The organism is Bradyrhizobium sp. RDI18, from assembly GCF_043203335.1.
In the GTDB taxonomy this organism is placed as follows: Bacteria; Pseudomonadota; Alphaproteobacteria; order Rhizobiales; family Xanthobacteraceae; genus Bradyrhizobium; species Bradyrhizobium retamae.
Window position 1 is genome coordinate 3,005,072 of the sequence record NZ_JBICRN010000008.1, and the last position, 57,671, is coordinate 3,062,742.

The window sequence follows — 57,671 nt, forward strand, 5'->3', positions numbered from 1 at the left end:
TCTGCACGATGTCGCGGGTTTCCGGATCGATCATGATCGGGCCGCGGGGGCTTTCCCACTTTGCTCCCTTCATCGCCGCGATCAGCGCGTCGCCGTCGGTCTTGCCGCCGGTCTTCTTCAGCGCCTCGTAGATCAACCGGATACCGTCGTAGCCGCCGACCGCCATGAAGCCCGGGCGCTGGCCGAACGCCTTCTTGTAGGCGGCGACGAATTCCTTGTTCGCGGCGGAGGGATGCGCGGCCGAATAGAGATGCGCCGTCACGGTACCGAGCGCAGCGTCCCCCATGCCGTTGAGCAGGTCGTCGTCCATCACGTCGCCGGGGCCGATCACCTTGATGCCCGCCTTGTCGAGGCCGCGCTCGGCGTACTGTTTCATGAAGTTGCCGCCTTGGCCCGCCGGCACGAACACGAACACGGCGTCGGGCTTGGAGTCCTTCATGCGCTGCAAGAACGGAGCAAAATCAGGGTTTTGCAGCGGCACCTTCACCTCTTCGACGATCTCCCCGCCGCCGGCGGTAAAGTTCTGCTTGAAGAAGTTCAGCGCGTCGTTGCCGGGCGCGTAGTCGGAGGTCAGTGTCGCGACCTTCTTGATGCCGTTCTTGGCGGCCCAATCACCGATGATGGTGCACGACTGCGCCAGCGTGAACGAGGTTCGGACGATGTAGGGCGAGCGCTCGGTGATGATCGAGGTGCCCGCCGCCATCACGATTTGCGGAATCTTGGCCTGCGTCGCCAAGGGTGCCGCCGCAAGGGCCGCCGGGGTCACGCCAAAGCCTGCGATGAAATTGACCTTTTCGTTGACGATCAGTTCCTGCGCCAGACGTTTGGTGTTGTCGGGAACCGCACCGTCGTCCTTCAGGATGACTTCGATCTTCTTGCCGGCGACGGTATCGCCGTTCTGCTGCATGTAGAGCTTGACCGCGTTGTCGATCTGCTTGCCGGTCGAGGCCTGGCCGCCGGTCATCGGCAGGATCAGGCCGACCTTGACGGTCTCCTGGGCGTAGGCCGGCGCAAGCGCCAGCATCGCGGCGACCGAACCTGCGGCCAGCAATATTTGACTGCGAATAGACATGAGCATCTCTCCCCTATCGGCCTTGTGTCTCGAACCGAGTCCCCGGCCCTTGATCTCACCATAACCCAGAATTTTCCGCCGGGTAGCGCGGCAACATGGCGTCCTTGCCCGCCCTGTTGTCAATCGGACCATTGGCGTGTCGCAGTGAAGAGCCGCGAAAGACGCGATAATATTATACGCTGCCTGAACCTTCCTGCGATTGCCGCTTATTTGTACGATTGTACAAATGAAATGGCCCTGTCAACAAAGAACCACTCCCCCGGTTCCCAGAGCCGCGCCCTAAATCCATCATCCTTAAAGGGTTAAGGTTGTAGTCTTCTGCCAATGACGACCAGCGCGCGCCACATTTTCACGATCGTCACCGTTGCCCTCGCGGGCTGCGGCTTGAGCGGCTGTGGGACCATCAACGAGAAAGTCTCAGCCGGCGTCAGCGATGCCATTCCGGCCTGGGCCGGCGGCTTGCCTGCCGACGCGCCGCCGCGCCCGGGAACCGCTAAGTATGACGAGTACATGCGGGAGCGCGAGCGAAAGCGCCTAATGCCGGCTTCCGAGCGAGACAAGGAGACCAACCCGGCTCCCGCGTCCAAGGATGCGGCGCGCTAATCCATAAACACCACGGTCTTGCGGCCATTGAGGATGACGCGGTCCTCGAGATGATGGCGCATGGCACGCGCCAGCACGCGGCGTTCAATGTCGCGGCCCTTGCGCGAGAGATCTTCCGGCGTATCGCGATGGCTGATGCGCTCGACGTCCTGGTCGATGATTGGGCCTTCGTCGAGGTCGCGGGTGACGTAGTGCGCGGTGGCGCCGATCAGCTTGACGCCGCGCTCATGGGCCTGGTGATAGGGACGCGCGCCCTTGAAGCCCGGCAGGAACGAATGGTGGATGTTGATGCAACGCCCGGACAGTTTTGCCGACATTTCGTCCGACAGGATCTGCATGTAGCGCGCCAGCACGACGAGATCGGTCTTTGTGTCCTGAACCAGTTTCCAGACTGCCTCTTCCTGCTCGCGCTTGGTTTCCTTCGCCACCGGCAAATAGTGGAACGGGATCTCGCCGAAATCGAGCGAGCTGTAGGTCTCGCGCGGATGGTTCGAAACGATTGCGGTCGGGATCATCTCGAGTTCGCCGGTGCGCCAGCGATAGAGGATATCGACCAGGCAATGATCCGACTTGGAGACCAGCAGCATCACCCGGCGGCGATTGGCGCGGTCGCGCATCTGCCATTCCATGGCGAAGCGGTCGGCGATTGCGGTAAAGCCGGTCTGCAGTGCCTGCAGTTCGACGGCGAGATCGGCGGCGGTAAACACCACCCGCATGAAGAAATTCCCGGTCTCGATGTCGTCGAACTGCTGGGCGTCCAGGATGTTCTGCCCGTTATGGGCCAGAAAGGTCGACACCGCGGAAACGATTCCGGGGCGATCCGGACAGGACAGGGTCAGGACGAATTGATGATCGGGCATGGCGCGACTTGACTACAATTCAGGCAGAAGGGTGAAAACCTCGGATTTGCGCCCTGCTCTATCACCGCCGACACGCTTGCGCCAATCCGGAAACCGGGGTCAGGATGAACAAAGCGCGAAGCAAAGGCGTTGGAGCGAGATCATGGCTGACAGATTGAACGGTTACCGCATCCTGATCATGGAAACGCGCGAGGAGGCGCAGTTCTCCCGCCTGCTCACCGAGCAGGGCGCCGACGTGCTGCAATGCCCGATGTTCACCATCCACGACGCGCCGGATCCGGCGCCGCTCGAAGCCTGGATCAGGCGGTCGATCGAAAAGCCCTTCGACGATTTGGTGCTGATGACCGGCGAAGGCCTGCGCCGGCTGATGAAGGTGGTCCGGCGCATCGGCGTCGAACAGGAGTTCATTGCCGCCCTCGGCAACGCGCGCAAATTCGCCCGCGGCCCCAAGCCGGGCAAGGCGCTGCGCGAAATCGGGCTGGAACCGCAGATGACGACGGAGAAGCCAACCTCCGAAGGCATCGCCGAAATGCTGTCACGCCTCGACCTTAGCGGCCATCGCCTCGGCTTGCAGCTCTATCCGGACAAGGACCACAGCGTCCTGATCGGCGCGATCAAGGCGCAAGGGGCCGAGGTCGATACCGTGCTGCCTTACGTCTACGACGCACAGGCCGCCGACGTTAACATCATCAATGCGATCGACGAGATGGCGGCCGGCCGCATCGACGCGATCGCGCTCACCAATCTCGGCCAGATCCGGCGCCTGATGGAAGTCGCACGCGCGCGCGGCTGCGAGGATCGGTTACGCGAAGGGCTCGATCGCACCCCGATCGCATCCGTCGGACCGGCGGTGTCAGATGAACTCAAGTCCCACGGCCTGCGCACCGATATCTATCCGGCGGAGGATGCGTTCTTCATGCGGCCGCTGATCGCCGCGATGGCGGCGGCGCTCGGCAAGAATCCGCCGCGCGCGGCTGCGGGAAGCTGACGGTTCAACGATAATCCGGATTGCTTGCGGCCGGCCCTGTCCGCTTTGCGCTGAAAGCGGCCGTTACGCACTGATCTTCGCATGTCCGCGATGGGCCAACAGCGGTCAGTCGCTTAAGAGTGAATCGAGGTGCCACCAACCGTACGCAACCTCAATCAAAGCTGCCGCCGTGCTTGGCCCGAGTGCTTGCTCACTTACGATCTCTCCGCCGAGGGCTTCATAAAATCGTCGCGCTCCTCCGTTTTCACGCAATACCCAACAGGCACCGCCCGATATTGCGAGACTACTGAGGTAACGTGCCATCTCGGCCATCAGAGTTCGTCCGATGCCGCAACCTTGAGCCGGTGGAAGTACATAGATGGATTGAAACTCGCCGTTGAACCCTTTTTCTGCTAGCATTTCGGAACGCTGCCGGCTGCAGCAGGCAAACCCCAGAATCATCTTGTCTGCCGCATCCTCCGCCACAAATACCGCGATGTCGGTACGGTCTCGCTCCTTGATCGTCTCGTGCCACTGCTTTGCTCGGCGCTCGACCGAAAATTGATCGAGAGTCTCAGCAGGAAGTAGATTGGCGTAAGTCACGCGTGACACTGATACGTGCACGGCAGCAATTGCGTGCGCATCACTCAACCGAGCGTTTCAAATAGTTGGTTGAGGCAATGGCTGGCCCTTTCATGAAATCACAATGCGGCTGATCAACGCCTGCTTTACCCCCGAAAGCGGACATCGCCTATCACGGCCACAGGCCTAACTCGCCGCTTTGATGAATCCCGCCCTAATCCACCTTCGCGCCGGCGAACTTCACCACCTTGCCCCACTTCTCGGTTTCATCCGCCACCAGCTTGCCGAAATCGGCGGGTGAGCCCGGCAGCAGGATGGCGCCGATCTCGGCAAAGCGTGCCTTCGCCTTGGGGTCGGCGAGGATTTCGTTGACCGCCTTGTTGAGCTTGTCGACGATTTCCGACGGCGTGCCCTTTGGTGCTGCGAGGCCGTACCACGCGCTCGCCTCGTAGCCCGGCAGGTAATCCGCGACCAACGGCAAATCCGGCAGCACGTCCGAGCGCGTCGTGCTGGTGACCGCAAGCCCGCGCAGCTTGCCGGACTTGACGTGCTCGGCGCAGGTCGGAAGGTTGTCGAACATGACATGCATCTGGCCGGAAAGCATGTCGGTGAGCGCCGGCGCGCCGCCGCGGTACGGCACGTGCTGCATGTTGATGCCGGTCAGCATCTTGAACAGTTCGCCCGACATGTGGATCGTGGAGCCGTTTCCTGACGATGCCATGTTAAGCTTGCCCGGATTGGCCTTGGCATAGGCGATCAGTTCGGGAATCGACTTGATCGGCAGTGACGGATGCACCACCACGACATTGGGAAAGCGAATGATGCCGGCGATCGGCTCCATCTCCTTCATGAAATCGAACGGCAGCTTGTCGTAGAGCGTGGCGTTGATCGCGTTCGCCGGCGCCACCAGAAGCAGCGTGTAGCCGTCGGGCGTGGCACGCAGCACCTGCTCGGTTGCTATATTGGTGCCGCCGCCCGGCCGGTTCTCGATGACGAAGGATTGCCCGAGCTTTTCCGACAGCCATTGCCCCATCAGGCGCGAGGTGAGGTCCGCCGAGCCGCCGGGCGTATAGCCGATCACCAGGCGAACCGGTCGCGATGGATAACCCTGTGCGCTTGCGATGCTCGACGTAACGGGGAGCGCAGCCGCGCCGGCGACGAGCTGCAAGAATTGGCGACGCTGATATTCCATCATGCTTCCTCCGACAACACGTGCCGGCGGCTCTTTGCGACCGCTCGGCGCGTGCATCCTAGAGCATGATCGGGAAAATTGGATACCGATTTTCGTCAGGGAGAGGCGAAATGCTTTCGCGTTGGCGCGACTGGCAGGGCTTTCGTTCGGCGAGCTAGACGCTCACCGCTGCTCGAACATAGCAGGACTATCCCGGCTTGCCGCGGCCGCTATGGCGGCGGCGGATAGCGGTCGAAGGTGGGCAGTTCGTGCGCGCGCTCCATCCAGCGAAGGCGCTCTGCGACCTGGATATGCATCATGGCCGGCACGGCGCCGGGATCATCGTAGGTCGCGCTCTGGATATCGACGATCCCGGGCAGCACATTGGCATTGGTGTAGAAGAGACCGGTGCCACAGTTCGCGCAAAACTGTCGCCGGCCATGCTCCGATGATTCGTAAACCTTGGGCGTTCCCTTCGTCACCTTGAGCGCGTCCTCCGCGTACATCGTCCACCCAACCATCGGCGCGCCGGCGTGACGGCGGCAATCCGTGCAATGGCACAGCGCATGAACGATAGGTTTCCCCGCGATCTCATAACGGATGGCGCCACAGTGACAGCCGCCGGTGATGTTGCTCATGCTGTTCTCCCGATGGGTGCGGCTTCCTCCGGGCCTCCGAGGTCTGTGGTTACGCCGACTTCCTGACCGCGTTGTCGACCAGCGTCTTGCCGAGCGACCAGATCGCGCCGGGCACCTTGTGGCTCGCGGCAATGACGTCGTCGAACGATTTTTCGATCCAGGTGCAATCTTCTTCCGTGATCACCAGCGGCGGCAGCAGCTTGATGGTGTGGCTGCCGTGGCCGGAGACTTGCGTCAGGATCTTGTGATCCTTGAACAGCGGTACGGTGATGAGCTGGCAGAACAGGCCTTTATTTGCGGTCTCCAGCAGATTCCAGGAAGCCTTCAGCTTCAGCGATTTCGGCGGACCGAACTCGATGCCGATCATCAATCCCTTGCCGCGCACTTCCTTCAGCAGTTCATAGCCGGGCACCATGCGGGTCAGCGCAAGGCGAAGCTCGGCGCCGCGCTTGGCGGCCTGCTCGACAAGTTTCTCCTGCTTGATCACATCGAGAGTGGCGATGCCGGCGGCCATCGCCATATCGTTCTTCGAAAAAGTCGAGCCGTGCACGACCGCGCGATCCATCTGGCTGAAGATCTTGTCGAAGATGGACTTGCGGGTCAGCAGCGCGCCGACTGGCACGTGACCGCCCGACAGCGCCTTTGCCAAGAGCACCATGTCGGGCTCGACATTCCAGTGCTCGACTGCGAGGAATTTTCCGGTGCGGCCGACACCGGTCTGGATTTCGTCGGCAATGAAGATCGTGCCATATTTTTTGCACAGCGCGGCAGCGCCCGGCAAAAATTCATCCGAGGGCATGTTGACGCCCTTGCCCTGGATCGGCTCGACAATGAAGGCCGCGACCTGGCGCGAGGACAATGCCTGCTCGAGCGCGGCGAGATCGTTGAAAGGTATCTGCGTGCATCCCGGCAGCAGCGGCTCGAAGCCGCTTCTGAAGTTCGTGTCGTCCATCAGCGACAGCGCGCCGTAGGAGAGGCCGTGGAAGGAATGCGAGCAGGAGACGATGCCGGGACGGCCGGTCGCACCGCGCGCGAACTTGATTGCGGCTTCGACGGTCTCGGCGCCGGAATTGGCAAAGAACACCTTGTCCAGATATGGAACATGTTCGAGCAGGCGTTCCGCCAGTACGCCCGCCAGCGTCGAGACGTCGAGTTGCACCAGATTGGGAAAATCGCTGTCGAGCACGCTTTTCAGCGCCAGGCGCAGCGCCGGATGATTGCGGCCAATCGCAAAAACGCCAAATCCGCTGAGTAGATCGAGATAGCGGGCCCCGTCACGATCGAACAGGTATTGTCCTTGACCCTTCTGAAAGCCCACATCGTAGCCGATGGTCTTCAGCACCCGGACGAGCTGCTCGTTCAGATGGCGCGCATGCATGGAACTGCGCTGCGCCTGCCGCTCTACAAACAGCCCGGAAACGTCTAGATATGAATCTGGCATTGGCTACATACGTCGGTTGATGGCTGTTTCGTCAACTGAAAACGCTCAATGCGGCGTTTTGACCTCTCGCTTGGATCATCTACTTAAACACAGGTTCGAACCATGTTGCACTGCCTAAGAACTGTCGCGCGCACAATAGTTTATTCGGGAATCATTTTAGCCACAGGTCTTAATGCGGCGCTGGCCGCCGATCCCACCGGTGACTGGAAAGTGGCCGACGGTGTTGCCAACATTCGCGTCGCCCAATGCAACGGCAACATGTGGGGCGTCGTTGCCTGGGAAAAGATGCCGGGCGGCAAGGACAAGAACAATCCGGATGCCTCCAAGCAGAGCCGGCCGACTTTGGGCATGCCGATCCTGATCGACATGAAGAAGAAGTCCGGCGTCGATGCGTGGGAGGGTGAGGTCTACAACGCCAAGGACGGACAAAACTACAGCGCGACCATCAAGCCGGTCGGGACCGACCAGCTCGAGATTCAAGGCTGCGTGCTCGGCTTCCTCTGCGGCGGCGAGACCTGGACCCGTGTCGGTCCGCCGATCCCCTTAAGCCCCACCAACAGCATGGCCAAGGGCGCACCGAAGGGTGCATCCGGCGCAGCGCCCAAGACCGCAGCGCCAGCCGCCCCGCCGGCGCCGCCGAAGACCACGGGTGCGGTAAATCCTGCGCCTGCGCCGAAGGCCGCGCCCGGTCAGAAACAGGCGGCCGCCCAGCCCGGCGATATCGGCGACATCTGCCTACTGCCCGACATCGCGCGGTTTGCCCATTAGCGCCGGCTGGAACAGCAACACCGCAGCAAGCGTGATGACAAACGACAGCGCCAGCAATTTACCCATGCTGGCGGTGCCGGGATGACTGGATAGCCACAAGCTTCCGAAAGCGGTCGCAGTCGTCAGCGCAGAGAAAAAGATCGCGCGCGTCAGGCTCGACTGCAGCAGATTATTTCTGCCCTCGCGCCAGGCCACGACGTAATAGATCTTGAAGGCGACGCCGACGCCGAGCAGCAGCGGCAATGCTACGATGTTGGCGAAGTTGAGTGGCAGTTCGATCAGCACGCAGAGCTCCAGCGTCACCGCGCCGGCCACCAATAGCGGCACCATCGTCATGAGCACGTCGGTGACGCGCCGCAGCGTCAGCCACAACAACAGGCTGATCACCACCAGCGCCCAGATGCCGGCGTGAATGAACGCCTTCACGATGGTGTCGCCGGATTTGAGGATCGACACCGGTCCGCCGATCGCATTCGGCTCGGCAGCCAGCACCGCATCGGCAAAGCGGCGCAAATTGTCGTTGTCGTTAGGATCGCCTTTCGGCAGGGCCTCGACGCGGATCAGCCCGTCCTTGGACTTCCAACTATTCAACAGTTCTGGCGGCAGCGTCTTCAGCGTCACCGGCCCGGCTTGCATCGTGTTCCTGAGCTGGTCGAACACGATCTTGAGCGGGGCGACGAAGATGTCCTGGGCCTTGTCGCGCGTCGCCTGGTCGCTTCCGGCAAGCTTGGACAATGCATCCGCCAGCCTTCGCGAGGCAACCGCGCCCGGCCCCTTGCCGTCGCCCGCGGCCCTGCGCAAGCTGTCGACCGAACTCTTCAGCGCCTCTACATTCTCCTCATCGGTGGGCGCCGCGTCGACCGAGTCGGGATTGAGCGCGGGGCCGACGACCTTCGCTGCCTTTCCGATCAACTGGAGCTTGGCTGGCTGGTCTTCGGGCACGAAGCTGTCGATCGACATCACGCGAAGAACTTCCGGCAACTTCTCCAGCCGCGCCTCGATCTTCTTCGCTTCGGCTTCGGAATTGGTCAGCACGTTGATGGCGTTGGCGCCAGTGTTGGGATCCTTGCGCAGATCGAGGAAGGTCGCGATTGATTCGGCCTTCGGATTGCGCAGGTTGATCGGGTTGAAGTCGAACTTCATGAAGTAGAGCAGCGGCAGGCCCGCCACCACGAGCAGCAGCGTTCCGGCGACGATGATGACGCGGTGCCGTTCGAGGAACTCGTCGACCGGCGCCAGAAACGCGTAACCGACAGGCTCGCTTTCTCCGGGCGGGTGAAGCAGCTTCAGCATGGCTGGCAGCACCGTGATGCTCGAGATGAACGCGATCAGCATACCGGCGCCGGCAATCTTGCCGAGTTCGGAAATGCCCTTGTAGTCGGTGGGCAGGAAGCAAAGAAAGCCGGCAGCGGTCGCCATCGCGGCAAGCGACAGCGGCACCGCCGAACGTCGGGCCGCACTCTCCAGCGCCAGAGCCAGATCTTCGTTCTTGAAACGCTCGGAACGGTAGCGGACGCTGAATTGAATGCCGAAATCGACGCCGAGGCCGACGAACAGCACGGCAAAGGCGATCGACAGCAAGTTCAGCGATCCCACCATCATCAGGCCGACCGCGGTCGTCAGCGCCAGGCCGATGAACAGGTTCACGAACACCGCGAAAATGATCTTCGCGGAGTGCAGCGCCATCCAGAGAATGACGAGGACAATAAGCACCGTTGCGACGCCGTTGACGATCGCGCCGTCCTGCACGGTCGAATATTCTTCGTTGGCGATCGGAACCGGGCCGGTCAGCCGGACGCGGGCGCTGTACTGGCCCGCGAAATCGAGGTCGGTCGCGGCCTGTCGGATCGCGTCGGTCGCATCCTTGCCGGGTTCGAGTGCATTGTAATCGAGCTTCGGCTTGAATTCGATGAAGGCGCGGCGGTCGGCATCGGTCAAAGGCTTGTCGCTGACGAGCTCGCGCCAGGAGAACGTCGCCGCCCCCTTGCTCAGGATATCCTCGACCGTCTGGCTGATCAGGTTGAACGGGCGCTCGGTATTGTCGAGCTTGACCTGCCCGCGCTTGACGCCGGCAAGCCCGGTTTCCAGCGCCCCGGTCAGGCCGCGGATCGAGGGATCGCCGGCCATGATCTCGATCAGGGGCGCAGCGGCTTCGAGCTGGCCGGCGACCTTGCCGACTTCTTCCACCGGCAGGAACAACAGCCCGTTCTTCTCGAAGAACTCGCCGGATCCCAGCGGCTGCACCGATCTGAAATGTTTGGTGTCGCCGGACAGCTTCGTGGCCAGCGCCTTGGAAGCCGCACTGGCGAGTTCCGGGGTCGGCGCCTCGACGACAGCCAGAATCAGCTTTTCACGGTCGAAGGCCTGCTCGAACTGATTGTCGCGCTTGCGCCAGTCGAGATCGGGCGAAATCAGCGTATTGATGTCGGTGTTGATGGCGAAATGCCGAGCGGCATAGTAGGCACCCCCGACCGCCAGAAGCAGCGAGACGATGACGACGAGAGTGGCAAACCGCGTACAGGCTTTGACAACGGCGACAACTACACTGGTCAGCACTTCGTTTCTTTCTAAATCTAAAAGGAGAGGAGAGCTGGGCGAAAACGCCCCGCTGTCTAGCGGAGTTCCCGCAGCCGATCTAATGTTGTTTTGGTTACTTCCCCGAGGGTTCGAGCGAAGTCGCCACACAGACCGGAACGGGCATCCGGGCGCCGGTATAGCCGGTTCGGCTGGGCGATAAAGTGACGAACCGGTGAGGAACAATCGGCCGGGCAGCGCATCCATCGGTAGCTAAATACCCAACATCCGGTAACCATTGCGCGATCCACCTTTTCTATCCGCACAATTTTTGACACATAGTCCTGCGCTTCCATGTGCCTAGTATGGGGATTACCTACGGGAACCGGCCATGGTGCGGATATTGCAAATATCCGGAGTGTGATCGGCTGCACGGAGGCCTTCGGGTGAATTTGCGAATTCGGTATTTGGTGCAACTTGCGTAATGGAAATCCCATGGAAGTGTATCTAGCGCAGCCCCGCGGATTTTGTGCGGGCGTCGTGCGTGCCATCGAAATTGTTGAGCGTGCGCTCGAGAAATACGGCCCGCCGGTCTATGTCCGGCACGAGATCGTGCACAACAAATACGTGGTCGAAAGCCTGAAGGCCAAGGGCGCGATCTTCGTCGAGGACCTGTCGGAAGTTCCGCCACTCGCGGTAACCGTGTTCAGCGCCCATGGCGTGGCCCGCAGCGTCGAGGAAGAAGCCGCCTCCCGCGGTCTCCCGGTCCTCAATGCCACCTGCCCGCTGGTCACCAAGGTCCATAATCAGGGTAAACGGTATATGTCCAAGGGCCGTACCCTGGTCCTGATCGGCCATGCCGGCCATCCCGAGGTCGAGGGTACCATGGGCCAGGTTCCGGGCCCGGTTCTCCTGGTCCAGAACGTCGATGACGTGGCGGCTCTGCCGCTGCCGACCGATGCCCCGGTGGCCTATATCACGCAGACCACCCTCAGCGTGGACGACACAAAGGACATAATTGCCGCCCTTCAGGCCAAATTTACAGATATTCAAGGCCCCGACATCCGGGATATCTGCTATGCGACACAGAACCGCCAATCTGCGGTAAGGGACCTGAGTAAGCTGGTGGACGTCATCTTGGTGGTGGGGGCCGCCAATAGTTCCAACTCAAACAGGCTTCGCGAAATCGGCACCGAGGTCGGCGTCGCGAGTTATCTCATTGCCGACGGGAGCGAGCTGAACCCTGATTGGCTGAAGGATGCAAAGGCTGTCGGCATTACGGCGGGCGCATCGGCGCCCGAAGTTTTGGTAGACGACGTGATCGAGGCTTTGAGGCGTATCGGACCCGTCACGGTTTCGGTGCTGCCAGGCCGGGAGGAAAACATCGAGTTCCGGCTTCCGGCCGAACTGACTGCGGGTTGATCCAGTTCAAGATTTACAGGTCCAGAAAGAAAATCTCCAAAATGGCAATACCGTTCTTCAAGGAAATGCGTATCGGCGCCTATCTGATGAAGCAGAAGCTGCTTGGCCGAAAGCGCTACCCGCTCGTGCTGATGCTGGAGCCGTTGTTCCGCTGCAACCTCGCCTGCGTCGGCTGCGGCAAGATCGACTATCCCGATGCGATCCTCAACCGCCGCATGACTGCGCAGGAATGCTGGGATGCGGCCGACGAATGCGGGGCGCCGATGGTGGCAATCCCCGGCGGCGAGCCGCTGATCCACAAGGAGATCGGCGAGATCGTGCGCGGCCTCGTAGCGCGCAAGAAGTTCGTCTCGCTCTGCACCAACGCGCTGCTTCTGGAAAAGAAGCTCGATCTGTTCGAGCCCTCGCCGTACTTGTTCTTCTCGGTGCATCTCGACGGCCTCAAGGACCACCACGACAAGGCGGTATCGCAGAAGGGCGTGTTCGATCGCGCGGTTTCCGCCATCAAGGCCGCGAAAGCGCGCGGCTTCACCGTCAACGTCAATGCGACCATCTTCGACGGTCACGCTGCCGAAGACATCGCGAAGTTCCTGGACTTCACCACCGAACTCGGTGTCGGCGTCTCGATGTCGCCGGGCTACGCCTATGAGCGCGCCCCGGACCAGGAACACTTCCTCAACCGCACCAAGACCAAAAAACTGTTCCGCGACGTCTTTGCGCTCGGCAAGGGCAAGAAGTGGAATTTTATGCATTCCGGCCTGTTCCTCGACTTTCTGGTCGGCAACCAGTCCTACGAATGTACGCCCTGGGGCATGCCGGCGCGCAACATCTTCGGCTGGCAGAAGCCCTGCTACCTGCTCGGCGAGGGCTATACCAAGACCTTCAAGGAGCTGATGGAAACCACGGACTGGGATTCCTACGGCACCGGCCGTTACGAGAAGTGCGCCGACTGCATGGCGCATTGCGGCTATGAGCCAACCGCGGCCAACGCGGCGTTCGCCAACCCGTTCAAGGCTATGTGGGTCGCGCTGCGCGGCGTCCGCACCTCGGGTCCGATGGCGCCCGAGATCGATCTCTCCAACCAGCGCCCGGCGCAATACATCTTCTCCGAACAGGTTCAGAAGAAGCTGTCGGAAATCCGCCGCGACGAGGCGGCTGCCGCCGCCGCCAAGCAGCAGGCGAAGGCCTCCACCGCCGCCTGAGCGGGCACGGAAACAAGATTAAAGGGCTCCGGTTCTCAGCGATCGGAGCCCTTTTTCTATTTGTCTGACGCTTTCGAAAATTCTGAAGCTGCCGCCCCGCGCCCTCAGGCCTCCGCCATGGCAAAGCTCTCGCCGTGCAGGAAGCCACGGCAGCCGCGCAGCGAGCGCAGCGCGCGGTTGAAATCGAGCCCCGTCGAGACCAGCGCACGCAGCGTGGCGGGATTGCGCACCACCCCACGCAGCACCTTGCCGAGGTCGATGTCGCCGTTCGGCTTGATGGCGCTCTTGGCGAGCGCCGGAAGCGCCCTGGTGGCCGGATCGGAGATCACCCGCAGCGCCGCGAACGGAAGCCCCGCCTCGGCTGCATAGGCCGCCGCGATGTGGCTTTCCATATCGACCGCCGCCGCCCCGGTCTCCGAATGCAGCGCGGCCTTGCAGGCGGTCGCCGCGATCACCTGTTCCACACCCGAAAGAATGCCACGGACCACGCGGCGGCGGCGCAGCGCCGCGCGGGTAATCATTTCCTCGTTCAGCGCCAAGCCTGCCAGAAACCGGGTATCGCCGGCCAGAACCTCGGTCGCCACCACCACATCGCCTGATTTCAGCGACGGATCGAGCCCGCCGGCGACGCCGAACGAGATTACACCCCTAAAAGTAGTAGGATCCAGTGTTGCCAGCAGTGCGCGCAATTGCTGCGGATCGCTGGAACTACAGATAACGATCATGCCGGGCCCGGCCGCGATACGGGCTTCCTGCACCAATCCTGTAACGATCAAAACCGGTCGCGGATCATTCGAATTGCGATCAACCGAATTGTCCACGATCGCGGCGGCCCCCGCCTCCAAAGTCACATCCCGACCCCTACCACCCTGCTGTTGGTGCTTCTCAAATTCCGATACCGCGCCAGCGCCCAGAGCGGAAAGAACTTCGAGTAGCCATGATACCGCAAGTAAAACACCCGCGGAAAGCCTGTAGCCGTGTAACGTGCCTCATCCCACAGTCCTTTCTCGGTCTGTGTGGCTTTTAGGTACTCCACGCCCCGCACGACAGCCGGATGCTCCACCTCGCCGGCCGCCATCAGACCAAGCAAGGCCCATGCCGTTTGCGAGGAGGTCGACGGCGCCTGCTCATATCCCTTGTAATCGAGTCGGTAGCTGACCGCATCCTCGCCCCAGCCGCCATCGCGGTTCTGGATCGAAACCAGCCAGTCCGCCGCCTTCCGAATCAAGGGATCCTGGTGGTCCACGCCGGCGGCATTGAGCGCACACAGCACCGACCAGGTTCCGTAGATGTAGTTCAGCCCCCAGCGGCCGTACCAGGAGCCCTCCGCGAGCTGGGTGCGGCGCAAATAGGCAATGCCGTCCGCGACCACTTTGCTGGTCTGCGCGGTCTCGCCGAGCTGGGCCAGCATCGAAATGCAGCGCGCGGTGACGTCCTCGGTCGGCGGATCGAGCAGCGCGCCGTGATCGGAGAACGGGATGTTGTTGAGGTAATATTCAAGGTTGTTGACGTCGAAGGCGGCCCAACCGCCATCACTGCTCTGCAGGCCCTCGATCCACTCGCGGCCGCGCGCAATCGCCTGATCGTATTCCTTGCTGCCGGTCTGCCGGCGCGCACGGTCCATCGCCATCACGACCACGGCGGTGTCGTCGAGATCGGGATAATAGTCGTTGTTGTACTGGAATGCCCAGCCGCCCGGACGAACGTCGGGCGCCTTCGCCGCCCAGTCGCCCTTGAGGTCGAGCACCTGCCGCGGCTTCAGCCAGTCGAGACCCTGCTTCATCTTCTTGAGCGTGTCCTCGCCGCCGGCCTCGGCAAGCGCGTGGCAGGTCAGCGCGGTGTCCCACACCGGGGAGACGCAGGGCTGGCAATAGGCTTCGTGCTCGCCGATCACGAGCAGGTTGTCGATGCCCTTGCGGGTGACCGCACGCGGCGGATAATCCGGTCCCTTGCCGAGCGCGTCGTACATCATCACGATATTGGCCATCGGCGGATAGATCGCACCCATGCCGTCTTCGCCGTTGAGCCGCTCCTCGGTAAACGCGAGCGCGGCGTCGATCGCGCGCTGACGCAGCTTTTTTCGGAAACAACGGTTCGACCACGCGCAGGATCTTGTCCAGCGTGCTGAAGAGCGTGAACCAGCCCCAGCTTTGATGCGGCGCCTTTGTGTTCATCCCGACCGACTTGGGATCCTGCAGGAACAACTCGTCGATGCCGACGCCCTTGGGATTCTTCGCCAGCGGCTTCAACGCCGCCATCACCATCAGCGGCACGATCGTGGTGCGCGCCCAATAGGAGATCTTGTTGAGATGGAACGGCGACCACGTCGGCAACAGCATGATCTCGACCGGCAGCACCGGCACCGCGCGCCAAGTCAGTACACCGTAGAACGCCAGCAGAAACCGCGTGAAAACGTTGACGCGGGCAGCACCGCCGTGAGCGTGGATCGCTTCGCGCGCGCGCACCATATGCGGCGCATCGACAGAATCGCCAATCATCTTCAGCGCGAAATAGGATTTGACGCTGGCGCTCATGTCGAACGGGCCATCCTGCACCAGCGGCCAGCCGCCATGACTGCCTTGGGTGCGACGTAGATAGTTCGCGATCTTGGCTTCGAGCTCATTGTCGATGGGCTCGGCGAGATAGTGGCGCAGCAGGATGTATTCGGCAGGGATGGTGCTGTCGGCTTCCAGCTCGAATACCCAGTGTCCGTCGGATTGGCGGTAACCGAACAGCGCTTCGGTCGCGGAAGCGATGCTCTTCTCCAGGGCAACGGGGTCGACGGTGTGTGTTTTGTCGATGGCAAGCATCTCGCTATACATCCCTATATTCGCGACGGGCTCTGTGAAGCCGGTCACGCAACTCGTCCTCAGGCTTAACGCCTCGCCAGGACCAGATCGGCGGCGCGATCGCCTGACCGCACCGATCCCTCGATGGTTGCCGGTAATCCGGTATCAGTCCAGTCGCCGGCGAGAAACAGGTTTTTGAAGGACGTCATCGTCCCCGGCCGCAGCGCATTCTGCTCCGGCGTAGCCTCAAAAGTCGCACGGCGTTCGCGCACGATCTGCCAGGGCGGCAATGGAGTTTCGCCCGACAGGCCGGCGGCTTTGCAGACATCCCGCCAAATCGCCAGCGCGAGTTCCTCGCGCGGCATGTCGACGAGCCGGTCGCCATTGCTGATGGTGACCGACAGCCGCTGCGGGAATGCGAACAGCCACTCCACCAGCCCGCCGACGACGCCGAGAATCGGCGGCGCATCCTTGGGCGGATCGAAGCGGAAATGCGCGTTGACGATGGCGCGGAATTTCGACGGCGTCTTCAATCCCGGCAGCAGCGCCGCCGCAGGCCGCGGCGGCACTGCGAGTACCACGACGTCGTCGGGGCCGAGCGCGATGGTGTCGCCAACGAATTTCAGCTCGCCGACATCGCTGCCCTTCCTCACGAGTTCGCGCAACTCATGGCCGAGTTGGATCGACGCGCCCTTGTCCTGCAAAAGCTTGATCGCCGGCTCGACCAGCACAGCGCTGAGGCCGTCGCGTGCGATCAGCGGCCGGCAGGCCTGCCCGCCCGCCAGCAGCGTTTCCCGCACGATCGCGCCGGCCAAACCCGCCGAACCCTCCGGCGGATCGACATTGAGCGCCGCCAACAGCAGCGGCTGCACCAGCCGCTGGTACAGCGTGCCCTTGCAGGAGATCGCATTGCCGACCGGTTTATCGGTCCCTGCCCAGATCAGCGGCATCAATGCGAGGTAATCGAACAGCTTGGTATCGGGGACGCGGCGAGCCTCGTCGAACACCCACAACGGCAACTTGCCGTCGCCAAGGTCGAGTTGCCAGCGCTGGCCGGTTGAGATGTCGATAAAGGGAAACTGCGCAGCCTTTGGCCCGACCAGCCCCGTTTCGGTGCCGATCGATTTGGCGTAGGCCAGCGCATGACGGTTGCCGGACAACAGCAAATGATTGCCGTTGTCGATGGTGAGGTTGGTGGCCGCATCGAAATAGGACCGGCAACGACCGCCGGCCTGCTGCGTGGCCTCGTGGACATGCACCCGGTAATTGGCGTTGGCGAGCCGCACGGCCGCTGAAAGGCCGGAAATGCCGGCGCCGATGATATGAACGTTTTTCTGCATCAGATGATCGCGTATCGGAGAAGGATCGCGATTTTCGCCCATTTGTGGACGCGGACCGGCTCGCGCGGAGCGGCAAAGCCCCGGGCCAGCAGCAAGTCCAGAATCGCACGGTAATATTTCGACATGATCCGCGGCGCGCGCACCACGCGCCGCGAATTGCGTTTCATGATTTCGTCGGCTTTCTCGAAATGCTTTTTCGCGCGCTCGGCCAGCGCCAGACATACTTTCGGCAATGCGCGATCGACGATCACCCGCTGCGGATCGTCGGTCGTGATGCCGGCAAGCAGCAGGCCTTCGCGAGGCAGATAGAGCCGACCGAGGCCGGCGTCTTCATCGATGTCGCGCAGGATATTGGTCAATTGCAGCGCGCGCCCGAGGTGGTGGGCGAGCAGGATGCCGTCTTCCTCAGGCAGGCCGAACACGCGCACCGACAGTCGCCCGACGGCGCTAGCGACGCGGTCGCAATAGAGATCGAGGGTGGCAAGATCCGGCGCCCGGATGTCTTGCGGCACGTCCATCTCCATGCCGTCGACGACGGCGAGAAAATCCTCGCGCTTGAGACCGAAGGTTTTGACCGACGCGGCGTAGTCCTGCAGACGCGGCGGTGGGTGACCCTGGTACAGCGCATCGATATCGTCGCGCCATTGCTGGAGCGCAGCCAGCCGCTCGGGCCGCGGGCCGTCGGAATCGGCGATGTCGTCGACCTGGCGGCAGAAGCTGTAGATCTGGAACATCGCCTCGCGCTGGTCGCGCGGCAGGATGCGCATCGCAGCATAGAACGAGCTGCCGGATGCGGTGGCACCGTAATTTGCGTTGGCCGCCGCCGGATGCAACGTCATGCGCCGGCCGCCGGATTTGCCTGGGGGCGGCGTCCGGTCGCGCGGCGAGTGATCTCGCCGGCGATGCCGCCGATGGTATGGCCCAGCAGCTCCAGCTTGCTCAGATGCACGCGCTCGCTGAGCGGATCGCGCACTTTCAGCATGCCGACGATCTTGTCCGCAAATGCCTGGATCACTGCAATATCGAGTCCGAGCCGGAAATCCTTTACCGTGGCACTCAACGACTTGCTTTCATTGAGAAGAGTTTCAGTCCGCACCGCGAGCGCATGGAGACATTGCAACAGCGCCGGGTGCGACTTCGCCTCGCCCAGCATCTCGACGGTGGCGCCGCTTGCTGCCAGCGCGTCACGCGGCAGGTAGACGCGGTTGAGGTTTTTGTAGTCCTTGCCGCAGTCCTGCAAATGGTTGTTGATCTGCAGGCCCGCGCACAGCGCGTCGGAAGCGGCCCAGGTCGAGGTGCTCTCGCCATGAACGTCGAGCATGAAACGGCCGACCGGCATGGCCGAATAGCGGCAATAATGAATGACGTCGTCCCAGTTTTCGTAGCGCAGCTTGGTGACGTCCATCCGGAACGCGACCAGCACGTCGAGCGCGTGGCGCGGCGCCATCGCGCGCTCGGCCAAGGCACGGCGCAGATTAACGGCCTCGGCTTGCGTGTCGCCCTTGCCAAGCAGCTCGGCCTCGAGCAGGTCGAGATAGCTCAGCTTTTCTTCCGCGCTAAGGGTCGCGTGGTCGGCGATGTCGTCGGCAGTCCTGACGAAGTTGTAGAATGCGAGGATCAGCGCCCGGTGACGCGGATGAATGATCCACGACGCGACCGGAAAATTCTCGTCGCGGTCGGTCTTTCCGGATCGCAGGTCGCTCGCGGTGGTCATCAAAAACTGGCTACATCAATCGGGATTGGCAGCATGCGCCGACGCTCGGCGCATGCGAGGAGATCGCGAGCCCCATATAGGGGAATACGCCACCAAAACCAATGCTATATGGGCTTATCAACCCCGCCCGTGACGCGCGTCATAGAGCCGAAAATGGCTGTTTCCGCGAGGATTAACGGACGCGGTGCGCCTTATTGGCCGTTGTTCTTGAGAACCTGGTTGCAGGCCGCGCTGATCTTGGGCCGATTTTCCTTGAGGCACGCCAGGATCGTGAGATCGCCCTGATCGATGACCGGGCGGCAGAATTTCTGCACGTCGCGCGTACAGGCCTTCTGCTCCTCCTCCGTTCCGCTGCGCTGCGCTTGCTGGGCGAAGGCGACATTCGACGAGACCGACATCGACAACAAGGTGAGGGCCAGGAGAGATTTACGCATCGTATTCCTTCATTTCGGCAGCATGAAATCCCGTTCCCGATTGCGTTTCGGCATCGCCGGGGCGGATTTGTTTGGACGGCAGGTGTCGCGTAACGCAGCAACGTGCACAGGACAAGCAGGGTAAATACGGCTAAATTTACGGCGATTTCAGCACGGTAAATAACCGGCTGATATCTAACGTGTATTTCTGCCACACTTTCTCGGAAATTGGTTCTTGCAGACGGTCTTGGGCGAAGCTAGATGCTGCGCCGACGGAGCTGATGCAACGCTTTGATTCCTTTCGGTCGCTTGCGGCGTTTCTTCCTGCCGCGACCGTCGGAAACAGCATTCGGTCATTTGAACCTAACATACTGCGGGAACACTAAATCTTCGATGCGGCGAGACCTATCTTTACGAAGAACGTCTATTTGAGGGGATGACTCACGATGAAACCGTTTGGTTCCAGCTTGCTCTGTCAGGCTCTTGCAGCGGCCGGCGTCGGCGCCGCGCTGATGTTGTCGGTTGCTCAAAGCCATGCGCAAGCGGGCGGCCCGTTTGCCGGCTTTGATGGAAACTGGAGCGGCACAGGCACGGTCGCGCTCTCCAACGGCACCACCGAGAACATCCGCTGCAAGGCCGACTACAAGGTCAACGCCAGCGGGCTTGGCCTGAAGCAAAACCTGCACTGCGCCAGCGACAGCTACAAGTTCGATCTATCGAGCGATGTCACCAGCCAGGGTGAACGCATTTCGGGCAACTGGAGCGAAAAGAGCCGAAACATCTTCGGCAATCTGCAGGGCACCGCCGGTGGCGGCCAGATCGACGTGTTTGTGGAAGCATCGGGATTTGCAGCCAACCTGAATCTGCGCACCACCGGCAACAAGCAGAGCGTGCAGATCGACTCCAAGGGCGAGATCCGCGGCGTCAAGATCACGATGACCAGGACCTGATACGGTTCTTCAAAGCAGTAGCGCCAATGGCGGCTCCCCTCTGGGTGCCGCCATTTTTATTTTTGGCAGCTCAGCGGAATTGCCACGCCCAATACGCTTCGCCGCGGTCGCGGCGTTGCGTCACCTCGACGCGCATGAAGCGATCATGCGCGAGCGCGGCGCCCACCCACAATTCGTTCCAGGCATCGAACACTTGAGGCGACAGCGCTTCACGTTCCGCCATCAGGCGCCACGAAGTCTGGCGCACGGTTGCGCCCGAGCCTTCGACTTGCAGTTCTGCATCGTCGTCCTGCCCCCGCGCAAGCCGGGCGAAGGCCTTGGCGAAACCCACCGCCCCCGCCTCCACGCCACCCAACAGCGCAGCGACGTCGTCGAAGGTGTGCATCCCGACGAGCCGCGCAGCGGCGCCGGCGAGATGGCCGCCCTCCTCCGGTCCGAGCACGGCAATCGTCTCCGGAACGATCGAGGTGATGTACTCCATCGCATAATTGCGAAGCACCTTCTGCAGCCGTTCCTCCGGCCACGTGTTCTCCGGCAGGCGCGGCGCGAGCTCGGCACGGAACGGCGGACAGCGTTCGCCCGGCGAAAACTGCAGTCGCTGCTCGGGCGCGAGATCGTGATCCCATTCCTTGTAGTAACCTTCGAGCCCCGGCTGGCCGTCGACGGTTTGGCCCGTGCAGACGAAGCCGAGTCTGGGATTGCCGAGCGCGACGCCGTTATTGGAATGCCATCCGCGCAACATCGCCCGCGACACTTCCGAGGGGATTCCGCAAATGGCCGTGCCGGACCAGATCCAGCGCGGCGGCGGATAGCGCACCCAGGCCTTGGTGTCGCTCTCGCGGACATACTCGACCTTCACGCCGCCGACCTGGTTCGACAGATAGTGATATTGGGCACACGCGACCGCATGCGGAAGCTGGTCGAGGCCGAGCTTCTTCAATCCGGGAAGGAAGCGCGCCAGTTGCTGGCGCCGGAAGGTGCGAAATACCACCTCGGCCGCGCGCGGCGCGCCGGCCCGCGACGCCAACATCAGGATCAGCCCGGTGAGATAGGAATGATAGATGTGTTCGACCGCGCGGTAGGCGGCAGCGTCGGCCGCAGGACGAGCGGCTAATCCTGCAGACGTCATTCCTAGCCCCTCTGCGGCTGCCGTTGGCCGGCAACCCCTGTTGTTCAGCAGCGTTCGTTATTCGGCAGCCTTGTTCTCCGCTGGCTCGACGTGACTGACGCCGCAAATCTTTTCCGACAGGCTGATCAGGAACATCGAGGTCGGCCGCAGGATGAAGAGGTCAGCCACCAGTGCTGCGACCATCGAGAACGCGCTGAGCCAGCCGAACAAGCGTAGCGACGGCAAGTCGGAGAACACGGTGACGACGAGGCCGCAGGCCAACACCACCGTGGTCAGGATCAACGCCGGGCCGACCAGCACGGTGGCGCGCTCGACCGCCAGTCCCGAACTGACGCCCGGTTTGCTCTCCAGGCGAAGCCGGTTGAGGAAGTGGATCGTGGCGCTTAGGCCCAGGCCGAACGATACCGTCAGCGCGACGACGCTGGCGAATTGCAGCCCCTCGCCCAACATCCACAGTACCGTGCCCGATGCCACCACCGGGAAGATGCCCGGCAGGATGCAGGAGAACATCACCACGACCGAGCGGAACGCGAGCCCGATGAAGACGGCGACGATGAGGAATTCAATCGTCAGGCCGTGGTTGAGCTTATCGATCATGTTGGCGCTGTTGCGCGCCGCAATCGCCGACAGACCAGTTACCGCGATCTCATAGCCGGGGTGTTCGGCGCGCACCTTGTCGAGTGCCTTGTCGAGCTTGTCGACCACAGGAAGGATTTCGCTTGAATCGAGATCGGGAACGCGCCCTGACACCACCACCGCATCCTGATCGGCCGAGATGAAGCGGCGGACCAGATGTTCCGGGATGACGCTGACATATTCCTTCAGCGTCGCGACGTCGTTGCTGCCGGCCTTCTCCGCGAGCCAGCGGCGCAGCGTTTCCAGCGACCAGACGTTGCCGACGCCGGCCGACTTCTCGACCATCGAGTGGACGTCGGCGATCGTCTTCAAGGTTTCCGGCGCGTAGAGCGAGGCGCCCTTGGGGAACTCGATCAGCACGTCGATCGGATTGGCGCCGGTGAGCTTGGCGTCGAGCCGGCTCGATGCCGCCACCGCCTGCCGCTTGTCCGGCACCTGATCGGCGAGCCGGTAGCGCGGCTCCAGCGTGGCGTAGATGTAGCCCAGCGCGCCGACGAAGATCAGCGCGATCAGGCTAAACATGCCGGGGCGGCTGACCATGCGCACCGCAATCCAGTAACAGAAATTGCGCAGCGCCTGCACGCCAGCGTCGGCGCTCTGGAATTTCACCGCAAAAATCTTCTCGTTGCGGACGAACAGCACGCCGAATACGGGCACCAGCGACAGCACGGCTACCAGCGCGATGATGGTGGCGGCAAGACCGGCCTCGCCGAATTTGCGGATCAGTTCGGAATCGGAGAATTGCAGCGCGATGAAGGAAATGCCGGCGGTGCCATGGGTCAGCACGCAGGCCGGGCCGACTACCAGCACGGCGTTGGTGAAGGCCTTCAGCTTGTCCTGGCCGGCAATGAGGCGGTCGCGCGCCGCGAACGTCAACTGCATGGAGTCCGAGAAGCTGATCACCATGATGAGCGGCGTCATCACGTTCAGGAACATGTTGAGATTGAAACCGGCCCACCCGAGGCCACCGAGCGCGAGCAGGATCGCGATGATCGGCGGGAAGGCCGCAACCACCATGAAAGATATCTTGCGGAAGAAGATGATCGCGATGATGCAGCCGGCCAGGATACCTAGAATGTTGTAGGTCAGCCCGTCGCGTTTGACCGCATTGCGGATCTCGAGCTGCATGACGGGAACGCCGGAAAGCTGGGCGTTGAGCCCGCTGCCGGAAAGATCCTCGGCCATGATCTTCCGCATTTCGCCGACCACCGTGCCGAGCTCGTTCGAGGAAACGACCTTCGGCTCCAGCGACAGCACGATCAGCGCCAGCGTGCCATCCTCGGACAACAGCTTGCCGCGAATGATCTCGTTGGTTTTGACGGTCTCGACGAACTTGTCGTAGGCGGCGCCCTGCGGCAGTTCGGGCGGGAACAGCGCGGCCGGCAACTTGCCGGGCTCCGGCGCCTGACGCGCCGAAAACAGCGAGACCAAGCCGCGCACGCCTTCGACCAGTTGCAGGTCGGTGACCATGTTGCGGATCTTTTCGAGGTTCTCGCGGGCCAGCAGCGTCTTGCCCTCGACCACGACCAGCACGTCGAATTCGGTCGCCGGAAAGCGCTTGGTCACGGCCTCATATTGCTTGAAGTCCTTGGAATCGGAGCGGAACAACTGGCTCAGCGAGTCGTCGATCTTGATGCGCTGGATGCCGAAGATCGCCGCCACGATCAGCACCGCGAGAATGACCATGGACAGGATCGGCGCCTTGACCGCGATCAGCCCCATGCGCTCGAGCCCGAAGGCGATGCTCTTGCCCTGCGGCGGCTCCTCTATGGCTGCGACGTGGACGCGACTTTCCGAGTTCTTGTCGAGCATACCCTGTCCAGTTCTCACGTCGGCCTGTTTGTGTAGCTTGGTTTTTTGTGCAGCTTGGTGGCGCGAATACGGCTTTGCCAGCCCCTATCCGATCGGCACTAGCCCTTGAAATCACGCGGTAAATTAACCGGCGCCGTTTTACAGGCCCGAACCTGATCCGGCAAGCGCGCGCGGCAGGGCAAATCGGCACGCAAATGTCGAAATTGCGCGTTAAGTCTCTGATTTGCCACACCTGCCAGCGTCACTGGCGGCTATCAGCGCGGTTCCGCTTTCGTCCTTCAGCGCCACGCCGGTGACCCGGCGCACGATGCCTTCACGCACCAACCACGCGATCTTGAAGGCGGCCTCATCGTAGCTCAGGCCTGCGCCGTGGATGTTGGATACGCAATTGCGCTTCTCGTCGGTGAGGCCGCTGCGCGGCGCAAAGGTCAGATAGGCGCCGAGACTGTCGGGAGCCGACAGGCCGGGCCGTTCGCCGATCAGCATCACCACCATCTGCGCGCCGAGCACGGCACCGATCTCATCGCCCAGCGCCACGCGTGCACCAGCAGCGACCACGACATGGCCACACCGGATCCCGGCCTCCGTCAGGCGCGGAGCAAGGTGGCGAACCAGCTCGACAGCGTGGACATTGACGGCCGCCGGCGACAGCCCGTCGCCGATCACGGTCACAACCCCGTTCGCACCGCCGCCTTGCTTTTCCAGCGCGTGCCGCGAATCCGGGTCGAGCATGCGTCCGAGATCGGGGCGGCGCAGATAGTCGCGCCGGTTGCGCGCCTGACTGGAAACCTCGCTGACCTGCAGGCCGAGGCCGGCCAATTCCGCAACGAGTTGCTGCGCATCGAATGCGGCATGCACGGCATCGCGCGCGCGTGCGTGGTCGAGGGCGAAGGCAAGCAGCGCCTCAGTCGGCATGCTGGCGCCGGAGCGGCCGAGTCCGACGCGCGCCGGGGTCAACTCCCGCAGGGCTTCGAGCGAGCGGGTCGGCGGTGTCGGCGTTTTCATGAGCCTTTACTCGGCAGGCACGGAGGCCTCACGCAGCCGGATCGAATAGTTCGACGCATTCTGCTGGCCGCCGGACGCCGCGCGCGCGAACTTGATCAGATGATGCGCGATCGTGGCCGAACCGATCAGCCCCTCGATATCGCCCTGCCTGAGTCGCCCGATCGCAAATTTCCAGAATACGCGCCTGTAATCGCTGAGCACCCCGACCTGCCAGAAGATGTTGCGCAGCATGATCAGCGCGCGCCTGATGTTGGGCCAGGTCTTCATCTCAGGCGCGACCGGCACCTTGATCCGGTTGGCGTAGGTGTAGTCGCATTGATACTGGTAGCGCGCATAGAGCTTCTCGGGCTGGAAGGCGACCTCCATGCATCGCTTCCAGGAATTGATGACCTGGTCGTAGGGCATCAGGAATTCGACGTTGGAATCGCGGCTCTCGTCATCGTTGAGCCGGCCTTCGCGCTCCAGCCGGTCCCACAGCGGCGTCTTCGGCAGCGCCTGCAGCAGATTGATCGTCAGCAGCGGAATCCGCGATTCATCGACGAAGTTGAGCAGTGCGTCCGCCGTGCCCGGCTTGTCGGTGTCGAGACCCATGATGATGCCGGAGACGACCTCCATGCCATAGGAATTGATGGTGTGGATGCCTTCGTGGATCGGGACCATCATGTTGTGGTCCTTGTGCATTGCGTGCAGCGCGTCGGGATCGGGCGTCTCGATGCCGCAGAACACGGTGACGAACCTCGCCTCGCGCATCTTCTCCAGAATCTCGGGCCGCTTGGCGATGTTCAGCGTCGCCTCGCAAGCCAGCCGCACGACGTAGCCCGTTCTCTTCTGCCATTCGATGAGATGCGGCAGCAGGTCGAGGGTAGCCTTGCGATTGCCGATGAAATTATCGTCGACGAAATACACGGTGTCGGTGATGCCGCATTCGCGCATTCTGTCCAGTTCGGCAACGATCTGCTGCGGCGTCTTCAGGCGCGGGTTGCGGCCATAGAGCCCGGGGATGTCGCAGAACTCACACTGATAGGGACAGCCGCTCGAATACTGGATGCTGCCAAGGAGATATTTCTTCACTTCCGCCAGCTCGTAGGCCGGAATCGGAAACTCCGTCATCGACAGGCGTTCACTGGTCGTCAGCACCACCTGCTGCTCGGGACGCGAAGGGTCGCGCGCCAGCCGCGCGATCAGCTCATTGGTGGCGTCGCCGAGTTCGCCGACATGGAGATAATCGAACGAGGGATAGTAATCCGGGCACGCGCTCACCGACGGGCCGCCGATCGCGACCGCAAGATCGAAGGCATGCGCGCGGCGGCAGATATCGTTCATCTGCTGGCGCTGGATGTGCATACCGCTGACGAACACCGCTTCCGCCCATTCGAAGTCTTCCGTGCTGGCGGGGCGAATGTTCTCGTCGATGAAGCGCACCTGCCAGTTTGCCGGGAGATAGGCCGCGATCAGGAGCAGGCCCTGTGGCGGCATGAAAGCCTTCACGCCAGCGGTCAGGGGATAGGCGTATTCGAACGTGCCGAAAGAAGACGTATAGCGCGGGAAGACGCACAGGATACGCCGTACCGTTCCAATGCCCTCAGCTCTCATCAAATTTCCTCAAGGCTGACATCAATTTAAGCACGACATTGAAAGTTGGACCAGAAATTCTTCAACATTGTGACTGTGACTTCTAACTCGCTTTGGGTTCAATTGGTTGCACGGAAATCTGCAGGCCGGAGTTCAGGCGATCAGCCGCGAGGCAAATTCGGGCAGCAGGCCGGCGTTGCCGGCAAGCCGGAAATTGCCGTCCGCGAGGCCTGAGCGGACCAGCCAATCGTCGAATTCGGGCGCTCGCTTCAAGCCGAAGAGGTCCCGGACGTAGAGCGCGTCATGAAACGAGGTCGACTGATAGTTCAGCATGACGTCGTCGGCGCCCGGCACGCCCATGATGAAGGTGACGCCGGCGGCGGCCAATAGCGTCAGCAGATTGTCCATGTCGTCCTGGTCGGCCTCGGCATGGTTGGTGTAGCAGACGTCGACCCCGAGCGGCAGGCCGAGCAGCTTGCCGCAGAAATGGTCCTCGAGGCCGGCGCGGATGATTTCCTTGCCGTCGTAAAGATACTCCGGACCGATGAAACCGACGACGCTGTTGACCAGCAACGGATCGAACGCGCGCGCCACCGCGTAAGCCCGCGCCTCGCATGTCTGCTGGTCGACATTGTGATGGGCGTTGGCCGACAGCGCCGAACCCTGCCCCGTTTCGAAATACATCAAATTGTCGCCGACCGTGCCGCGGCGCAGCGACAGCCCCGCCTCACGCGCCTCGCGCAGCAGCGCGAGATCGACACCAAAACTGCGATTGGCAGCCTCCGTTCCCGCGACCGACTGGAATACCAGATCGACCGGCGCGCCCTGCCCGATCAATCCAAGCGTCGTGGTGACATGCGTGAGCACACAGCCCTGCGTCGGGATCTGCAGCCGCGAGATGATACCGTCGATCAGCCGCAGCAACTCGCCGATCACGGCCGGATCGTCGCTGGCCGGATTGATGCCGATGCAGGCATCGCCCGATCCCAGGAGGACGCCGTCGAGGATCGAAGCGGTAATGCCCTTGGCGTCATCGAAGGGATGGTTGGGCTGCAGCCGTACGCTCATCCGCCCCTTCAGGCCGATGGTGTTGCGAAAGGCCGAGGTCACGGCGCATTTCTTGGCGACCAGGATCAGATCCTGGTTGCGCATCAATTTTGAGACGCCGGCAGCCATTTCCGGCGTGATCCCGCGCGAGACCTTCGCCAAAGACTCGCTTGTTGCGGCATCGGAGAGCAGCCAGTCGCGGAAGCCGCCGACGGTCAGCGACGATATGGCGGCAAAGCCCGGGGCATCGTGGCTGTCGATGATCAGCCGGGTGACCTCGTCATCCTCATAGGGAATGACAGCCTCGTTGAGGAACTGCTTCAGCGGCACGTCGGCGAGCGCCATTCGCGCTGCGATCATCTGTTCCGCGCTATCGGCCGCGACGCCGGCAAGACGGTCGCCGGATCGCGGCGGCGTCGCTTTGGCGAGCAGCTCGCGCAAACCGTCGAACGCATAGGTGGTGGCACCGATGATCTGCCGATAGACCATGCTGACCTTCCTGCGCCGTCCTACTCCGTTGCCTGGCTAGTCTATGCCGGGCGGCCGGCCAAGGCTACAGGCCGCAATCAGCGGAGTGTCGGCATCGTCCGGGCATCGATCCGCTCGAGGCCGTGCGCGGTGGACGGGACCAGCCATCAGGGTCCCCGCCCGTGACTAATCCAGCGTACCAAAATGGCGGATCGAAAAGCTTATTTGATAAGCCACCGCGCTGAGCGCAAACAACATGTGGAATTTTGGGTTGCGCGTTCTCGCGGCTACCACGGACAGCAATATGAAGGCGCTGGTGGCGAAGAGATATTCCAGTCCCAGCGATCGCAGATGCGCTTCGCCCTTTATCCAGGTATCGACCACATCGAGGGCTTCCGTGAGGGCCGCAAAACCAAAGAACCAGCGGCGGCGGGAGAGAAAGTAATCCTCGTAACCCTTATATTCATCGAGATCCTGCGGGAAAAGCAGGACACTCAGGAAATAGTACATCGATGCGTAGACGCAAACGAAGAAGTAAAGGCCATACGTCCAGTGCTGGATGTGGCTCAGCCGAAACTCCCACCACCAGAACGCGACCACGTTCAGGAGCGCCCAGGCGACCCAGCCAAGATGTACAGGCCAAATCGGATAGCGACCGGGGTGCTGGACCAATGCCGCGATGCCACTGACCAGACGCGTGACGCTCAGCCCGAGGATCAGGGCGATCAGCACGCGCACGTGGAGATAGAGGTCGAGATTGCCCGGCAAGGCGGCACTTTGAGTCATGAGTCCCAATTCTCACGCATAATCGAAGCAGCGCGGCGCCACCTTCGCCGTGCTCGCTGTCTAACTAGCTTGATTCGCGCCACGGCTGCTTGCCAATGCGAACCGTCCTTCGGAGGATCAGGCGGGCTGCGCCGTCATGGCCGGCTCGTCTTGTCGGGCAGTTGCGGGGCCCGGGGCATCTTCCGCCGCGCCAGCCACCTCCAATTGCGCGTATATACCAAGGCCCGTTGCAGTCGCACCAAGCTGCCGAATTTTCCCGACGAGGCATCCCGCGACATCCGAGTAATCGTTTGAAGTTACTCGATGATTTGCCGTCAGTTGCGGTTTCACGAACTTCGCGCGTTAAGACATTCTCCACCAAAATTCAGCACATTGCCTACGCTGACGGCATTCACTGGATCTCATCCGGCGTGCCGATACGGCTGAATTTCCCCTACTTATTTTGGTGACACCATGGCTTCCCGATTTTCGCTTGCAGCCAAATTGTATTCGATCTTCGCGCTGTTCGCGTTGCTCGTCGCAGCCATCACGGCCTTGTCCGATTACAACACCCGCCAGAATGCGGCCCTCACCGAAGAGGTCTCGATCGCGAGCCGCGCCGCGCTCAATGTCGAGCGCATCAATTCGCTGGTCTATGCAGTCGTGATGGAATCCCGCGGCATCTACATGTCGCCGGAACCCGCCGTGGTGAAGAAGTACGGCGACGGGCTGCTCAAGTTCAACGAGCGCATCCTTGATGTCGTGAAGAACTGGGAAACGCTGGTCCAGGCCGACGACGCCCAACAGTTCGCCACCTTCAAGAAGCGCATCGAACAGTTCGTCGACTTCCGCAAGGAGCTGGTTCGTCGCGGCGTCGAGATCAACGGGGCTGCGGGGCGTGAATGGGGCGACAACGATGCCAACCGCCAGGTGCGCACCGCGCTGAACAAGGATCTCGAGGCGCTCTCCAAGGTCTACGCCGAACGCAGCAGGAGGCTGGCCGAGCAGACCGACACCAATCATACGATGGCATTTATCCTGACTTGCCTCGGCGTGCTGGCGCTGGTGGTAGTCGTCCTCGGCGTGCTGATCATTTCCCGTTCGATCGCGCGCCCGCTCTCGGTCATCACCGCAACCATCAAGCAGGTTGCCGACGGCGCCGAAGGCGTCGAGGTTCCGCATGCTGAACGCGCCGACGAAATCGGCGCGCTGGCCCGTGCCATCAAGATCTTCCAGGAAGCGATGGATCGCAACCGCAACCTCAATTCGCAGGTGCTGGAGGATTCCAGGGCGCGTGACGAGCGCACCCGCCACATCGAAGCCTCGGTCGATGCGTTCCGGGAAGCGATCGGCGGCGTACTGCGCGCGGTCACCGACAATGCGACCGCGATGCGCGGTACCGCCCAGACCATCGCCAGCGTCTCATCGGAAGCAAGCGGACGCGCGGTGGCCGCCAACGGTGCGACCGAACAGGCCTCCAGCAACGTCTCCGCCGTCGCGAGCGCTGCCGAAGAGCTTTCCGCTTCCGTCGAGGAAATCGGCCGCCAGGTGCGCCAGTCGGCCAACGCCGTTGAGCAGGCGGGCCAGCGCACCGAGAAATCGGTCTCCGAAATCGAGGGGCTTGCGGCTGCGACCCAGCGCATCGACGGCGTGCTCAACCTGATCCAGGCGATCGCCGAGCAAACCAACCTTCTCGCGCTCAACGCAACGATCGAAGCCGCGCGCGCCGGCGACGCCGGCCGCGGCTTCGCCGTGGTCGCCCACGAGGTGAAGGCGCTGGCCGAGCAGACCGCCAAGGCGACCGCCGAAATCGGCCAGAACGTCGGCCTGATCCAGACGTCGACCAAGACCTCCGTCGAGGCGGTCCGCGAGATCGGCGCCGCCGTGCGCGACATCAACGAGGTGACTTCCATCATTGCCAGCGCGATCGAGCAGCAGGATGCGGCGACCCGTGAAATCTCGGCGAACGCACAATTGGCGGCGCAGGGCAACGGAACGCTGGTCGTCAATATCGGGTCGCTCAGTGACGCCATCGGCACGACGAGCACGGCGGCGACTTCGGTCCTTACGGCATCCAGCGAGCTGACGGCCACGGCCGAAACGCTGTCACGCGAGGTCGAAAAATTCTTCCGCAACCTGCGCGCCGACGCGTCGGAGCCGCCGCGGCGGACCGGCACCTAAGCCGACGGCAATTCAGGCTTGCGCCAGAGTGTGAGGCGCCCCCGGCTCCGGAAAGTTCGCCAAGGCTCCGGATTGGCACTGAATCTGCTGACACGCCGATCTCCGCGCTGCGAAATCGGCCGACAAAAAAATCAGCCCCCTGTCGGAATCCCCTCCCCCGTTCGTCCTCCGGGGTGAGCCCACGCAAGAGGGGTACCGGCTCATTGAAACCAACCAACAAGGACATCCGCAATGACTTCCATCACGCCGTTCCTCTGGTTCGATAACAACGTCCCCGAGGCTGTCGCCTTCTACAAATCGGTGTTTCCCAATGCAAAGGTCGAAACCGTCAATGACTTCATGGCGACGTTCGAACTGGAGGGGCAGAGGTTCAACGCCCTCAATGGCGGCCCAAAATTCAAGTTCAACGAGGCGGTTTCCTTCGTCATCAGCGTCGAGAGCCAGGAAGAGGTCGATTACTTCTGGAATAGGCTGACCGCCGACGGCGGCGAGGAATCGAAATGCGGATGGCTCAAGGACAAATTCGGCCTGTTCTGGCAGGTTGTACCCACGGTCCTCGGCCGTTACCTCGGCGATCCCGATCGCAAGAAGGCCGATCGCGCCATGCAGGCCATGCTGAAGATGCAAAAAATCGTCATCGCCGACCTCGACAAGGCATATGCCGGCTGAACCCGACAAATACTCGCGGGGGATGCCGACCGACCGGCTCCCCGGAATTCGGGTGGGATAGCGAGTTAGGATGCCACTCGCATGGGTCTCTTCTTGGCCCTTTTTGGAAGTGAGTAGTCGCGCGGGCGGTCGGCCGCGGCAAAGCGGACTTCATCCGCCATCGCGCTCAGGTCCAAAAATGACCCGACTCGGACATCGAGACTAACCCGACAAGGTGTCTCCCGCGTCGAGCCAGCCGCCCGCGCTTCCCGACATGTCCTCCATCGCCGTGCTGCCGATTGAGAACATGAGCGCGACCCGGAGCAGGAATATTTCGCCGACGGCATGGTGGAAGACATCATCACGGGACTGTCGCGTTCAAAATCCCTGACGTACAAAGGCAAAGCCGTCGATATCGAACAAGTCAGACGTGAACTTGGCGTGCGTTAAGCGCAGCAAGGGCAGCGTGCGTAAATCCGGTAACAGGGGTGGACTGCACCCCTCAAGTGAGACACGATAATCTCGGTGACAGGCATTCCGAGGATGACCTGTGGCAGCAAGAGGGAAGAACCGTCAGTTTCCGACGGCGTACAAACTGAAGGCGATCAAGCGTGTCGAGCAAGGCGAAGCCGTTCTGCCTGTGGCTCGCGAGCTTGGGATATCCCGCAAGATCCTGCACGACTGGATCAAGGCTTGGAAGGCGCATGGGCCGGAGGGATTGAACCGCAAGCCGGGACCGAAGCCTGGCCCCCGGAAGCTAAAAGCTCCAGCAACCTATGACGACAAGCGGTCTGCACTGGCGCGAGCGAATGCCCGCATCGCCGAACTCGAACGGCTGGTCGGCCGCCAACAGATGGATCTCGATTTTTTTCGGCAGGCCTTGCGCGCATTGGAGCGGCCGGTAGCGCAAGGCAAACCCGCATCCGCATCATCGAAGTCATCCAAGCCATGACATCGGAGGCAACGGATTCCAACGCCGACGTGCAACGGCTCTGCAGCTTGGCCGGGCTGCCGCGCGCGACCTATTACCGGCATCTCAACAGACGCAGTCGTGAGACGGCCGACTGCGAGTTGCGCGACCAGCTCCAACGCATTTGCCTAAAGCATCCGTTCTACGGCTACCGGCGCGTGACAGCGACCATCCAACGCAAAGGCATGATCGTAAATGCCAAGAAAGTGCTCAGGCTCATGCGCGAGGACAATCTTCTCGCACAGCGCAAGGCGCCATTCCTGAAGCCACCTGCACAGCGACCAAGGGACATCGTCGTGGTGCCCAATCTCGTGCGCGGCCTGGTACCGTCCGCTCCTGATCAGATCTGGGTCGCGGACATCACCTACGTCCATCTCGCCAAGACCTTCGCCTATCTCGCGGTCATCCTCGACGCCTTCTCGCGCAAGGCGGTTGGCTGGGCCTTCGAGAACACGCTCGATGCCTCACTCGCGATCGCGGCATTGGACAGGGCAATCGAAGCCCGCAAGCCGCAGCGCGGCAGCCTGATCCACCACTCCGATCGCGGCGTGCAATACGCCTCGATCGCCTATCGCCAAATATTGGCGGATCGTGACATCACGATCAGCATGAGCAGGCCGGGCAACCCGTTCGACAACGCCAAGGCTGAGAGCTTCATGAAGACGCTCAAGGCCGAAGAGGTAAACGGCAAGGCGTTCTCCGACATCAGAGACGCGCGCCGCCGGATCGATAGCTTCATCGCGGACGTCTACAACAAGGAACGCCTGCACTCGGCGCTCGGCTATCAATCACCCCTTGAGTTCGAAGCCGCGTTCGCGCAAAACAAGGCACGATAACCCGTCGTGGCAACCGCACTGTCACCGAGATTATCGTGTCTCACTTGAGGGGTGCAGTCCAGGCAGTGTGATCGGAGCGATATCACCCGGATTCAATCGCTTTCCCGAAGTCAATCGCGCTCAAGTTCAAGCAAACAGGAAATCACGTTCGGTGAGAGCGACCTGGCTATGAACGACTACATCGTTGCCTGAACTGAACGTGATCGTGCTTTCGTGGGTTGTTGGATCAAAGGCAGAGATGCTGAGCTGACTGAAGTCATCGATGCCCAAGGCACTCACATCAATGTGGTCGGTGCCCCAATTTGATCCCGCTACACCCTGACCAAAATCCTCGATCTTGTCGTGGCCGTTGTTGAAATTGAAAACGAACGTGTCGTTGCCACCTCGAGCGTTGCCAAGGATGACCTGCGCGTCACCCCACATGTCATCGTTTCCAGCGCCGCTGATCAGCTTATCATTCCCGCCACAAGCGTTGCCGGACATTGTCTGGGCATCACCGACGAGAGTGTTGCTATATGTGCCGGCCGGAAGCGGAATTACGAGATTACCCCCTTTGAGTGTATCATTGCCGCCCTGAGCTTTGTCGGACATGGTCAGGGCATCGCCATAGGCTAAATTGTCGGCAGTACCACTGCTGGCGCCCCCTATAAACGTATCGTCGCCGCCAACCGCGCGATCCCCCATATTGCCTCCGGCATCACCGTAGAAAATATTGTGGCGCTCGTCAGCATCGGCTTGGAAAGTATCATTGCCGCCATGGGCACGATCGGACATGTTGGCGCCGACATCGCCGTAGAAAGTAACATCGCACTGAACGCCATTAACATCCGTAACGGTATCTTTGCCGCCGATCGCATGGCCGCTCATGCTGGTGCCAGCGTCGCCGTAGATAGTGTAGTTGGTCTCAGTACCGTCGATCGAAAACGTATCACTGCCGCCTGCGACGCGCCCGGACATGTTTAAGCCGGCGTCGCCGTAGAAAAAGCAAATACTCCTAACGTCGCGGGACGTAAAGATGTCGTTGCCGCCCACGGCGCGGCCGAGCATTTGTCCGCCAGCATCGCCATACATGTTCAGATTGATTGCGGAAATACCGGTTTGGTTCATGCTCAACGTGTCATTGCCGCTGACCGCGTGACCGGAAATATTCCCGCCGGCATCGCCATACATGTTCAGATTGACGACGCCCCCGCCGATCTCAGCGCTTAGTGCGTCGCTACCGCCGAGCGCGTGGTTGGAAATATTCTCACCGGCATCGCCATACATATTCAGATTGACGGGGTCTGAAAATGAAGCAGCGATTTGCGCCCTCAGTGCATCATCGCCTCCCACCGCGCGATCGGAAATATTTTCACCGGCATCGCCATATAGGTTTCCGGACCCGTTGGTGAGTAGCGTGTCGTCACCGCCACGTGCCCTATCGAGCAAATTCAGGCCGGCATCGCCGAATAGGTCATTCGTCGGATCGGTACCTATCAGGGTCTGGTTCCCGCCGCGTTGTTTTCCACTTAAAGAATTACTTGTGTCGCCAAAAAGGATGGCCATAGACGCCTCCTATTATGCGTATTGCTTGCAGTTATTATTGCCTCCAATGAGATCCGCTTGAACGTGGGCCGAAAGCTCATCCCTTCCGCTCCACAATAAATAATGGGTATTAAATAATCGCAGAGTCAAATAACATTTAATTGTGATTTAAAGTCAGATCTATCTCCGGATGCTGCTCGTCATGGGGCAATGGGCCATCCGCTACGCGCGCAAACACGGAACCCGGAAGCGGCCGTGGCTCGGCCGATGGTTGGAGCACGACCCACTGCTCATTCCAGTGTCATATTGGCCCGTCAAATTCACCCTGCTCCATGACCTCGTCGGAGATCAGTTTGGCGAACTCAGCGGGTGACCCGCCAAGAGCCGTGCCGCCTCGCATGCGGAGACAGTGCAGGCAAACATAGCACGGCTCGACTAGACGTTCAGTGAGCCGTTTCACTTCCATGGGGCACGAATGACCGCAATTGGCACTTTTCGGACCTGGGGCGATATCCGACCTGAGTCCGCAAAACGCTGCAAAGCGGACCCGCATCAAGCCACGTTCACTCGGTTAAGCCGACCGCACGGTCGCGAGAAACTTGCCGACCTCGGCCTTGAGCCGCTTGTTTTCGTTGGAGAGCAGTTGCGCGTTGGCCAGCACCTGTGACGACGCCGTGCCGATTTGGCCGGCGCCACGGTTGACGTCAGCGATGCTGGTCGCGACCTGGGTCGAGCCCACTGCCGCCTGCTGCACGTTGCGCGCGATTTCCTGGGTGGCAGCGCCCTGCTCCTCGATGGCGGCAGCGATCGCCGCGGCGATTTCGGAAACCCGGCCGATGGTGCCGCTGATCTCCTTGATGGCGTGCACCGATTCCTGCGTCGCCGACTGCATCTCGGCGATCTGGGTCGAGATTTCGCTGGTTGCCTTGGCGGTCTGGGTGGCGAGCGCCTTGACCTCCTGGGCAACCACCGCAAAGCCGCGGCCGGCGTCACCGGCGCGGGCGGCCTCAATGGTCGCGTTCAGTGCCAGTAGATTGGTCTGCTCGGCGATCGTGGTGATCAACCTGGTTACGTCGCCGATGCGGTTTGCCGCCTCCGACAATTCGATGATCCGGGCGTCGGTCTTTTTGCGCCTGAACGACGGCCTCGTTGGCGATCCGGTTGGAATTCGCAACCTGCCTGCCGATTTCATTGACGGAGCTGGCCATTTCCTCGGTGGCGGACGCCACCGACTGCACGTTGCTGGAAGTCTCCTCGGAAGCCGCGGCGACCACGGTGGAAAGCTCCTGGGTGGCCACGCTGCTCTTGGTCAGGATCGCGGCGGAATTTTCCAATTCGGCCGAGGCTGAGCCAACGTTCTCGACGATATTGCCGACCGCGATCTCGAAACTCTCGGCCAGGTTATGAAGCTCAGCACGGCGGGCCGATGCCAGCTCGCGGTTCTTTTCCTCGCGCTCCGCCGTCTCGCGTTCGGCCTTGGCGATCGCCTGCACCTTGAATTCCTGGATCGCGTGCGCCATCTGGCCGACTTCATCGCGGCGCTCGAGGCCGGGCAGTTGGACCTCGAAATGCCCAGCGGCAAGTTCGCGCATCGCCCTCGACATCGCCACGACGGGACGGGACGTACTTCGACCGATCAAAAACGAAACCAGGATACCGGCAAGTGCAACCACCAGAAGCGCGGCCGTCAGCGTCATCTGCTGTTGCTCGAGCTTGATCCCGGCACGGGCAATCTCGCGATCCTTGCTCTCGCTGCTATGGGCGATCAGGTCATCGACCAGCTTTTCAATGACGGCAAAATTGCGCTCTGCACCCATGATGAATATCAGCGCCGAACCGGCGTCGCCGTCGGCCATCTCGATCGCGTTTTTCGATTGCTTGAGATAGCCCGCGACCGCAGCTTTCAGCTTCTCGAATGTTTCCGGACTGAACCCGCCCTTGATACTTTCTACGGCCTTCAGCGCGTCCGAAATCTTGCCGGCCGCCACGGAAGCTTCCTTGGCGACCTGCACAATTTTCTTCTCGTCCTTTTCGTTGGCTGCCGTGGCAGCAAGACGATAGAGCTTGGCGTGCGCCGTCCACACCGTTGTGGTGAGATCGTTGGCCAGCTCCGATTGCCGGACCGGACCGGACACCAAAGCGTCCACGGCGGCCTGATCTCGACCGCAGCGTTTGTAACGCATAGGCGCCGAGCCCGATCAGGACGGCGATCAGGAACGCCGGAGCGAGCTGGACTTTCCATGAAAGGCCAATGTTCTTGATCCAGCCGAGCATGTCACCCCTTCAGCGCGGCGATCACCGCACAACCACGCAAACGCTTGATCGGGGTCAGAGCTTGTAGACGCCCGCACAGACGGCCGTATTATCCAGCTTCTCGCAGTACATTTCCTTCGGCTCGACCTTCTTGCTCACCGGATTGACGAACTTGTAATCCTGCCAGAACGAAGGCTGCTTGGCGGCGAGTTCGACGCGTTCCTTGACGTAGAGCTTGCCGTCGACATCCTGGGCGTCGATCAGATCCTTGCCGACGAACTTCTCGTTCGAGCCGTGAGCCAGCACTTTGCCGTCGAGCTGATAGACCACGACATAGAGATCGCGGTCGCGGAACTTGCTGGCCTTGTTGGTGATCTCGGGATACGCCTTTTCGGGTCCCTGCTCCTTGATGAAGGTAACGGCCTGCTTGACCATGGCAATGGCTTCATCCTTGCTTGCGCCGCCGCCCGCGCTGGCGCTACCGCCGAAAACAAGCATGGCTGCCACGGCGGAAACGAAAGGCTTTGTTGACCAATTGTTCACGATTATCTCCTGGCTAGGTGGACGCAACTTGCAGGCGCGGATCCGCGCACGTCATGCTGGCAACAAAAGTGCAAACCATGCGTTAAAGTGCCTATCCGTAGTGCAGCGGAGATTAGCGCGGCTTAGCCGCTGCGGCAGGACAACCAATTCTTAAGAAGTCCGGCACCGAGGCATTGCAGCCTCATTCCACCAGCAGCACGTCCACAGCGACGTTGAGCTTCTGCTTGGGCGATCCGACGATGATGCCGTCGACCGGCGAGACGTCGGAGAAGTCCCTGCCGATCGACAGGACGATATGATCGTTCTCGACCAGGAGGTCGTTGGTCGGATCGAAGCCGACCCAGCCGAGCTCGGCGCCGCACCAGACCGAGACCCAGGCGTGGCTGGCGTCGGCGCCCTGCAGGCGCGGTTGGCCGGCGGGCGGAACGGTGCGCAGATAGCCGCTGACATAGGCCGCCGGCAGGCCGAGCCCGCGCAGGCCCGCAATCATCACATGGGCAAAGTCCTGGCAGACGCCGTGGCGCTTCTCGAACACTTCCTTAAGCGGCGTCGAAATCACGGTGGCCTTGGAGTCGTACCTGAAATCGCTGCGGATGCGGCGCATCAGGTCGACGGCACCCGTGAGGATGCCGCCGCCCCGCGCGAAGCTTGGCGCGGCATAGGCAGTGAGCGGCGCCAGCACCGGCACCAGCGAGCTCGCAAAGACGTATCCGACCGGCGAAGCCGGGCCGAGGCTGGTAGCCTCAAAGGCCACATCGCGGATGCGCTCCCAGGGCGGGCTGGGCGCCGTGCGACCAGGCGCCAGACGCGCGACCGAAACCCGTGAGCGGGAATCGATCCGCAAATTGCGATGCGCGGTCTCGATCAGCACGCTCTCGGTATGCGTTCCGAAAAAGTCCCGCCGCACCGTGCGTTCGGCCGGCCGCGGCCGGATCTCGACCGCGTGCGAGATCAATTGTTGCCCGTCGCCGGTTCGCGGCTCCAGCCGCAGCGAGCAGCGCGCAAAACTCACCGGGCTCTCGTAAGCGTAGGTCGTGACGTGACGGATGTCGTAGATCACGCGAGGCCCGTGAGCTTCTCCGGCCGGCTCGCATTAGGCCCGTGCGGGAAGTAATGCAGGCCGATGGCGTCGGCCAGATTGAGCAGATCCTGTTCGAGTGCAAACAGCGCTTTCACATCGAGCGTGGCAGCCTCCGCCGTCGTCAGCGTTGCCTGCAATGCCACCGCCAACCGCTGCGGCCGCTCGATCAAACCATGTTCCTTCAGACTTGGCAGCGCCGCGATGTGGTCGTTGAGCGCTGCGACCTGAAAGGCGACCGAGCGCGGATTATAAGGATCGAGCACGGCGAGGTCGCGAACCGGCGCCAGCGCCGGCCCGACCAGATAGCGCGAGCGGTAGGTGATCTGGCAATCCACCAGCGTCAACAGCACGTCGAGGTCGTCGTCGCCCGCTTCGTCATAGGCGAACTGCCGCGCGAACCGCGCGGTGTTGATAGCGCGCTCGGCGCGGCGGCCCATGTCGAGGAAGCGCCATCCGGCGGCGCGGTTCATGTTCTCCTGCGCCAGGCCGGCAAGGCTCGCCAACTCCTGCAGCGTCAATTCAGCGGCGCTGACGATGCTGTCGTCGTCGTCGACCTGCAGCGCAAGGCGCTCCACCATCTCGGTGATGATCTGCCAGGCGTCGGGTGAAAGCCGCTCGCGCAACGAACTCGCAGTTCGCTGCACCGATCGCACCAGCGAAAGTGCAGAACCGAACTTCTCCTCGCTCTGCAGCGCTTCCGCGATGACCCGCGCCGGATTGGTCCGCGTCGCCTGCGAGGTGGCGGCCCAGGTCACGAGAATCCGCTGGATACGCTCGACCGAATGCAACGCGGTCGACGCTCCCTTGGCGGGATCGCGCGTCGAGGTGCCAAGCGCGCGGATCAACCGCAGCGTCGCCTCGGCGCGTTCGAGATAGCGGCCGAGCCAGAACAGATTATCCGCGGCACGGCTCGGCACCACGCCGGCGATCCGCCTGATCCGCACTGTGTCGGCGCCGGGCAACAGCGTCGCCGACGCTACGGCCTTGTCGGACACCACCCAGACATCCGCCGACCGCACGCCGTCGCCCATCGACACCGCGCGGGCATCCGCCTTTTCGGCAATCCGGCAGAACCCGCCGGGCATGATGGTCCAGCCTTGTGGAGTCGCCGCGGCAAACACCCGGAGCACGAACGGGCGCGGCGTGATCCGACCTTGCTCCCACACCGGCGTGGTCGACAGGCGCACCAGTTCCTGGCCGACATAATCGATGCCGCGGTCGGTGATCGCCTGCCGGAGCCGGTCGCGCTCGGCTGGCGGCAACTCGCCGGCAAGCACGGGCGCATGGCCGGCAAAGCCGGGAACGGCCCGGCCATAGGCGCCCTCGATGACGAAATCCTCCAGCCGCGACAGCACTTCCTCACGCGCCGATTTCTGGCCACACCACCACGTCGCGATGTGCGGCATAATCAAGGTCTCGCCGAGCAAGCGGCGGCATAGGCTCGGCAGGGATCAAGCAGCGCCCTCGCCTCCAATACGCCCGAACCCGGCATGTTGGCGACGACGACGCCGTCCTTGCGCAGCACATCGATCAGGCCGGGCACGCCGAGATGCGACGAGGCATCGAGCTCCAGCGGATCGAGGAAAGTGGAATCGACGCGGCGCAGCAGCACGTCGAGCCGCTTCAAGCCCGCGACGGTACGGATATGGATGCGGTCGCCGCTAACGGCGAGATCGTCGCCCTCGACCAGGAGAAAGCCGAGATAGCGCGCCAGCGTGGCGTGTTCGAAATAGGTTTCGCTGAAGGCGCCCGGCGTCAGCAAACCGATGCGCGGCTCGTCGCGGTCGGCGCTGGCGCGGAGCGAATCGCGGAACGCTTCGAAGAACGGCGCCACGCGCTCGACGTTCATCGACTTGTAGAGATTGGAAAAGGCGCGCGACAGCACCAGGCGGTTTTCCAGCGCGTAGCCGGCGCCCGAGGGTGCCTGCGTGCGGTCGTTCAGTACCCACCAGCGGCCGTCGGGGCCGCGGCCGACATCGGCGGCGTAGAAGTGGAGATGACGCCCGCCGGGTGGTTTGATGCCGCAGACGGCGCGCAGATATTCATTGCTGCCGGCAATCGCGGCCGCGGGCACTGCACCATCGCTGACCAGCCGGGCCTCGCCATAGAGATCGCGCAGGATCGTTTCAAACAATTGGGCGCGCTGCGCGATACCCGTGGTGAGCTGCTGCCAATCGGCCTCGTCGATGATCAGCGGCAGATGGCTGAGCGGCCACAGCCGGTCGGCGGTTTCGCCGGGCGCACGATAGGTGACGCCGGCCTCGCGCAGATGCCGGTCCGCGGAGGCGAAGCGGCGTTCGATATCTGGCGGCGAAAGCGCTGAAAAGGCATCGAAAAAGCGGGTCCAGGCCGCGCGCGGCGCGCCATCAGGCCCGATATATTCGTCGGGAGTGCCGGGCAGCCGCGCGTAGTCGCGCATCCATTGCGCCATCCGGCGCTGGCCCGGACGGGCCTTGCTCTCCTGACTGTTGCCTTGGCCTGACATTCCGATTCCCCGAGACCGTCGCTTCCGATTAGATCAGGAGCGGCGTCCTCAAGTCGAGCGTCAAAGGGAATTCAATTGTGCGTTCCTCGGGCGGCGGCTCGATCCGCCCCGGGGTGTGGCCGTGATCCTGAAACCGGGCCAGCCGCCGCGCCTCCGCCTCATAGGAATTGACCGGCTTGGTATCGTAATTGCGGCCGCCGGGATGGGCGACGTGATAGACGCAGCCGCCGAGCGAACGGCCGTTCCAGCTATCAATCAAGTCAAATGTCAGGGGCGCGTGGACCGGGATGGTCGGATGCAGCCCCGAGGCCGGCTGCCAGGCCTTGAAGCGGACCGCCGCGACTGCCTCGCCCGAGCGGCCGGTAGGTGTCATCGGCATCCGCCTGCCGTTGCAGGTCACGACGTGGCGTCCCTCGACAAAGCCGGTCGCCTTGACCTGCAGGCGCTCCACGGAAGAATCGACGTAGCGCACAGTGCCGCCGGCAGAGCCCTCCTCGCCCAGCACATGCCAGGGCTCCAGCGCCTGACGCAATTCCAGCGCGACGCCGCCGTGATGGACACGGCCGAACACCGGAAAACGGAATTCGAGCTGTGCCTGATACCATTCCGCCGAAAAGTCGTAACCGGATAGCTTGAGCTCATCGAGCACGCCCAAGAAATCCTCCCAGAGGAAATGCGGCAGCATGAAGCGATCGTGCAGCGCAGTTCCCCAGCGCACGAACTTACCCTGCTGCGGCTCGCGCCAGAGCTTTGCGATCAGCGCGCGGATCAACAATTGCTGCGCCAGCGACATCCGCGGGTCGGGCGGCATTTCGAGCGCGCGGAATTCGACCAGCCCGAGACGGCCGGTCGGCCCATCAGGCGAATAGAGCTTGTCGATGCAGATTTCGGCGCGATGGGTATTGCCGGTTATGTCGACGAGGATATGCCGGAACAGCCGATCGACCAGCCATAGCGGGGCCTCGATATCGGGCGGCGGCACATGCGAGAGCGCGATTTCGAGTTCATAGAGCCCGTCGTGCCGTGCCTCGTCGATACGCGGCGCCTGGCTGGTCGGGCCGATGAACATGCCGGAGAACAAATAGGACAGCGACGGATGCCGCTGCCAGTACAGCACCAGGCTCTTCAGCAAATCCGGGCGGCGCAGGAACGGCGAATCCTGCGGGGTCGAGCCGCCGACCACGACATGATTGCCGCCGCCGGTGCCGGTGTGGCGGCCATCGACAAGGAAGCGGTTGGCGCCGAGCCGGACTTTCGCGGCGTCTTCATACAGGCCGAAGGTGATGTCGACCGCCTCGCGCCAGCTTTGCGCCGGCTGGACGTTGATCTCGATCACGCCGGGATCGGGCGTCACCTTGATGACCTCGACGCGTGGGTCATAGGGCGGACCGTAGCCCTCGACATGAACCGGGATCTGCATCTCCTCGGCAGCCGCTTCCACCGCCGCGATCAGGTCGAGATAGTGTTCGATCTTCTCGACCGGCGGCATGAAGACGCACAACACGCCGTCGCGGATTTCGACCGAGATTGCCGTGCGCACCGGCTTGGATTTGCGCTTTGCTTTCGGCGCATGCGCTGGCCTTGGCGCGCCCCCTGCTCCGGGCTCCTCATCTTCGGCCGCCAGTTCGAGCCGCGGATCCATCGGATCCTGCTCGACCAGGTAAGGATATTCTTCCGGCGGAACATGCGGCAGCGACGCCATCGGCAGCCGGAGCCCGAGCGGGGAATCGCCTGGGATCAGAAACAAATGGCTGCGCCGGAATTGCCAGCGCTCGCTCATCCAGCGAGGATCATCGGCGTGCGCATGCTGGATCGGCAGCACGAACCCTTTCGGCTTGTCGAGCCCTTCATCGAACACACGCGCCATGCGTGATCGTTCTTCGGGATCGGACAGCTTGGAATCGCCGGGATCGACATTGACCGGAAGTGCGGCCTCCTTTTGCAGCCAATGCACGGGGTCTTCGTGTGCCGGCATCAGGTAGCTGGCGTCGAGGCCGAGCCGCTTCGCGATGCCTTCCATCAGTCGCCGGGCGTCTGCGACATCGGCTTTGTGCGGGTTCTCGATCTCTGCGATCAGCTCGGCATTCTTCCAGATCGGCACGCCGTCCTTGCGCCAATAGAGTCCGAACGCCCAGCGCGGCAGGCTTTCGCCCGGATACCATTTGCCTTGCCCGTAATGCAGTAACCCGCCCGGCGCGAAACGCGCACGCAGCTTTCGAATCAACTCATCCGCCAGCGTCTGCTTGGTCGGGCCGATGGCAGCGATGTTCCATTCCGGCGATTCCAGATTGTCGATCGAGACGAAGGTCGGCTCGCCGCCCATGGTCAGCCGCACGTCGTCGCGCCTGAGATCGGCGTCGACCTGCTCGCCGAGCCGATCGAGCCGTGTCCAGGACTCTTCGGAGAACGGCCGCGTGATCCGCGGTGCCTCGCGGATACGCCTGACGCTCATCTCGAAACCGAATTCGACGTTGGCGAAGCCGGCGCTGCCGGAGATCGGCGCCGCCGAGCGGTAGTGCGGCGTGGCAGCGACGGGGATATGCCCCTCGCCCGTCAGCATGCCCGAGGTGACGTCGAACCCGATCCAGCCGGCGCCGGGAAGGTAGACCTCCGCCCATGCGTGCAGATCGGTGAAATCGCTTTCGACCTCGCGCGGGCCTTCGACCGGATCGATATCGGGACGCAACTGCATGAGGTAGCCCGAGACGAAGCGCGCGGCGAGGCCGAGATGCCGCAATGCCTGGATCAACAGCCACGCGGAATCGCGGCACGAGCCGGAACCGCGCGCCAGCGTCTCCTCCGGCGTCTGAATGCCCGGCTCCATCCGGATGACATACTTGATCTTCTTCTGAAGCTGAGCGTTGAGCTCGACCAGGAAATTGACCGTGCTGTCGGCCTCGCGCGGAATCTCCTTTAAGTAAGCCGCGAACAACGGCCCCTGCTCGGAGGTCGCGAGATAGGGCGCGAGCTCGGTCTTGAGATCGTTGCCGTACTGGAACGGAAAGGCGTTTGCGGAGGGCTCGACGAAGAAATCGAAGGGATTGACGACCGTCATCTGCGCGGTGAAATCGACTTCGATTTTCAGCTCGGACGCCTTCTCCGGAAAGACGAAGCGCGCCAGCCAATTGCCCTGCGGATCCTGCTGCCAGTTCACGAAATGATTGGTTGGCGTCACCTTGAGCGAATAGCTCAGGATCGGCGTCCGCGTATGCGGCGCCGGACGCAGGCGAACGGTCTGAGGGCCGAGATCGATCGGTCGGTCGTATTTGTAGTGCGTGACGTGGTGTAGTGCGACGAAGATCGACACGGACCGGAGACTCCAGCGGCTTTTTTAAGCAGAACACCGGTTCCGGGCAGGATCAAGCATTAACAACGGGCACGAGGTGCCTATGGGAAGTGCGACTCCACCGTCGTCCCTGCGAACGCAGGGACCCATACGCCGCGGCCGGCGTAAGGGGCACGCGGGGGGACAGCTTTGCTTCAACGACTTCGAGCGGTGGTTATGGGCCCCTGCGTTCGCAGGGGCGACGGCAGAGTTGTGCAAGAACTACATCGTTGCCCCAAGCACCCACGGCGCGAATTCGGCGCCGCCGAAATCGAAACTCTCGCTTTTGGTCGGCTGGCCGGATGCCGTTTTCAGCATCAATTCGAAAATGCGCTGGCCACATTGCTGCACGGTTTCCTCGCCATCGAGGATGGTGCCGCAATTGACGTCCATGTCATCTTCCATGCGCTTGTACATCGGCGTGTTGGTGGCGAGCTTGATCGAGGGCGCAGGCTTGCAGCCGAACACGCTGCCGCGGCCCGTGGTGAAGCAGACGAGGTTGGCGCCGCCCGCGACCTGGCCTGTCGCCGCAACCGGGTCGTAGCCGGGCGTGTCCATAAAGACAAAACCCTTCTTGGTAATCGGCTCAGCATAGTTGAGCACGTCGACCAGATTGGTGCTGCCGGCCTTCGCCATCGCGCCCAATGATTTTTCCAGGATGGTGGTGAGGCCGCCGGCCTTGTTGCCGGGGCTTGGATTGGCGTTCATCTCGGCGCCTTCGCGCCTGGTGTATTCTTCCCACCAGCGCATCAGGCCGACGAGTTTTTCGCCGACCTCGCGGCTGACGGCCCGCCGCGTCAGCAGATGTTCGGCGCCATAAGTCTCGGGCGTCTCCGAGAGGATCACGGTGCCGCCGTGGCGCACCAGCAGATCGCTCGCAGCACCCAGCGCCGGATTGGCCGAAACGCCGGAGTAACCGTCGGAGCCGCCGCATTGCAGCGCCACCGTCAATTCGCTGGCTGCGACCTTCTCGCGCTTTACTTTATTGGCGTCGGTCAGCGCCTCCTTCACGAAGGCAATGCCGGCCTCCACCGTCTTGCGGGTGCCGCCGACTTCCTGGATGTCCATCGCGCGCAAACGTCCGGCGAGCTTCTGCTCCTCCATCAGCCCGCCGATCTGGTTGACCTCGCAGCCAAGCCCCAGCACGACCACATGGGAGAAATTCGCATGCCGCGCATAGCCGCCGAGCGTCCGCCGCAACAGCGCCAGCGGTTCGTTCTGCGTCATGCCGCAGCCGGTTTTGTGGGTCAGCGCCACCACGCCGTCGACGTTCGGATAGTCAGCCAGCGGGTTTTCGCCGGTGAATGGATTCTTCTTGAACATGTCGGCGACGATGCCGGCGACATGGGCGCTGCAATTCACCGAGGTGAGGATGCCGATATAGTTACGCGTCGCCACCCGGCCGTCGGCGCGGCGAATGCCGTCGAAGGTGGCGGGCAGATCGAAATTCGGTACCGGCTTGACGTCGACGCCATAGGCGTAGTCCTTGGCGAAATCGCCCATACCGCAGTTTTGCGTATGCACATGCTGGCCCGGCGCGATCGGCGCGGTGGCAAAGCCGATGATCTGGCCGTAGCGGCGCACCGGCTCGCCCATCGCAATCGGCCTGATCGCGACCTTGTGGCCGGCAGGAATCCGCTCGGTTGTGGTAACGCCCTCGGCCACCACCATGCCCGGTGGCAAGCTCGCGCGCGCGATCATCACGCCATCGTCAGGGTGCAGGCGGATCACGGGTGCCGGGGTCATGATGATTCTCCTTGGCTCTGAAACTATCGTGCCCCGGATGCTGCGCAGCGCAAAGCGGTGCGCTGCTGATCCGGGGCCCACACATCGCTGCGACCACTGGGTTCCGGCTCTGCGGTGCACCGCTAAGCAGCGCTGCACCGCGTCCGGGACACGAGACCTTTTACGCCTTGCCGCCCGAATCCTTCCTCGTCTGGTTCACCTGCATCTTGGCGTAGGTCATCATCAGGCCGCTCTCGTTCGACAGCGTCACGAGCTTGAAGCCCATGTTGATGGCGCGCACCGCGCCCTCGGCGCCCGAGCAGTGGATGCCGGGATTGAGCCCGCGCTTGCCGCATTCCTTGACGATCTTCTCGTAGATCTTGAGAATTTCAGGCTCGTCGCGGTCGAGCTTCGGCACCAGGCCATAGGAGAAACCCAGGTCGGAGGGGCCGATATAGACGCCGTCGATGCCTTCGACGTCGAGTATCGATTCCATGTTCTCGACCGCTGTCCTGGTCTCCATCATCGGCAACAGCACGATCTCGTCGTTCGCCGTCTGCTGGTAGGTGCCGGCCGAGCCATACATGCCGGAGCGGATCGGGCCGTTCGAGCGGGTGCCCTTCGGCGGATACTTGGAATACTGGACGAGGTTCTTCGCCTCCTCCTTGGTGTTGATCATCGGGCAGATCACGCCATAGGCGCCGCCGTCGAGCACCTTGCCGATGATGCCGGGCTCGTTCCAGGGCACGCGGACCATCGGCGTCACCGGATGGCCGTTCATCGCCTGAAAGCATTGGACCATCGAGAGGTAGTCCTGCACGCCGTGCTGCATGTCGACGGTGACGCTGTCGAAGCCGCATTGCGCGATCACTTCGGCCGAAAAGCCGGAGGGGATCGCGAGCCACGCGTTCACCACGGCCTTGCCCGAGGCCCATACTTTCTTGACGTTGTTGGTTGCCATTGATCGCTTTCCCTTTGTGATCGTTACAATTGTTGGAGTTCGCAGATTTGATTAGCTGGTCGCGCGCTGAATGCTCGCTTCGCTGACGCCGACCTCGCGGGCGGTGTTGACGATCGCAGCCCAGGTATCATCAGGCAGCGGCACGCCGTTCCTGGTGCGCTCGGCGCGCATCTTGCGTTCGGGGTCGCCCGGGACCAGCACGGACTCGACGCCGGCGATCGGCTTGGTCTGGCGGATGAAGTCGGTATAGCGCGAGATTTCGTCGTCGAAATAGTTGGCTGTGTCGATCACTTTGGGATCGATATAGAAGGCAAGCATGCCGTTGGCGAACTGCCGGCCGCCCGAGGTGGCGCCGGTGCCGGTCAGCGCACCGCCGAGCAGTTCGCAGATGAAGGCCAACCCGGAGCCCTTGTGCTCGCCGAACGCGCGGATCGCGCCAGTGCCCTTGGTGTGGTCGCGCGGCCCGTCTGGGGTGTAGGGACCATAGAGCACGGACGGATCCTCGCTCAGCGTGCCGTCGGCATCGACCAGTGCGCCGGTGGGAAGCTTCTTGCCGCCGCGGCTGGCGACCAGCACCTTGCCTTCGGCAACGATCGAGGTGGCAAAATCGAGCACAATTGGATCTTGCCCCTGGCGCGGAATGCCGACGCAGTAAGGCGCGGTCGAGAGCCGTTTCTGGACACCACCATACGGCGCGACCAGCAGCGAGCCGGCGGCATTGACGAAGTGCACCGAAACCAGCCCTTCGGCGGCGGCCATCTCAGCCCAGTCGCCGACGCGGCCGATGTGGCCGGCGTTGCGCAGCGCGATGGCTGACAATCCCGCCTTCTTGCACTTCTCAATGCCGGTCCGCACCGCGAAGGGCGTTACGGTCTGGCCATAGCCAAACTTGCCATCGACCACGGCGAGCGACGGCGTGTCGACGACGATCTCTGGGGTCTGGTTGGGAACGACGTTGCCCGTCTTCTTCCAGCGGATATAGACCGGAACCCGGATCACTCCGTGGCTGTCATGGCCGGTGAGATTGGCCGTCGTGAGATAAGTAGCGATGCGCCTTGCTTCCTCGGGCGAAGATTCCGAATGCGAAAAAACCTCTGCGACGAAATCGATCAGATTGTTGGCTTTTATTGTGACCATGTCCGGATTGCAGCCCTGTCCTTGCACGGGAAAGCCTGCGTTTGAGCAGCTAGCCCCGCGATTCCCGCACCGGTTTTGATGACCGGCTTGGCCGGCACTTTGAACGAAAAATCGCGTGCGTGTCTACCGCCTCAGTCGCATTTGGCAAATGATTGCAATCATTTGCCCGGCCGCTATGCATCGGGCCAGTAGCATCATGCAAATTTGCGCTTACTCGTCTGCTTCGGCCTCGCCCTCACCCGCTACCTCCATCGCGGCAAGGCTGCGCTCGAGTTCGCCCAGCATGTCCTGTAATTCGGCGAGCTTGCGCGCGCCAAAACGGTGCGTGATCTCGGCGTAGATCGCTTCCGAGGTGGGCGCGACGGCCTCGATCAGCTTCAGCCCCTTGGACGAGATCGACACCTCGCCGCGGCGAAGATCTGCCTTGGCCGTGCGGCGTTCGATCAGATCGCGCGCTTCGAGATCGCGCAGGATCTGCGACAGGCTCGGCCCCAGCAGGAAGGCGACGCGCGCCAGTTCCGTCACCTCGATGGTATCCACCGCCGTCAGCGCGCGCAGGATCCGCCATTGCTGCTCGGTCAGCCCATGATTGCGCAACGACGGGCGGAACTGGCGCATCACGGCTTCGCGCGCGCGTAGTAGCGACATCGGCAGCGAGCGCGAGAATTCGCGCATCGGCGCGCGGCGAGCCTCCGCCGTTCCCTCCTGGTCCGAACGCGATCCGTTCGGCGATTTCTTGCCTGACATCTTCAGTGGCCCGCCATCGGGAATCCTCGATCGAGGCAAGGATAGAGTTTTGCGGCGCAACAAGCATCAAATCAGTTTGCGCCGGATAACTTAACATGTTAAACAAATTTCAGCAGCCGCTTTTTACTGATCGAGCCGGACGCCCATGGCCCTTTCCAGAGACGATATCCGAAGCGCCGCCGAGCGGCTCGATGCCGCCGAAAAGACCCGCAAACAGATCCGGCAGCTTTCGCTTGAACATCCCGGCATAACGATCGAGGATGCCTACGCTATTCAAAAAGCCTGGGTCGAGATGAAGGTCGCGCAGGGGCGCACCGTGAAGGGCCACAAGATCGGCCTGACCTCGAAGGCGATGCAGAGCGCGCTCAATATTGACGAGCCTGACTCCGGCATCCTGCTCGATGACATGTTCTTTGCCGACGGCGGGCTCGTGCCCTCAGATCGTTTCATCGCCACCCGCGTCGAGGCCGAACTCGCCTTCGTGATGAAGTCGCGGCTGTCCGGACCGGACTGCACCATATTCGACGTCCTTAACGCCACCGATTTCGTGGTGCCCGCGCTGGAAATCCTCGACACACGAGTCGAGCGGATCGATCCGCAGACCAAGGCGACCCGGAAGATATTCGACACCATTGCCGACAATGCCGCGAATGCCGGCATCGTGCTCGGCGGCCGCCCGATCCGGCCAATGGATGCTGACCTGCGCTGGATCGGCGCGCTGTGTTTCCGCAACGGTCAGCTTGAAGAGACCGGACTTGCGGCCGGAGTCCTCAATCATCCCGCGACATCGGTAGCCTGGCTTGCCAACAAGATCGCGCCGAACGGGCTGGCGCTGGAAGCCGGACAAGTGGTGCTGGCGGGATCGTTCATCCGCCCGATCGAGACCCGCAAGGGCGACACGATCCAGGCGGATTACGGACCTTACGGTTCCGTGAGCTGCTACTTCGCTTGATGCGTTCAGAAGAATTGTTGGAGTAACCAGGACATGCCCCATTTCACGATCGAATATTCAGCCAATATCGATGCCCTCGTCGACATGGGCGAAGTCGTCGAAGTCGTCCGCAGGGCGGCGGTGGAAACCGGGATCTTTCCGCTTGGCGGTATCCGCGTCCGCGCTATCAAATGCGAGCACTATGCTATCGCGGACGGACGGCCAAATTTCGGCTTTCTCGACATGGTGCTGCGGCTTGGCGAAGGGCGAGATCTCGCGACCCGCAAGAAGGCCGGCGAGCATATCTTCAAGGCGCTCTCCGCCCAACTCGATCCGGTTTTTGCCAGCAACAAATTCGCGCTGTCGTTTGACATGCAGGTCAACGACAAGGAAACCAGTTGGAAACGCAACGACATCCACGACGTTTTGAAAGTGGAGATTATCAATGGATAAGGCGACACCGAAGGACCTGTTTCAGGCGAATCGCGACCGCGCGGCTCCCCTGCTCGCCAAGCTGAAGAGCGAAGGCATCGGGCACATGATCGACGGCAAGACCGTGCCGTCGGTCTCCGGCCAGACATTTGAGACGAAGTCCCCGGTTGATGGCGCAGTGCTGGCATCGGTCGCGCGCGGCAATGCCGAAGACATCGACCGCGCAGCAACCGCCGCCGCAACGGCCTTTAAATCCTGGCGCGACATGCCCGCCGCCGCGCGGAAAAAGTTGCTGCATCGCGTGGCCGACGCTATCGAGCACCACGCCGACGATATCGCGGTGCTGGAATGCATCGACACCGGGCAGGCCCACCGCTTCATGGCCAAGGCCGCGATCCGGGCAGCGGAGAATTTCCGCTTCTTTGCCGACAGGTGCGGCGAGGCCCGGGACGGCCTCAACACGCCCTCCGAGGAGCACTGGAACATCTCGACCCGGGTGCCGATCGGCCCGGTCGGCGTGATCACGCCGTGGAACACGCCGTTCATGCTGTCGACCTGGAAGATCGCGCCAGCGCTGGCTGCCGGCTGCACCGTCGTGCACAAGCCGGCCGAATGGTCACCGGTTACGGCGGACTTGCTGGCGAAGCTTGCGAAACAGGCCGGCCTGCCGGACGGCGTGCTCAACACGGTCCATGGCATGGGTGAGGAAGCGGGCAAGGCGCTGACCGAGCATCCCGCCATCAAGGCGATCGGGTTTGTCGGCGAGAGTTCGACCGGTTCCGCGATCATGGCGCAGGGCGCCCCGACCCTGAAGCGGGTCCATTTTGAACTCGGCGGCAAGAACCCGGTGATCGTGTTCGACGACGCCGATCTCGACCGGGCGCTGGATGCGGTAGTCTTCATGATCTACTCGCTCAACGGCGAGCGCTGCACCTCGTCGAGCCGGCTGCTGGTCCAGCAAGGTATCGCCGATGAATTCATCGAAAAGCTGACCGCCCGGGTCAAGGCGCTGAAGGTTGGGCATCCGCTCGACCCCGCCACCGAGATCGGCCCCCTGATCCATGAGCGGCATCTTGCAAAAGTCTGCAGCTATTTTGAGATCGCCAGGAAGGACGGCGCCACCATCGCAGTGGGCGGCAAGCCGCATGATGGCCCCGGCGGCGGGCATTACGTGCAGCCGACGCTGGTCACCGGCGCGCACTCAAAGATGCGGGTGGCGCAGGAGGAAGTGTTCGGCCCGTTCCTGACCGTGATCCCGTTCACGGACGAGAAGGACGCCATCGAGATCGCCAATGGCGTGCAGTACGGCCTGACCGGCTATGTCTGGACCGCCGACATGGGGCGCGCGCTGCGCGTTGCGGATGCGCTGGAGGCCGGCATGATCTGGCTCAATTCCGAAAACGTCCGTCATCTGCCGACGCCGTTCGGCGGCATGAAAGCTTCAGGCATCGGCCGCGACGGCGGCGACTACTCGTTCGACTTCTATATGGAAACCAAGCACGTCTCGCTCGCCCGCGGGACGCATAAGATTCAGAGACTGGGAGTGTAACAGCCACCGTCGTTCCGGGATGGTCCGAAGGACCAGACCCGGAACCTCGAGATCCGGGTTCAGCCCTGCGGGCTGCCCAGGAATGACGAACCAACCAAGGGAACGCCCATGCCGGTGCCTACTCACACATTCACCCCGCCGTTCAACATCATCCGCTGCAGCCATGCCGTGCTCGACGTCACCGACCTCGGCAAGAGCCGCGCGTTCTACGAGACCACCATCGGCCTGCATGTCGAGGACGCCGACGACAAGGCGGTCTATTTGCGCGGCAGCGAGGAGCATCAGCACCACTCGCTGGTGCTGCGGAAGGCTCCAGCCGCGGCCTGCAATCGGCTCGGCTTCAAGGTCGGCAATGACGGCGATCTCGACAAGGCCGCGACCTTCTTTTCCGAGAACGGCATCGCTTACGCCTTCGCAGATCAGCCGTTCCAGGGCCGCACCCTGCAGTTCAGCGATCCCGCCGGCTTCCAACTCGAGCTCTACGCGTCAATGGACAAGCGCCCGCATCTGCTGCGGCGCTACGATCTCTACAAGGGCTGCCATCCGCAGCGGCTCGATCATTTCAACGTCTTCGCGCCCGAGGTCCAGGGCACCATCGATTTCTATGCGCGGCTCGGCTTCCGGCTGACCGAATATGGCGAGGAAGACGGCCCGAACGGGCGGATCGCAGCGGCCTGGATGCACCGCAAGGGCAACGTCCATGACTTCGCCATCACCAACGGCCGCGGTCCTCGCCTGCACCATTTTGCCTATTGGGTGCCGACGGCGATGAACGTCCTGCATCTCTGCGACGTGATGGCTTCAAGCGGATATCTGAAGAACATCGAGCGCGGCCCGGGCCGCCACGGCATCTCGAATGCATTCTTCCTCTATGTCCGGGATCCGGACGGCCACCGGCTCGAACTCTACACCAGCGACTACTTCACGGGGGACCACGACCACGAGCCGCTGCGCTGGTCGCTAAAGGACCCGCGGCGGCAAACGCTGTGGGGCGCACCGGCGCCGCGCTCCTGGTTCGAGGAGGGTTCGCCATTCACGGGGCAAGAGGTTCGCGATCCGCTCTTCGTTGCCGATGTCACCATTGCGGATTGATCGGATGGCCCCTCCCCGTCTCGCTACCTTCACCTTCAACGGCGCGCAGAAATACGGCGCCGTGACCGATGCCGGCATCGTCGATCTCTCGACGCGGTTCGGAAAGGAATACCCGACGCTGCGCGAAGTCATCGCCGCCGGCGCGCTGATGAAACTCGCCGAAGACGCGGCGCGCGCGCGCCGGACCATGCGTTCGATGCGATCAATTGGCAGCCGCCGATCCCCTCGCCGGAAAAGATCATCTGCATCGGCGTGAACTATCCCGACCGCAACGCCGAATACAAGGACGGCCAGGACGCGCCGAAATATCCGAGCATGTTCATGCGGACACCGCGCTCCTTTGTCGGCCACAACGCGCCGCTGGTCCGCCCGCGCGCCTCTGCGCAACTCGATTACGAGGGCGAACTGGTGCTTGTGATCGGCAAGGCCGGACGGCACATCAAGGAGAGCGACGCGCTGGACCACATCGCAGCCGTCACGCTCTGCAACGAAGGCACCATCCGCGATTGGGTGCGGCACGCCAAGTTCAACGTCACCCAGGGCAAGAATTTCGATTCCACCGGCAGCCTCGGCCCCTGGCTCGTGCCCTACACCGATGAAAGCCAGATTGCGGACATCCGCCTCACCACGAAGGTCAATGGCGAGACCCGGCAGGACGACCGCACCGGCCGGTTGATCTTCGGCTTCCGCTACCTGATCAACTATCTCTCGACCTTCACCACGCTGGTGCCCGGCGACGTCATCGTGACGGGCACGCCGACCGGCGCCGGCGCGCGGTTCGACCCGCCGCGCTATCTGAAGCCTGGCGACGTCATCGAGGTTGCGGCCGAGGGTATCGGTGTGCTCAAAAACGGCGTCACCGACGAAACCTGAAAAATCCCGTGAGCGAGTGGACAGAACCATGAAATCAACTTCCGGCGGCGAAGCGATCGTCAACGGCCTCGTCGCGCATGGCGTCGACACCGTGTTCGGCCTGCCCGGCGCGCAGATCTATGGCCTGTTCGACGCCTTCCATCAGGCGCAGTTGAAGGTGATCGGCGCGCGGCATGAGCAGGCATGCGGCTACATGGCGTTCGGCTACGCGCGTTCATCGGGCAAACCGGGCGTGTTCAGCGTGGTGCCCGGTCCGGGCGTCCTCAATGCCAGCGCGGCGCTACTCACTGCGTTCGGCTGCAACGAGCCGGTGCTGTGCCTGACCGGACAGGTGCCGACGGCGTTTCTCGGCAAGGGCCGCGGCCATCTGCACGAGATGCCGGACCAGCTCGCAACGCTGCGTAGCTTCGTGAAATGGGCCGAGCGCATCGAATATCCCGATGCGGCGCCCGCCGCGGTGTCGCGTGCGTTTCAGGAGATGATGTCGGGCCGCCGCGGTCCGGTATCGCTGGAAATGCCGTGGGACATCTTTACGCAGCGCGCCCAGGTCGGCGCCTCAACCGTGTTCGATCGGTTTCCCGCACCGCAACCCGATTCCGACCGGATCAAGGCGGCGGCTGCGCTGATCAGGGATGCGAAGCGGCCGATGATCTTCGTCGGCAGCGGCGCGATCCATGCGCACGAGGAAATTCTCGAACTGGCCGAAATGATCGATGCGCCTGTCGTAGCGTTCCGCAGCGGCCGCGGCATCGTCTCCAATGCGCACGAACTCGGGCTGACCATGGCGGCAGCCTACAAGCTCTGGCCGAACACCGATCTGATGATCGGGATCGGCACGCGCATGGAGCTACCGGCTTCGGGATTCCGCTGGCCGTACCAGCCGAAGGGACTGAAGTCCGTTCGCATCGATATCGATCCGACCGAGATGCGTCGGCTTGCATCCGATGCCGCCGTGGTCGCGGATGCGAAAGCCGGCACGGCCGATCTCGTGGCTGCTGTGAAGAAGGCTGGCTATAGCAGGACCAGCGGCCGGCGCGCCGAAATCCGCGAAGCCACCGCGGCGGCGCATCAGGAGATCCAGAAGGTTCAGCCGCAGATGGCCTATCTGAACATTCTGCGCGAGGTACTGCCGGCCAATGCGATCGTCACCGATGAGCTTTCGCAGGTCGGCTTCGCCTCCTGGTACGGCTTTCCGGTCTACGAGCCGCGCACCTTCATCACTTCGGGCTATCAGGGCACGCTCGGCTCGGGCTTTCCCACCGCGCTGGGCGCCAAGGTCGCCAACCCGAACCGCCCGGTGGTCGCGATCACGGGCGACGGGGGCTTCATGTTCGCAGTGCAGGAACTGTCGACCGCCGTGCAGTTCAAGATCGGCGTTGTGACGCTGGTGTTCAACAACAACGCCTATGGCAATGTACGGCGCGATCAGCGCCAGCATTTTGACGGACGCGTCGTGGCGTCCGACCTGGTCAATCCGGATTTCGTGAAGCTGGCCGAGTCCTTCGGCGCGGGTGCTGCGCGCGTCAGCTCGCCCGATCACCTTCCGCCCCGCGCTGGAAAAGGCGCTGGCCGATGGCGGGCCATACGTGATCTCGGTCGAGGTACCGACGGATTCGGAAGTGAGCCCGTGGGCGTTCATCCATCCGCCGAAGCGGTGATTTAGGGCCCGTCGTTCCGGGTTCGCGCTACGCGCGCCCCGGAATGACCGAGAGAGACTTACGCACTCCTCTTCGCCAAACCCCGTTGCATACGCGACGCCGCGATCACCAGCAGCCCCGCGCCGGCAACCGACCAGCAAGCGACGGGGGCCCACTGCAGCAGCGGTGCGTATTCCGGCAGCTTTTGCAGGCCGCCGGCCACCGCCGCCATCCGCGCAAAGGTCGCCAGCGCCAGCGCTGAGAATACCAGCCCCACCACCTTGCCCTCGGCGCCGGTCTCCCCGATCGCCAGCGCCGCCGAAACCGCGGCCATCAGCATGCAGCCCCACGCCGCGCCGGCGACGAACTGCGCCGCGATCAGCAGGTTGAGATTGCCGGCCATCTCCGCGCCCAGCACGGCCAGCGCGCCGAGCAGGCCGGCCGCCCCCATCACGATCAGCCCACCGCGATGCTTGACCACGACGCTCGCCGGAAACATCGCGATGTTGAAGCCGATCCAGAATACCGGCATCAGCCATGGCAATTCTTCCGCCTTGGCGAACCGCAGGAAGAACGGCGTGCTGTTGATGGAAAAATGCAGTTGATAACCGAGCGAGAGGATCACCATCGAAGCGATGAAGAACGTCGGTACCGGGCCAAGCGGTTTTGCAGGCGCAACCGGTTGTTTTGCGACGCGAGGTGCCTGCGCCAGATCACGCTCGACCTTCGAGAGTGCCAGGGTCGTGAGCAGCAATACTACGCCCGAGATCACGAAGGGCAGCCGCGGGTCGTGATTGCGCAGCACCACGCCGAGATAGGGCGAGACAGCGCCCGCCAATCCGTAGCCGAGCATCGCCAGAGCCGACAGAAATGGAATCGCCGGCCGCGCGGCGTATTTGCCGAGTAGCGTCAGCGGCGGCGCGCGCAGGGCCGATGACGTCACGACCCAGATCAGGATCAGGGTGATGAACCAGACCTGCGCGCCCGGCCCCGTACCCGCGACGAACGGCAGCGCGACAAAGGCCGCGCAGGAGATTGCGGTCAGGACAGCGACGAACACGCCGAGCTTGCCGACGAACGGCGCGATCTTGTCGGCGGCGATTCCCATCGCGGTGTCGGTGATGGTGAAGATTGCCTGATCCAGCATCAGGATCAGGATCACGGCTGCTGGCGCGATGCCGACATCGGCGCAGAGTTTTGGCAAATAGATGACGTAAGTGGTCCAGCCCAGCGCGAACACGAGCTGCAGCACGGCAAGATAGACGCCGGTGCGATTGGCGGTGGTTTCGGACGTTGCTTCTGTCGTGCTCATGTCGGCCCCCCGGCGCAAAGAGCATAGACCAGAGGATACTTCACTGAAAAGCAATCCGATGCGGTCTCGTGCCCCGGATGCTGCGCAGCGTGTTCGGGATCGCGCTTCGCGCGACTCCTACGGTGCGCTGCTAAGCCGGGGCCCATTCGCGTGAGGCACCATGGTCCCGGCTCTGCGGCGCAGCGTAAAGAACGCTGCACCGCGTCCGGGACACGTTACCGCGCCTTGCGGAAAGTGAGATTGATGCGCTGGCGGCCCATCAGGGCATGCTCGCCGTCGGCCAGCGGGCCCACGCCGTGGAAGAACAGCCGCGACGGTCCGCCCCAGACCACGATGTCGCCATGCTCGAGCCGGTAGCGCTTCGGTTTGTCGGCGCGCTTTGGGCCGCCGAACAGGAAGATTGCGGACAGACCGAGCGACACCGACACGATCGGCGCGGCGAAATCCTGCTCGTCCTTGTCCTGATGGAGCGACATCCGTGCGCCAGGCGCGTAGCGGTTGATCAGGCAGGCGTCGGGCGCGAAGCCGGCAAAGCCGGCCGCGGCAGCC

Annotated in this window: 42 protein-coding genes and 6 pseudogenes (2 of these 48 running past the window's edge); 17 read left to right on the forward strand and 31 right to left on the reverse strand. The window is 62.5% G+C overall.

Features of this window, described 5'->3' with window-relative positions; all coding sequences use genetic code 11:
* Positions 1-1,072 carry the 5' portion of an ABC transporter substrate-binding protein gene (locus ACFXS9_RS23650; RefSeq protein ID WP_392692524.1) on the reverse strand. Its footprint begins 101 nt before the window's first position, so only the first 1,072 of its 1,173 coding nucleotides appear in the window; the start codon lies at positions 1,070-1,072; its stop codon lies off the left edge, out of view.
* A gap of 324 nt (positions 1,073-1,396) precedes the next feature.
* On the opposite strand from ACFXS9_RS23650, the gene ACFXS9_RS23655 reads away from it, so the two are divergent.
* On the forward strand, positions 1,397-1,675 hold the full coding sequence (locus ACFXS9_RS23655) for a hypothetical protein (RefSeq protein ID WP_392692526.1): 279 nt from the start codon (positions 1,397-1,399) through the stop codon (positions 1,673-1,675).
* Here the strand turns inward: ACFXS9_RS23655 and purU are convergent.
* Positions 1,672-2,535 (reverse strand): formyltetrahydrofolate deformylase, encoded by an 864-nt coding sequence (purU, locus tag ACFXS9_RS23660; protein ID WP_392692529.1) that lies wholly within the window; start codon positions 2,533-2,535, stop codon positions 1,672-1,674. The genes ACFXS9_RS23655 and purU overlap by 4 nt on opposite strands.
* Positions 2,536-2,677: 142 nt before the next feature.
* Between purU and ACFXS9_RS23665 the strand changes: the two genes are divergently transcribed.
* On the forward strand, positions 2,678-3,523 hold the full coding sequence (locus tag ACFXS9_RS23665) for a uroporphyrinogen-III synthase (protein ID WP_392692532.1): 846 nt from the start codon (positions 2,678-2,680) through the stop codon (positions 3,521-3,523).
* Positions 3,524-3,628: 105 nt separating this feature from the next.
* Here the strand turns inward: ACFXS9_RS23665 and ACFXS9_RS23670 are convergent, their stop codons facing one another.
* From ACFXS9_RS23670 to hpnO, 4 genes are all read right to left on the reverse strand, one after another.
* A complete protein-coding gene (locus ACFXS9_RS23670; protein ID WP_392692535.1) occupies positions 3,629-4,153 on the reverse strand; it encodes a GNAT family N-acetyltransferase in 525 nt (174 codons plus the stop codon).
* Between the two features lie 145 nt (positions 4,154-4,298).
* The gene (locus ACFXS9_RS23675; protein ID WP_392699977.1) at positions 4,299-5,276 is read right to left on the reverse strand and encodes a Bug family tripartite tricarboxylate transporter substrate binding protein; all 978 of its coding nucleotides are present in this window, start codon (positions 5,274-5,276) and stop codon (positions 4,299-4,301) included.
* A 209-nt stretch (positions 5,277-5,485) separates the two neighbouring features.
* Positions 5,486-5,893, reverse strand: a complete 408-nt coding sequence (locus ACFXS9_RS23680; protein ID WP_392692537.1) for a GFA family protein — start codon at positions 5,891-5,893, stop codon at positions 5,486-5,488.
* 49 nt (positions 5,894-5,942) lie between these two features.
* Complete coding sequence (gene hpnO, locus ACFXS9_RS23685) at positions 5,943-7,334, reverse strand: aminobacteriohopanetriol synthase HpnO (RefSeq protein ID WP_392692540.1); 1,392 nt, start codon at positions 7,332-7,334, stop codon at positions 5,943-5,945.
* 102 nt (positions 7,335-7,436) lie between these two features.
* Between hpnO and ACFXS9_RS23690 the strand changes: the two genes are divergently transcribed.
* Positions 7,437-8,102 carry a DUF2147 domain-containing protein gene (locus ACFXS9_RS23690; RefSeq protein ID WP_392692543.1) on the forward strand — a complete coding sequence of 222 codons (666 nt, stop codon included), beginning with the start codon at positions 7,437-7,439 and terminating at the stop codon, positions 8,100-8,102.
* Here the strand turns inward: ACFXS9_RS23690 and ACFXS9_RS23695 are convergent.
* Positions 8,070-10,658, reverse strand: a complete 2,589-nt coding sequence (locus ACFXS9_RS23695) for an MMPL family transporter (protein WP_392692546.1) — start codon at positions 10,656-10,658, stop codon at positions 8,070-8,072. The two genes, ACFXS9_RS23690 and ACFXS9_RS23695, sit on opposite strands and share 33 nt — an antisense overlap.
* A gap of 453 nt (positions 10,659-11,111) precedes the next feature.
* Here ACFXS9_RS23695 and ispH point away from each other — a divergent pair, with 453 nt between their 5' ends.
* On the forward strand, positions 11,112-12,038 hold the full coding sequence (gene ispH, locus ACFXS9_RS23700) for a 4-hydroxy-3-methylbut-2-enyl diphosphate reductase (protein ID WP_392692549.1): 927 nt from the start codon (positions 11,112-11,114) through the stop codon (positions 12,036-12,038).
* Positions 12,039-12,079: 41 nt separating this feature from the next.
* Positions 12,080-13,240, forward strand: coding sequence for an adenosyl-hopene transferase HpnH (hpnH, locus tag ACFXS9_RS23705; protein ID WP_392692552.1), 1,161 nt, complete (start codon positions 12,080-12,082; stop codon positions 13,238-13,240).
* 104 nt (positions 13,241-13,344) lie between these two features.
* On the opposite strand, the gene ACFXS9_RS23710 is transcribed toward hpnH, so the two are convergent.
* The 6 genes and pseudogenes from ACFXS9_RS23710 to ACFXS9_RS23735 form a co-directional block, all read right to left on the reverse strand.
* On the reverse strand, positions 13,345-14,091 hold the full coding sequence (locus tag ACFXS9_RS23710; protein ID WP_392692555.1) for a phosphorylase: 747 nt from the start codon (positions 14,089-14,091) through the stop codon (positions 13,345-13,347).
* Positions 14,088-16,050, reverse strand: a pseudogene (shc, locus tag ACFXS9_RS23715) (squalene--hopene cyclase). The gene ACFXS9_RS23710 and the pseudogene shc overlap by 4 nt, the downstream one beginning before the upstream one ends.
* A 65-nt stretch (positions 16,051-16,115) precedes the next feature.
* A complete protein-coding gene (gene hpnE, locus ACFXS9_RS23720) occupies positions 16,116-17,369 on the reverse strand; it encodes a hydroxysqualene dehydroxylase HpnE (protein WP_392692558.1) in 1,254 nt (417 codons plus the stop codon).
* A complete protein-coding gene (gene hpnD / locus ACFXS9_RS23725; RefSeq protein WP_392692561.1) occupies positions 17,369-18,208 on the reverse strand; it encodes a presqualene diphosphate synthase HpnD in 840 nt (279 codons plus the stop codon). The genes hpnE and hpnD overlap by 1 nt, the downstream gene beginning before the upstream one ends.
* A complete protein-coding gene (gene hpnC / locus ACFXS9_RS23730; RefSeq protein WP_392692564.1) occupies positions 18,205-19,083 on the reverse strand; it encodes a squalene synthase HpnC in 879 nt (292 codons plus the stop codon). The genes hpnD and hpnC overlap by 4 nt, the downstream gene beginning before the upstream one ends.
* 191 nt (positions 19,084-19,274) lie before the next feature.
* The gene (locus ACFXS9_RS23735; RefSeq protein WP_392692567.1) at positions 19,275-19,517 is read right to left on the reverse strand and encodes a hypothetical protein; all 243 of its coding nucleotides are present in this window, start codon (positions 19,515-19,517) and stop codon (positions 19,275-19,277) included.
* 425 nt (positions 19,518-19,942) lie between these two features.
* Between ACFXS9_RS23735 and ACFXS9_RS23740 the strand changes: the two genes are divergently transcribed.
* On the forward strand, positions 19,943-20,446 hold the full coding sequence (locus ACFXS9_RS23740) for a hypothetical protein (protein ID WP_392692569.1): 504 nt from the start codon (positions 19,943-19,945) through the stop codon (positions 20,444-20,446).
* 70 nt (positions 20,447-20,516) lie between these two features.
* Here ACFXS9_RS23740 and ACFXS9_RS23745 read toward each other — a convergent pair whose 3' ends face one another.
* From ACFXS9_RS23745 to ACFXS9_RS23770, 6 genes are all read right to left on the reverse strand, one after another.
* The gene (locus ACFXS9_RS23745) at positions 20,517-21,575 is read right to left on the reverse strand and encodes a hypothetical protein (protein WP_392692572.1); all 1,059 of its coding nucleotides are present in this window, start codon (positions 21,573-21,575) and stop codon (positions 20,517-20,519) included.
* 57 nt (positions 21,576-21,632) lie between these two features.
* The gene (locus tag ACFXS9_RS23750; RefSeq protein ID WP_392692574.1) at positions 21,633-24,023 is read right to left on the reverse strand and encodes an RND family transporter; all 2,391 of its coding nucleotides are present in this window, start codon (positions 24,021-24,023) and stop codon (positions 21,633-21,635) included.
* A 210-nt stretch (positions 24,024-24,233) separates the two neighbouring features.
* Positions 24,234-25,028: an ethanolamine ammonia-lyase subunit EutC gene (gene eutC / locus ACFXS9_RS23755; RefSeq protein WP_392692577.1), complete on the reverse strand. Its 795-nt coding sequence runs from the start codon at positions 25,026-25,028 to the stop codon at positions 24,234-24,236.
* A 6-nt stretch (positions 25,029-25,034) separates the two neighbouring features.
* A complete protein-coding gene (locus ACFXS9_RS23760; RefSeq protein WP_392692579.1) occupies positions 25,035-26,621 on the reverse strand; it encodes a B12-binding domain-containing radical SAM protein in 1,587 nt (528 codons plus the stop codon).
* Positions 26,622-26,753: 132 nt separating this feature from the next.
* Positions 26,754-28,136: an ethanolamine ammonia-lyase subunit EutB gene (locus tag ACFXS9_RS23765; protein ID WP_392692582.1), complete on the reverse strand. Its 1,383-nt coding sequence runs from the start codon at positions 28,134-28,136 to the stop codon at positions 26,754-26,756.
* Between the two features lie 165 nt (positions 28,137-28,301).
* The gene (locus tag ACFXS9_RS23770; RefSeq protein ID WP_392692585.1) at positions 28,302-28,883 is read right to left on the reverse strand and encodes a hypothetical protein; all 582 of its coding nucleotides are present in this window, start codon (positions 28,881-28,883) and stop codon (positions 28,302-28,304) included.
* A 471-nt stretch (positions 28,884-29,354) separates the two neighbouring features.
* Here ACFXS9_RS23770 and ACFXS9_RS23775 point away from each other — a divergent pair, with 471 nt between their 5' ends.
* The 5 genes and pseudogenes from ACFXS9_RS23775 (at position 29,355) to ACFXS9_RS23795 (ending at position 33,515) form a co-directional block, all read left to right on the forward strand.
* On the forward strand, positions 29,355-31,061 hold the full coding sequence (locus tag ACFXS9_RS23775; RefSeq protein ID WP_392692588.1) for a methyl-accepting chemotaxis protein: 1,707 nt from the start codon (positions 29,355-29,357) through the stop codon (positions 31,059-31,061).
* Positions 31,062-31,292: 231 nt separating this feature from the next.
* On the forward strand, positions 31,293-31,730 hold the full coding sequence (locus ACFXS9_RS23780; RefSeq protein WP_392692590.1) for a VOC family protein: 438 nt from the start codon (positions 31,293-31,295) through the stop codon (positions 31,728-31,730).
* 226 nt (positions 31,731-31,956) lie between these two features.
* Positions 31,957-32,196, forward strand: a pseudogene (locus ACFXS9_RS23785) (adenylate cyclase 3); the annotation flags it as partial.
* A 63-nt stretch (positions 32,197-32,259) separates the two neighbouring features.
* Positions 32,260-32,661: a transposase gene (locus tag ACFXS9_RS23790; protein ID WP_392691178.1), complete on the forward strand. Its 402-nt coding sequence runs from the start codon at positions 32,260-32,262 to the stop codon at positions 32,659-32,661.
* A complete protein-coding gene (locus tag ACFXS9_RS23795; RefSeq protein WP_392692593.1) occupies positions 32,658-33,515 on the forward strand; it encodes an IS3 family transposase in 858 nt (285 codons plus the stop codon). The genes ACFXS9_RS23790 and ACFXS9_RS23795 overlap by 4 nt, the downstream gene beginning before the upstream one ends.
* 126 nt (positions 33,516-33,641) lie before the next feature.
* On the opposite strand, the gene ACFXS9_RS23800 is transcribed toward ACFXS9_RS23795, so the two are convergent.
* The 10 genes and pseudogenes from ACFXS9_RS23800 to hpaR form a co-directional block, all read right to left on the reverse strand.
* Positions 33,642-35,060 (reverse strand): calcium-binding protein, encoded by a 1,419-nt coding sequence (locus ACFXS9_RS23800; RefSeq protein WP_392692596.1) that lies wholly within the window; start codon positions 35,058-35,060, stop codon positions 33,642-33,644.
* Between the two features lie 550 nt (positions 35,061-35,610).
* Positions 35,611-37,313 (reverse strand): annotated as a pseudogene (locus tag ACFXS9_RS23805) (methyl-accepting chemotaxis protein).
* Positions 37,314-37,367: 54 nt separating this feature from the next.
* Complete coding sequence (locus tag ACFXS9_RS23810) at positions 37,368-37,790, reverse strand: cache domain-containing protein (RefSeq protein WP_392699979.1); 423 nt, start codon at positions 37,788-37,790, stop codon at positions 37,368-37,370.
* A gap of 226 nt (positions 37,791-38,016) precedes the next feature.
* A complete protein-coding gene (locus ACFXS9_RS23815) occupies positions 38,017-38,895 on the reverse strand; it encodes a transglutaminase N-terminal domain-containing protein (RefSeq protein WP_392692599.1) in 879 nt (292 codons plus the stop codon).
* A pseudogene (locus tag ACFXS9_RS23820) lies at positions 38,892-41,401 on the reverse strand (circularly permuted type 2 ATP-grasp protein). The gene ACFXS9_RS23815 and the pseudogene ACFXS9_RS23820 overlap by 4 nt, the downstream one beginning before the upstream one ends.
* 28 nt (positions 41,402-41,429) lie before the next feature.
* Entirely contained in the window at positions 41,430-44,708 is a 3,279-nt protein-coding gene (locus tag ACFXS9_RS23825; RefSeq protein WP_392692602.1) for a DUF2126 domain-containing protein, read from the reverse strand.
* Positions 44,709-44,948: 240 nt separating this feature from the next.
* Positions 44,949-46,472, reverse strand: coding sequence for a UxaA family hydrolase (locus ACFXS9_RS23830; RefSeq protein WP_392692605.1), 1,524 nt, complete (start codon positions 46,470-46,472; stop codon positions 44,949-44,951).
* A gap of 160 nt (positions 46,473-46,632) precedes the next feature.
* A complete protein-coding gene (locus ACFXS9_RS23835; RefSeq protein WP_028350925.1) occupies positions 46,633-47,412 on the reverse strand; it encodes an HpcH/HpaI aldolase/citrate lyase family protein in 780 nt (259 codons plus the stop codon).
* Positions 47,413-47,463: 51 nt separating this feature from the next.
* Positions 47,464-48,549 (reverse strand): malate/lactate/ureidoglycolate dehydrogenase, encoded by a 1,086-nt coding sequence (locus ACFXS9_RS23840; protein WP_392692608.1) that lies wholly within the window; start codon positions 48,547-48,549, stop codon positions 47,464-47,466.
* A gap of 210 nt (positions 48,550-48,759) precedes the next feature.
* On the reverse strand, positions 48,760-49,296 hold the full coding sequence (gene hpaR / locus ACFXS9_RS23845; RefSeq protein WP_392692611.1) for a homoprotocatechuate degradation operon regulator HpaR: 537 nt from the start codon (positions 49,294-49,296) through the stop codon (positions 48,760-48,762).
* Between the two features lie 145 nt (positions 49,297-49,441).
* Between hpaR and hpaH the strand changes: the two genes are divergently transcribed.
* The 6 genes and pseudogenes from hpaH to ACFXS9_RS23875 all read left to right on the forward strand — a co-directional run bounded on the left by hpaH (position 49,442) and on the right by ACFXS9_RS23875 (position 55,831).
* Entirely contained in the window at positions 49,442-50,248 is an 807-nt protein-coding gene (gene hpaH, locus ACFXS9_RS23850; RefSeq protein ID WP_392692614.1) for a 2-oxo-hept-4-ene-1,7-dioate hydratase, read from the forward strand.
* 33 nt (positions 50,249-50,281) lie between these two features.
* Entirely contained in the window at positions 50,282-50,680 is a 399-nt protein-coding gene (locus ACFXS9_RS23855) for a 5-carboxymethyl-2-hydroxymuconate Delta-isomerase (RefSeq protein WP_392692617.1), read from the forward strand.
* Positions 50,673-52,208: a 5-carboxymethyl-2-hydroxymuconate semialdehyde dehydrogenase gene (hpaE, locus tag ACFXS9_RS23860; RefSeq protein ID WP_392692619.1), complete on the forward strand. Its 1,536-nt coding sequence runs from the start codon at positions 50,673-50,675 to the stop codon at positions 52,206-52,208. The genes ACFXS9_RS23855 and hpaE overlap by 8 nt, the downstream gene beginning before the upstream one ends.
* A gap of 108 nt (positions 52,209-52,316) precedes the next feature.
* Complete coding sequence (gene hpaD / locus ACFXS9_RS23865) at positions 52,317-53,300, forward strand: 3,4-dihydroxyphenylacetate 2,3-dioxygenase (protein WP_392692621.1); 984 nt, start codon at positions 52,317-52,319, stop codon at positions 53,298-53,300.
* A 4-nt stretch (positions 53,301-53,304) separates the two neighbouring features.
* Positions 53,305-54,173: pseudogene (locus tag ACFXS9_RS23870) on the forward strand (fumarylacetoacetate hydrolase family protein).
* A 28-nt stretch (positions 54,174-54,201) separates the two neighbouring features.
* Positions 54,202-55,831, forward strand: a pseudogene (locus tag ACFXS9_RS23875) (thiamine pyrophosphate-dependent enzyme).
* Positions 55,832-55,889: 58 nt separating this feature from the next.
* Here ACFXS9_RS23875 and ACFXS9_RS23880 read toward each other — a convergent pair.
* Together ACFXS9_RS23880 and alkB are read right to left on the reverse strand one after the other, a co-directional pair.
* Positions 55,890-57,122, reverse strand: coding sequence for an MFS transporter (locus ACFXS9_RS23880; protein ID WP_392692623.1), 1,233 nt, complete (start codon positions 57,120-57,122; stop codon positions 55,890-55,892).
* Between the two features lie 215 nt (positions 57,123-57,337).
* Positions 57,338-57,671, reverse strand: the 3' portion of a protein-coding gene (gene alkB / locus ACFXS9_RS23885) for a DNA oxidative demethylase AlkB (RefSeq protein WP_392692625.1). 320 nt of this gene lie beyond the right edge of the window; 334 of the gene's 654 nt are visible here — the last part of the coding sequence; its start codon lies off the right edge, out of view; its stop codon occupies positions 57,338-57,340.

Excerpts from the sequence above, each read along its gene's own strand:
- ACFXS9_RS23655 (WP_392692526.1), top strand. The coding sequence starts at position 1,397 with ATGACGACCAGCGCGCGCCACATTTTCACGATCGTCACCGTTGCCCTC.
- purU (WP_392692529.1), bottom strand. The coding sequence starts at position 2,535 with ATGCCCGATCATCAATTCGTCCTGACCCTGTCCTGTCCGGATCGCCCC.
- ACFXS9_RS23665 (WP_392692532.1), top strand. The coding sequence starts at position 2,678 with ATGGCTGACAGATTGAACGGTTACCGCATCCTGATCATGGAAACGCGC.
- ACFXS9_RS23675 (WP_392699977.1), bottom strand. The coding sequence starts at position 5,276 with ATGGAATATCAGCGTCGCCAATTCTTGCAGCTCGTCGCCGGCGCGGCT.
- ACFXS9_RS23680 (WP_392692537.1), bottom strand. The coding sequence starts at position 5,893 with ATGAGCAACATCACCGGCGGCTGTCACTGTGGCGCCATCCGTTATGAG.
- hpnO (WP_392692540.1), bottom strand. The coding sequence starts at position 7,334 with ATGCCAGATTCATATCTAGACGTTTCCGGGCTGTTTGTAGAGCGGCAG.
- ACFXS9_RS23690 (WP_392692543.1), top strand. The coding sequence starts at position 7,437 with ATGTTGCACTGCCTAAGAACTGTCGCGCGCACAATAGTTTATTCGGGA.
- ispH (WP_392692549.1), top strand. The coding sequence starts at position 11,112 with ATGGAAGTGTATCTAGCGCAGCCCCGCGGATTTTGTGCGGGCGTCGTG.
- hpnH (WP_392692552.1), top strand. The coding sequence starts at position 12,080 with ATGGCAATACCGTTCTTCAAGGAAATGCGTATCGGCGCCTATCTGATG.
- hpnE (WP_392692558.1), bottom strand. The coding sequence starts at position 17,369 with ATGCAGAAAAACGTTCATATCATCGGCGCCGGCATTTCCGGCCTTTCA.
- hpnD (WP_392692561.1), bottom strand. The coding sequence starts at position 18,208 with ATGACGTTGCATCCGGCGGCGGCCAACGCAAATTACGGTGCCACCGCA.
- hpnC (WP_392692564.1), bottom strand. The coding sequence starts at position 19,083 with ATGACCACCGCGAGCGACCTGCGATCCGGAAAGACCGACCGCGACGAG.
- ACFXS9_RS23735 (WP_392692567.1), bottom strand. The coding sequence starts at position 19,517 with ATGCGTAAATCTCTCCTGGCCCTCACCTTGTTGTCGATGTCGGTCTCG.
- ACFXS9_RS23740 (WP_392692569.1), top strand. The coding sequence starts at position 19,943 with ATGAAACCGTTTGGTTCCAGCTTGCTCTGTCAGGCTCTTGCAGCGGCC.
- ACFXS9_RS23745 (WP_392692572.1), bottom strand. The coding sequence starts at position 21,575 with ATGACGTCTGCAGGATTAGCCGCTCGTCCTGCGGCCGACGCTGCCGCC.
- ACFXS9_RS23750 (WP_392692574.1), bottom strand. The coding sequence starts at position 24,023 with ATGCTCGACAAGAACTCGGAAAGTCGCGTCCACGTCGCAGCCATAGAG.
- eutC (WP_392692577.1), bottom strand. The coding sequence starts at position 25,028 with ATGAAAACGCCGACACCGCCGACCCGCTCGCTCGAAGCCCTGCGGGAG.
- ACFXS9_RS23760 (WP_392692579.1), bottom strand. The coding sequence starts at position 26,621 with ATGAGAGCTGAGGGCATTGGAACGGTACGGCGTATCCTGTGCGTCTTC.
- ACFXS9_RS23765 (WP_392692582.1), bottom strand. The coding sequence starts at position 28,136 with ATGGTCTATCGGCAGATCATCGGTGCCACCACCTATGCGTTCGACGGT.
- ACFXS9_RS23775 (WP_392692588.1), top strand. The coding sequence starts at position 29,355 with ATGGCTTCCCGATTTTCGCTTGCAGCCAAATTGTATTCGATCTTCGCG.
- ACFXS9_RS23780 (WP_392692590.1), top strand. The coding sequence starts at position 31,293 with ATGACTTCCATCACGCCGTTCCTCTGGTTCGATAACAACGTCCCCGAG.
- ACFXS9_RS23795 (WP_392692593.1), top strand. The coding sequence starts at position 32,658 with ATGACATCGGAGGCAACGGATTCCAACGCCGACGTGCAACGGCTCTGC.
- ACFXS9_RS23800 (WP_392692596.1), bottom strand. The coding sequence starts at position 35,060 with ATGGCCATCCTTTTTGGCGACACAAGTAATTCTTTAAGTGGAAAACAA.
- ACFXS9_RS23810 (WP_392699979.1), bottom strand. The coding sequence starts at position 37,790 with ATGCTTGTTTTCGGCGGTAGCGCCAGCGCGGGCGGCGGCGCAAGCAAG.
- ACFXS9_RS23830 (WP_392692605.1), bottom strand. The coding sequence starts at position 46,472 with ATGACCCCGGCACCCGTGATCCGCCTGCACCCTGACGATGGCGTGATG.
- ACFXS9_RS23835 (WP_028350925.1), bottom strand. The coding sequence starts at position 47,412 with ATGGCAACCAACAACGTCAAGAAAGTATGGGCCTCGGGCAAGGCCGTG.
- ACFXS9_RS23840 (WP_392692608.1), bottom strand. The coding sequence starts at position 48,549 with ATGGTCACAATAAAAGCCAACAATCTGATCGATTTCGTCGCAGAGGTT.
- hpaR (WP_392692611.1), bottom strand. The coding sequence starts at position 49,296 with ATGTCAGGCAAGAAATCGCCGAACGGATCGCGTTCGGACCAGGAGGGA.
- hpaH (WP_392692614.1), top strand. The coding sequence starts at position 49,442 with ATGGCCCTTTCCAGAGACGATATCCGAAGCGCCGCCGAGCGGCTCGAT.
- ACFXS9_RS23855 (WP_392692617.1), top strand. The coding sequence starts at position 50,282 with ATGCCCCATTTCACGATCGAATATTCAGCCAATATCGATGCCCTCGTC.
- hpaE (WP_392692619.1), top strand. The coding sequence starts at position 50,673 with ATGGATAAGGCGACACCGAAGGACCTGTTTCAGGCGAATCGCGACCGC.
- hpaD (WP_392692621.1), top strand. The coding sequence starts at position 52,317 with ATGCCGGTGCCTACTCACACATTCACCCCGCCGTTCAACATCATCCGC.
- ACFXS9_RS23880 (WP_392692623.1), bottom strand. The coding sequence starts at position 57,122 with ATGAGCACGACAGAAGCAACGTCCGAAACCACCGCCAATCGCACCGGC.